This window comes from Streptomyces sp. NPDC021562, from assembly GCF_040640875.1.
Classification (GTDB): domain Bacteria; phylum Actinomycetota; class Actinomycetes; order Streptomycetales; family Streptomycetaceae; genus Streptomyces.
Genome location: NZ_JBFACN010000011.1, coordinates 1 through 57671 on the forward strand (window position 1 = coordinate 1; position 57671 = coordinate 57671).

Genomic DNA, 57671 nt, shown 5'->3' on the forward strand with positions numbered 1-57671 from the left:
ACCACCCACCTCAGCGATCAGCTGCCCCGCTACATGATCCCCTCCAGCATCACCGTGCTGGACCGCATCCCCGTCAACGCCAACGGCAAGACCGATCACCGGGCACTGCCCGAACCGAAGGCCGCCGCCGAGGAGACGGCCACCCGGGCGAGTGGGGCGGCCGAGGAACTGGTCGCGGGGATCTGGTCGGAGGTGCTGGGCCGGCCGGAGCTGGACGTACACGCCAACTTCTTCGCCCTGGGCGGGCATTCGCTGCTCGCCACCCGGATCGTCTCCCGGCTGCGGACCGCCCTCTCCCCCGACATCCCACTCTCGCTGATCTTCGACAACCCCACCATCCGCACCATGGCGGAAGCGGTCGGACACCTGCTGCCCGCGTCCGGTACGGCCGACGGGAGGACGTCCCGATGACGACAAGTCCGATCGTGGAACGCGCGGTGGAGACCGCGCGGCGCGGGACCGGCTCCGGTCCCGCCGTGGACGCGCCGCTGTCGGCGGCGCAACGACGGGTGTGGCTCCTGGAGCACCTCCGTCCGGAACTCGTCGAGTACAACATGGCGCAGGTCTTCGAACTGTCCGGGCTGCTCGACGTGGACGCCCTGGCCGCCGCCCTGCGGCTGGTCGTGGAGCGGCACACCATCCTGCGCTCCCGGGTGGTGCAGGACGCCGCCGGCCGACCGCGGCTGCGGGTGGGACCGGCGTCGGCGGTACGGCTCCAGCGCACCGACCTGCGCTACCTGGCGGTCGGACCGGCGTACGAGGAGGCGTACCGGCTGCGGGACGCGGACATCAGCGGTCGGTTCGACCTCGCCACCGGCCCCTGGCTGCGCGCCCGGCTGACCGAACTCCCCGACCAGCGCTACCTGTTCACCGTGGTCGTGCACCACATCGCCGTGGACGCGGCGTCCATGCAGATCCTCTGGCAGGAACTGTCGCAGGCCTACGCGGCGTTCACCGCGGGCGGCCGTCCGGAGCTGCCCGAGCTGCCGATCCAGTACGCGGACTACGCGGACCTGGCGGCCCGGCAGCTGGAGACGCCCGAGGCGGCCGCCGAGGTCGAGTTCTGGAAGCGGACCATGGCCGGGGCGACCCCGACCGAGCTGCGCGGCGACCGGCCCCGGCCCGCGGTGCGCGGCGGCGTGGGCGCCCGGGTCTCGCACGTGATCGACCCGGCCGTCGCCGACGGGGTGCGGGAACTCGCCCAGAAGTACCATGTGTCGCCGTTCATGGTGCTGTTCGCGGCGTTCGCCGCGCTGGTGTCGCGGCACTCCGGCAGCCGGGACGTGACCGTGGGCGTGCCGATGTCCGGCCGTACGCTCCAGGAGACCGAGGGCCTGATCGGGTTCTTCGTCAACACGGTGCTGCTCCGCACCGACCTGGACGGCAACCCGACCTTCGCCGAGCTGCTGTCCCGGGTCCGGGGCACCACCCTGGAGGCGTACGAGCACCAGGGTGTGCCGTTCGACGTGCTGGTGGACGAGCTGCGGCCGGAGCGCGACCTGAGCCGCAACCCGCTGTTCCAGCTGCTGTTCAACCTGGTCGAGGAGCAGACCTCGCAGCTGCGGCTGCCCCGGGTGTCGGCCAGGTCGCTGCCGGTCGAGACGGACACCGCCCGCTTCGACCTGGACGTCACCGTGGTGACCCGGGGCCGGCGCATGGAGGTGCTGATCTCCTACGCGACCGAGCTGTTCGAGGCCGACACCGTCGCCCGGTTCGCCGAGCACTACCAGCGGATCCTGGCGCACGCGGTGCGGCGACCCGAGACCCGGATCGGCGACCTCGACCTGCTGGCGCCCGAGGAGGAGCGGCTGCTGCTCTCGGACTGGAACGACACCGCCGGCCCCGAGTCGCCGCTGCTCGTACCGGACCTGGTGGACCGGCAGGCCGCCCGCACCCCGGACGCGGTCGCCGTGGAGGGACCCGGCGGCGCGCGGCTCACCTACGCCGAACTGGTCCGGCGGGCCTCGGCGCTGGCCGCCGTGCTGCGCGCGGAGGGCGCCGGCCAGGACGCCCCGGTGGGCGTGATGGTCGAGCGGTCCCCGGACCTGCTGGTGGCGCTGCTGGCCGTGCTCAAGTCCGGCGCGGCCTATCTGCCCCTGGAGTCCGACTATCCGCCGGAGCGGCTGGCGTACGTGCTGGCCGACAGCGGGGCCCGGCTGCTGCTCGGGCGCCCGGAGCTGGTGGCCCGGCTGGACCCGGCCCCGAACGTGCGGGTCATCGACGTGGGCCGGCCCCCGCGGGTGGCCGCGGAGAGCGGGCCGGCGGCGCCGGTCGGCCCGGACGACCTGGCGTACGTGATCTACACCTCCGGTTCGACCGGCCGCCCCAAGGGCGTGATGGTCCCGCACCGCGGTCTGGTGAACTTCGTCGCGGACATCGGCGCCACCCTCGGCCTGTCCGGTGACGACGTGCTGTGCGCGGTGACCACCGTAGCGTTCGACGCGTCGGTGCTGGAGCTGTTCGTGCCGCTCGCCCACGGCAGCCGGGTGGTGCTGGTGGACCGGGAGACGTCCGCGGACGGCGCGGCCCTGGCCCGGATCGTGGCGGAGTCGGGGACGACGGTCATGGCGGCGACGCCGGCCACCTGGCACCTGCTGCTGCTCAGCGGCTGGCAGGGCGGCGACCTCCAGGCGGTCTCCGGCGGCGAGGCGCTGTCCGCGCAGCTCGCCCAGGAGCTGGCGCCGCGGGTGTCCCGGCTGTGGAACGTGTACGGCCCCACCGAGACCAGCGTCTACTCGACCGTGCAGCTGATCGCGTCCCCGAGTCCCGGGGAGCCGGTGTCGATCGGTCTGCCGATCGCCAACACCACGGTGCACGTGGTGGACGACCGGATGCGGCTGGTGCCGATCGGTGCCGTCGGCGAACTGGTCATCGGCGGCGCGGGCGTCACCCGCGGTTACGCCGGGCGGCCCGCCCTCACGGCGGAGCGGTTCGTGCCGGACCCGTTCGGGGCCGGCGGCCGGCTCTACCGCACCGGTGACCTGGCCCGCAGGCGGCCCGACGGCAGGCTGGAGTACATCGGCCGGGAGGACACCCAGGTCAAGATCCGCGGCCACCGCATCGAACTCGGCGAGATCGAGTCCGTCCTCCAGCGGTATCCCTCGGTGGACCGGGCCGCGGTGATCACGGCGGGCGAGGACATGGCCCGGCGGATCGTCGGCTACGTCTCCTGGCGGGACGAGCCCGACGAGCCCGGACTCCGCGCCCACCTGCGGGAGCACCTGCCGCAGTACATGGTCCCGGCCGTGCTGGTCGGCCTGGAGCGGATGCCGCTGACACCGAACGGCAAGGTGGACCGCAAGCAGCTGCCCGAGCCGGCCGCCGACGCGGGCGTCGAGCCGGTCGCGCCCCGCGACTCGCTGGAGCTGCGGGTCACCTCGATCTGCGAGCGGGTCCTCGGCCGGTCCCCGGTGGGGGTGCGGGACGACTTCTTCGCCGCCGGCGGCAACTCGCTCAGCGCCTTCGAACTGGTCGAGGCGGTACGGCGGGAGCTCGGTGTGAGCGTGCCGCTCAGCACCTTCTTCCGGTCGCCCACCATCGAGGCGCTGTGCGGCGCGCTCCCCGGGCTGTCCGCGGTCTCCGAGCGGCTGCTGGTCCCGCTGTCGACGGCCTCGCCCGCCACCCGCTCGCCGCTGTTCCTGGTCCATCCGCACGGCGGCGGCGTCAGCTCCTACGTGGGCCTGGCGCGGGAGCTGGAGGGCGCCGTCGACCTGTACGGCGTCGAGGCGGTCGGCTACAACACGGACGCGGCGCCGCTGCGCACCGTCGAGGAGATCGCCGAGCGCTATCTCGCCGAGATGGCGGAGCCGGCTCCCGAGGGGCCGGTGCTGCTGGGCGGCTGGTCGTTCGGCGGGGTGGTGGCGTTCGAGATGGCGGTGCGGCTGGAGCGGGCGGGCCGCGAGGTCGGCGCGCTGGTGCTGCTGGACTCGCCGGTGCCGGGCTCGGCGGACCTCGTCGGCGACGAGGACGTGCTGTCCCGGTTCGGGGCCGACGCCGGGCTGTCGTCCGACGAGATGGACGGCCTCGACGACAACGCGCTCATCGCCGCCCTGGTCCGCCAGTCCCACCAGGACGGCCGGCTGCCCGACCGGATCGAGTCGACGGCCGTGCGCCGCATGGTCGAGGTCGCCCGCGCCAACGGGGAGGCCGCCGGCCGCTACCGGCCCGGCGCGGTCGTCCACGCGGACGTCCACCTGCTCACCGTCTCCGAGTCCCACCCGACCCTCAAGAGCCCCGACGTCGACCCGGACGCCTGGCAGGCGCTGACCCGCGGCCGGGTCCGCACCGTCCCCGTGCCGGGCAACCACCACGACATGGTGCACCCTCCGCACGTCGCCGAACTGGCCGCGCGGATCGCCGAGATAGTCGGCCCGCACCAGAGCGCCGGCCGCCCCGCCGGTCCTCCGGACGCCTGACCCGGAACGAGCGCCCGACAAGGAACGAAGCCGGGCGGACGCGGGGCCCGAGCGGCCCCGCTCCCCCGGCCCCCGCCCGCGCGGCGGAACGCGTGACCTCCATTACCCGAACGTCCGAGGAGGCGTAGGTGAAGATCGGCGTGCAGAGCCAGGACGTGCTGTCCGCGCAGGACACGCACGGCCAGGCACAGAGGGAGCTGGAGCCCCCGCACCTGGAGCACGGCGTGCTCATGGGCACCGGAACCGCCCCCAGCCACCACGGTGAACTGCTCCAGGGGGTGTTCGAGGACGACGGCAGGCTCCGCCGCGGTCTGGTGACGCTGCCCTGCCCGCTGTTCGCCAGCAACGCGACGGTGCGGCTGAGCCGTTGGGAGCCGGAGCTGACGGTCACCCCGTCGTGGAAGACGAAGGCGCTCGCCGCCGCCCGCACCACCCTGGAGGTGCTGGGCATGGGCGCCTACGGCGGGGAGCTGGAGCTGCGGGGCGACGTCGCGGTCGGCCGCGGCCTCGGCTCGTCGACCAGCGACGTGACCTCGGCGATCCTGGCGGTGCTGGCCGCGGTCGGCCGCAACCTCGCGCCGGAGCGGATCGCCCGGATCGCGGTCGCCGCCGAGGCGGCCACCGACCCCCTGATCTACTTCGACCGGATGCTGCTGTTCGCGCACCGGGAGGGCGCGGTCATCGAGGACTTCCACCGGCCGGTGCCACCGCTCGCGGTGGTCGGTTTCTCCTCGACGGAGCGGGAGGTGGACACCCTGGCGCTGCCGCGGGCGCGGTACAACGCCTGGGAGATCGAGTGCTTCCGCGCGCTGCGCGGCCTCATGCGCCGGGCCGTGGCCCGGGGTGACCAGCGGGAACTCGGCCGGATCTCCACCGCGAGCGCACGGATCAACCAGCGGTTCCTGCCGGTGCCCCGCTTCGACCGGTTGCTGGAGATCGCCGAGGAGACCGAGGCGCTGGGCGTGCAGGTGGCCCACAGCGGCTCGGTCGCCGCCCTGCTCTTCGCACCCCAGCGGCCGGGACTGGAGCAGCGCACCGCGCTGGCCGCCCGCCGGCTCGCGGAACTGCGCATCACCGACCATTGGCGCTACACAGCCGGGAGCGAGACTCATGTCCCGTACGCACACCAGTCGTAGGGCCTTCAGGAGCGTGGTCGACGGCCACGTCCTGCCCAAGGTCATCCAGGTCGGGCCCAACGTGTACGGGGCCGCCTTCCATCTGATGAAGCTGCTGCCCGCCCAGTTCATCCTCACCAGTGCCATCGAGACCGGCGAGCTCACCGAGGGCACCACGGTCGTGGAGACCACGTCCGGCACCTTCGGGCTCGGACTGGCGATGGTGTGCCGGCTCAAGGGCATCCCGCTCGTCCTCGTCGGGGACCCGGCGATCGAACCGCCGCTGCGCCGCCGGCTGGAGGCGCTCGGCGCCCGGGTGAGCATCGTCTCGGGTCCCGAACTGCGCACCCGCGGGGTGCAGCAGGCCCGCCTGGACCGGGTGGCCCGCATCCAGGCCCGGCTCGGCTCCTACTACACCCCCGGCCAGTACGACAATCCGCTGAACCCGGTGTCGTACGGCGCGGTCGCCGAACTCCTGCTGGAGAGCATGGGCACGTTCGACGCACTGGTCTGCCCGGTCGGTTCGGGCGGTTCGTCGTCCGGGATCGGCTCGTTCCTGCGGGCGCTGAACCCGCAGCTGAAGCTGATCGGTGTGGACACCCCCGGCAGCGTACTGTTCGGCGCCCCCGCCGGGCCCCGGCAGCTGCGCGGTCTCGGCAACGGCCTGGTGCCGCCGGTCCTGGAGCACACGCTGTTCGACGAGATCCACTGGCTGGACGCGGGGACCGCGTTCACCGCGACCCGGCGACTGCACGCGGAGCACGCCCTGTACATGGGGCCGACCAGCGGCGCCGCGCACCACGTGGCGAGCTGGTACGCCGAACAGCACCCGGAGCTGCGGGTGATGGCGCTCTTCCCGGACGAGGGTCACCGCTACACCAACACCGTGCACAACGACGCCTGGCTGCGCCGCAACGGCTTCCTGACCCCGCCGCCCTCGGCGCCGCGCACCCTGGACCATCCCGTCCAGGCCGCCGGCAGCTGGTCCCGGTACGCCTGGCAGCGGCGCACCCGCGACGAGGTCGTCGCGCTCGCGGAAGGAGCGGCCGTATGACCCGGGACACGTTCGTCCTCGTCGAGAGCAACACCACCGGTACGGGCCGGCTGTTCCCCGTGGCGGCCCGCGCGCTCGGCCTGCACCCGGTGCTGCTCGCCGCCGACCCGTCCCGGTACGCGTCGGTCGGCGGCGCCGAGGTGGTCCGCACCGACACCGACAGCGTGCCGGCGGTGGTCGACGCCTGCCGCCGGCTGGCCGTCGGGCGGCGTGTCGTGGGCGTCGCGACCAGCTCCGACTACTACGTGGAGACGGCCGCGGCGGCGGCCGTCGCGCTCGGTCTGCCGGCCAACTCCCCCGCCGACCTGGCCGCGGTCCGCGACAAGGGCACGCAGCGGGCCCGGCTCGCCGCGGCCGGGGTGCGGGTGCCGCGGTTCACGGTGGCCGGCACGGTCGAGGAGGTCCTGGCCGCAGCGGCGGAGACCGGCTACCCGGTGGTCGTCAAGCCGGTCACCGGCAGCGGCAGCCTCGGCGTGCTGCTGTGCGCCGACCCGCGGCAGGCGGCCGGGCACGCCCGCGCCCTGCTGTCCCGCGGGTCCGACGAGCGCGGCCGGCCGGTGCCGCGCCGGGTCACGGTCGAGGAGTTCGTGAGCGGCCCGGAGTACTCGGCGGAGGTCCTCGACGGCACCGTGGCCGGGATCACCGCCAAGCACCTCGGCGCACCGCCCCTGTTCGTCGAGACCGGGCACGACTTCCCCGCCGATCTGGCCCCGGCCGCGCGGGAGGCGATCACCGAGGCGGCCGAGGCGGCCGTACGGGCGCTCGGCATCGCCCTCGGCCCGGCCCACGTGGAGCTGCGTCTCGGCCCGGCGGGTCCGGTCCTGATCGAGGTCAACCCGCGGCTGGCGGGCGGCTGGATCCCCCGGCTGGTGCGGGAGGCGACCGGCGCCGACCTGATCCTGGGCACGGTCGCCGCGTTCAGCGGACGTCCGTCCCCGGTGGCCGTGACCGCGGCCGGGGGCGCGGCGATCCGGTTCGTGGTCCCGGCCGGGAGCGGCCGGCTGGACGGCATCGACGGGGTGGCACGGGCCTGCGCCGTACCGGGTGTGGTCGACGTGGAGACCTACCGGGAGCCGGGCGCGGAGATCACCGTGGGCGGCGACTTCCGCGACCGGATCGGGCACGTGCTGGCCCGGGGCGCGACCGCCGCCGAGGCGGCCGCGGCCGCCGAGGAGGGCGTGGGCCGCATCAGCTTGTCCCTGGCGGTGCGTCAGGAGGTGCGGGCATGACGGACTCCGGCCGCCTGCGCAGCGCCGCGTCGCCCGAGATCCGCCGCATGCTCCTGGAGCGGCCGGACCCGCAGCGACCCGCCTGGAAGGCCGACCTCGACCGGATCACCCACGTCGACCTCGCCCACGTCGTGATGCTCGCCGAGCGGCGGATCATCGGCGCCGGGACCGCCTCCACCCTGCTCGCGGCCATCACCGGACTGCGCGAGCAGGACTACCGGGCCCTGGAGACCGTGCCCGCCCCGCGCGGCCTCTACCTGGCCTACGAGTCCCACCTGATCGAGACCCTCGGCGACGAGACGGGCGGTGTCCTGCAGACCGGCCGCTCCCGCAACGACCTCGGCGTCACCTGCCTCCAGCTGGCCCTGCGCGAACCGTACCGGCGGCTGTCGGAGGAGCTGGCCGAACTGGGCCGGGTGCTGCTGGAACGCGCCCACGAGCACCGCGAGGTGCTGATGCCCGCCTACACCCACTTCCAGGCGGCCGTGCCGGTCACCTACGGCCACTACCTGCTCGGGCTGGCGCAGGCCTTCGAGCGGGACGCCCGGGCCCTGGCCCAGGCCGGCGAGCTGCTGGAGCGGTGCCCGCTGGGCGCCGGGTCGATCGGCGGGACGACCGTGCCGATCAACCCCGGGCGCACGGCCGAACTCCTCGGTTTCGGCGAGGCGGTGCGCAACTCGGTGGATGCCATCGCCACCCGGGACACCGCGCTGCGGCTGCTGTCGACGGCCGTGGTCCTCGGCGTCACCCTCGACCGGGCCGCCCTCGACCTGCTGATGTGGTCGAGCGCCGAGTTCGGGCTGGTGACGATCCCCGACGGGCTGGTCGGGTCGAGTTCGATGATGCCGCAGAAGCGCAACGCGTTCGTCCTGGAGCACGTGCAGGGCAGGTCGGCCGCCGCCCTCGGCGGGCTGACGGCCGCGGTGAGCGCGATGCGGGGTACCCCGTTCACCAACTCCATCGCGGTCGGCACCGAGGCGATGACCCATGTGATGCCGGCGCTGGACGCGACGGTCGACGCGGTGAAGATCCTGCGGATGGCCTACGACGGGGCCCGGCCGGTGCCCCGGGCCATGGCGGACCGGGCGACGGCGGGGCTGACCCACGCGACCGCGACCGCGGAGTGGCTGGTGCGCCAGGGGGTGCCGTTCCGGCGGGCCCACCACCAGGTCGGGGCGGCCGCGCTCGCCGTCGTGGAGGGGCGGGCCGGCTCGCTCGGCGCGGCCCTGGAGGCGAACGGCCACCTGCCGGCCGGCGACTCCGCCGACCTGCGGCCGGAGAGCGTGTGGTGGGCGGCGGAGTTCGGCGGCGGCCCCGGCCCGGCCTCGTTCCGCCGCTGCCACGAACCGCTCACCCAGAGCTGGGAGGACCACCGCACCCGGCTGGCCAAGCAGACCGCCCGCTGGCGCGACGCCGACGAGCGCCTGCGGGACGCCGTGGCCCTGGTGCACGGCAGGACGCGGGAGACCACCGCGGCCGCCGGCCCCGATTCCGAGGAGGACATCCATGACGAGCACTGACCGCGGCGCCGCCCCGGCGCACGTCGTCGAACTGCGCAGCGACACCTTCACCCTGCCCACGCCCCGCATGCTGGCGGAGATGACCAGGGCGCCGCTCGGCGACGACGTCTACGGCGAGGACCCCACCGCCCGTGAACTGGAGGAGCTGGCCGCCGGGCTGCTGGGCAAGGAGGACGCCTGCTTCATGCCGAGCGGCACCATGGGCAACCTGGCGGCCCTGCTGGCCCATTGCCCGCGCGGCACCAAGGCCCTCGCGGGCGCCGAGTCCGACATCTACGTCTACGAGGCCGGCGGCGCCTCCTACTGCGGCGGGGTGATCGTCGAACCGGTGGCCAACCGGGCCGACGGCACCATGGCGCTCGCCGACATCGAGGCCGCCTTCCCGGAGGACCCCGAGGACCCGCAGTTCGCGCTGCCCGCCCTGCTGTGCGTGGAGAACCCGCAGAACCGCTGCGGCGGGCGGGTGCTGCCGCTGGAGTACCTGGCGCAGGTCCGGGCGCTGGCCGACGCCCGCGGGGTGGCCGTCCACCTGGACGGGGCCCGCCTCTTCAACGCCGCGCTCGTCCTCGGCGTGCCGGTGAGCGTCATCGCCGGTTACGCGGACTCGGTGCAGTTCTGTCTGTCGAAGGGGCTGGCCGCGCCGGTCGGCTCGATGGTCGCGGGCAGTGCCGAGTTCGTCCGGTCGGTGCGACGCATCCGCAAGATGCTCGGCGGCGGCATGCGGCAGGCCGGAGTGCTGGCCGCGGCCGGGCTGGTCGCACTGCGGGAGATGACACTGCGGCTCGGCGACGACCACGCCACGGCGCGCCGGCTGGCCGAGGGGCTGGCCGCGCTGCCCGGGGTGGTGGTGGAGCCGGTCGAGACCAACATGGTCTTCTTCCGGGTCGACGCCCCCGGTCTGACCCAGGCCCGCTTCATGGAGCGGGCCTGGGAGGAGGGCGTACGCCTCGCCGAGCTGGGCCGCGGCCGGATCCGGGCCGTGACCCACGCGGGAGTGGACGACGCCGACGTCGAGCGCGCCCTGGCGGTCTTCCAGCAGCTCCTGCTGAAAGAGACCGCCGCCGTCTGACCCTTGCGACACACGGCAGCCACCCGCACCACCGCTCCACCGCTCCACCTGTGCGAACCCCTCCCTGAAACAGTTCCACCACACGATCGGAGAACCGTCATGCAGCAGAACTCCCAGCAGTGGCTCGTCGTCGTCAACGACGAGGAGCAGTACTCGGTCTGGGCCGCGGACCGGGACGTCCCGCAGGGCTGGCGCGCGGTCGGCGTCAGCGGTCCGAAGGAGGACTGCCTCGACCACATCGAGCGCATCTGGACCGACATGCGCCCGCTGAGCCTGCGCTCCGCCACCGCCGCCTGACAGCGGTCCCGGGGGTGCCGGCGGACCCCGGTCCGCCGGCACCCCCGTCCCGCACCCGACCACCACCAGGACGGGGTACACGCCCGGAAAGGACATCGCGGATGACCATGGCTGAGCCGCTCACGCCCCGCACGGCCGACGCGTGGGGGCAGCTCCTGCTCGACTGCCACACCGCGGGGCTGCCGCGGGACACCTATTTCGAGATCTGCGAACGCGACGACGGATACATCAGCGGCTACGACGCCGTGGGCTTCTTCACGGGCCCCGACGCCTGGTCCGCGCTGGACCGCTGGGCCTTCTCCCGGTTCCGCGGCCGGGTCCTGGACATCGGGGTCGGGGCCGGCCGGTTCGCGGTCCCCTTCCAGGACCGCGGCGGCGAGATCGTGGGCCTCGACGTGTCGGCCGACGCGCTCGACGTGTGCCGGCGCCGTGGGCTGGCGGAGACGTTCCTCGGCACCGTCGACGACCTGCCGGAGAGTGCCCGCTTCGACACCTTCCTGCTGCTGGGCCGCAACCTCGGCCTGCTGGAGAGCCGCGAGCGCGCCCCGCGGCTGCTCAGCACGCTGGCCCGGCTCTCACGGCCCGGGGCCCGGATCGTCGGAACGGGGATGGATCCCTACCTGCTCGACGGGGCGCAGCACGCCGGGTACCTCGCGGCGAACCGGCGGCAGGGCCGGATGAGCGGCCAGATGCGGCTGCGGCTACGGCACCGACTGCTGGTGACGGACTGGTTCGACTACCTGTTCGCCTCGTTGCCGGAGCTCGAGGCGCTGGCCGAGGGCACCGGCTGGGAGCTGGCCGAGGCCGAACGGCACGGCCCGGACTACGGTGTCGTCCTCACCCTGGCCTGACGCCGTGCCGGCCGACGGCCACGGACCGCGACCCGCCGGTGGCACCCGGCGGGTCGCGGTCCGTGGCCGTCGGTCAGCTCTCGCCCACCGCCACCTTGTGGACGCGGTCCTCGGTCCCGGTGCGGTACATCACCGTCGTGCCCCAGAGCCGGGGTTCGCGGCGCGCGTCGGCGTACAGATGGCGGACGTGGTTGAGCACCGAGAAGCGCGGTTCGTCACCGCCGGGGCCTTCCGGCCGTACCAGGCCGTAGGTCACCAGGGTGAAGACGATGACGGCGGCGTCGGCGGCGGAGATCCCGACGGCCGTCGCCGCCTCGGCCACCGACCAGCTGCGGTCGTCGCGGGCGACGGCGGCGATGAAGGACACCCCGGCCGGGCTGAGCCGCCCCAGGGTGCGGCGCAGCCGGACCCTCAGGTCGCCCGAGGAGTCGGCGGTCATGGGCGGCGCGGTCAGGCCGAACGGGCTGCGTGCCACCTCGGCCAGCAGCTCCGGCAGGGCGCGGACGAGGGTCCAGCGGCCGGCGAACTCCAGCGGCCGGGGCAGTCCGTCGAGGCGCCGGCAGAGTTCGGCGACGACCGCGGCGTCGGTGTCGTCCAGCCGGAACAGCGGGTTGCCGGCGCGGATGTGCGCGCACAGCAGCCGCACGGACGGCACCTGGGCCAGGTGCTCCGGGTCCGACTCGGCGCCGGGGGCGGGTACCGGCAGCGGGGCGAGGCGCAGGATCTGCTCACCGGGCACGCCGCACGGCGCGCAGCCGGTGACCAGGATGCGCAGCCGCGGATGGGCGCGCATCAGCGCGCCGAGCCGGCCGTCGCCGTCCGCGGTCTCGGCGTCGTCCAGCACCAGGACGGTGGTCTCCCCCGGTGGGCGGTCGGAGAGTTCACCGACGGGTGTCTCCTCGCCGCGGGCCCGCCACAGCACCCGGATGCCGTCGGCCGCGACCCGTCGCACGGCCTCGGCGGCCAGGTGTGACTTCCCGACCCCTCCTATGCCGACGACCGACACCAGCCGCCCGTTCGGCTGCGCCAACAGGGCGGTGAGGGCGTCGACTTCGGTGTCCCGGCCGATCAGCGGGCTCCGGCCGAGCCAGGGCGTGGGCCCGCAGCCGCCTTCCGCGGAGTGGTCCGCGGTGCCGAGCCGGCGCCGGGCCGCCTCCAGCAGCGTCTCGCGCTGGGCGGAGCCGAGCCGCAGTCCGTCCGCGAGCAGCCGGATCGTGTCCAGCCGGGGGGACAGGACCTTGCCCTGCTCCAGGTTGCGTATGGCGCGCACGCTCACGGTGGTGAGGTCCGCGAGGTGCCGCTGGGTGAGTCCGGCGCGCCGGCGGTGGTCTCTCAGCAGGACGCCGAGGTCCTGCCGGTTTCGGATGTCGTTCATGACGTGCTCCGGTGGGCCGTTCCGAGGTGCTGGTGGAACCGGTGGGCGCCTGCGCGTGCGGCCGCCCGCTGCCGGTCCGGTGTGCTGTCGCGGGGCATCGCCGGTGGCTGCCGGGTGCCCGCCGAACGCCGGCGCGTCGTCAGCTCCAGGGGTTGGTGTTGTCCGTGGAGGAGCCGCCGTCGGCCCGTACGCTCGCCGGCCGCTGCGGGTGCGCCGCGGTCTCGGCCGCCACCGTGCCCAGGAGGGCGGCGACCGCGGTGATGAGGACGACGGCGGCCCTCACGGGCTTCACGACCGTTGCGAAGGTGCTGTTCATGGTGCTTCCTTCCTCTCCCCCGGCCCTCTGCCGGACCTCTGGAAAGAAAGCTAGGAGTCACTGCAATCACGTCACTTTGACGTCGCTATCCCTCCCGGATAGCCGTCGTGGCCTGCGAAGTCTCCCGTGCGCGCCGCCGTGCGGGGCCGGCCCGGGGGCGGTGCCGGGCGGCCGGTGCGGCGCGGCGCGGAACCGGGCCAGTTCGTCCCTCCCGGCCGGCGAAGCGGCGCAGAAACGTATCTTCGGTGTCCCGGGCGGGGGCGTCGGGGGCCTGTCGCCGGGGCGCCGGAGCGCTGTGCGGGTTCATGTGGGGACTGCTGCCTCTGGTCGGGGGCGCTCCTCGGCACGTGCACGGTCGCGGTGTCGGCGTCACCGGCCTTCGGCGGCGCCACCGGCGGGCACCCGGGCGAGCAGTCCGGTGGCCCGCTCCTGCTCCTCGGCCATGCCGAGCCGGCCGAAGACCTCCAGGGCGTCGGTGAGCAGCCCGCCGGCCTGCGCGGTGTCGTCGCCGCGCAGGCTCAGGTCGGCGAGGTCGACGCGGACGGAGGCGGCACCGCCCTGGTCGAGGATGCCCTCACGCACGGCCAGCGCGCGGTTGAAGTACGAGGCGGCCTGGGCGAGTTCGCCGAGACGGGCGTGGACCCGGCCGAGGTCGTGCAGGAGGTACCCCTCGCCGATGACGTCGCCGTCGTCGCGGACCATGCTGAGGGCCTCGGTGAGCACCTTGCGGGCGTCGCCGGGCTGCCCGCGGTACAGGTGCAGCTGGCCCGCGCGCTGGAGCACCCGGGCCTGCCCGCCGAGATAGCCGAGGTCGCGCCAGATCTCCAGCGCCTCGTCGAGTTCGGCCTCCACCCGGCCCACGTCGCCGCGCCGCAGCAGGATGACCGCGCGCTGGACGAGGACGGAGGCGCGGGCCCAGGGGTCGCCGTCGCCGAAGTGCCGCTCGGCCCGCTCGAACAGGTCCATCGCGGCGGTGTCGTGGCCGGACAGCCGTTCCAGCAGGCCGAGATCGCGGCGGCACAGCCCGAGCCCCTTGGTGTGGCCGAGTTCCTCGAAGAGGCCGACGGCGGTGGTCAGCGACCGGCGGGCCTCGGGCAGGTTGCGGCGGTTGAGGTGCAGGGAGCCCAGCGAGGCGAGCAGGGCGGCCTGGCCGAGCAGGTTGCCGCTGCGGCGCACCGCGGTCAGCGCCTTGCGGTGGGTGCGGGCCCAGTGGTCGAGGTAGCCGCGGGTCTCGAAGAACGGGGCGAGGTTGACGGCGAGTTCCCAGGTGTAGCCGTCCTCGCCCTCCTGGGCGAGGCTCTCCACGGTCAGGCTGAGGTTCTCGCGTTCGGTGTCGAGCCATTCCAGGGGGCGGCCGAGGACGGTCCCGACGTGGTCGGCGGGCGGGCTCCAGCGGACGGCGGGCCCGTCGAAGTAGTGGGTGCCGAGGACCCGCAGCTGTGCCTCGCAGACCAGCGCGAGCCAGGCGCCGCCCACCCGGCGGATCGCGGCCCGCCGTTCGGTCTCGTCCGACTCGGCGGCCAGCCGGTCCCGGGCGAACAGCCGGATGATGTCGTGGAAGCCGTAGCGCAGCTCCCCGGTGGCGTCGACTCCGGCGACGTCCAGCATCTGCACGTCGACGAGGGGTTCCATGAGGTCGGACGGGTACGGGTAGGCGTCCGGGGCGTCGAGGAGGGGGCCGCCGATCCAGCTCGGGAAGGTGGAGCCCTTGGTGAGACTGAGCAGGCGCAGCAGGGTGCGGTCCCGCTCGGCCAGTCCGTCGTAGGTGAGGGCCAGGCCGGCCCGGACGGTCATCTCGCCGTGGGTCAGTTCGTCCAGGCGGCGGCGTTCGTCGGCGAGCCGCTGCACCATCGAGGCGAGCGGCCAGTGCGGGCGGGCGGCCAGCCGGGCGGCGACGATGCGCAGGGCGAGCGGCAGTCCGCCGACGGCGGCGGCCAGCGCCCTGGCGGCTTCGGGTTCGCCGCCGACGCGGTCGGCGCCGACGACGTTCCCGATGAGTTCCAGTGACCCCTGCTCGTCCAGGATGTCCAGCGTGACCCGGTGCGCGCCGGGGAGCGCGGTGAGCCGGGCCCTGCTGGTGACGAGCACCCCGCAGGAGCGGCCGCCGGGCAGCAGCGGGAAGATCTGCTCCTCGCCGACGGCGTCGTCGAGGACGACCAGGATGCGGCGGGTGGCGAGCATGCTGCGGTAGATCTCGCCCCGCTCCTCCAGGGAGTCCGGGATGGCGGGACCGGGCAGGCCGAGGGCGCGCAGGAACCGGCCGAGGACCTCGCGGGGGTCGACGGGATCGGCCCGGCCGCCGCGCAGCTGGCAGTAGAGCTGGCCGTCGGGGAAGTGGGACTCGGCGAGCCGGTGCGCGACCCGGGCCGCGAAGGTGCTCTTGCCGATGCCGGAGCGGCCGGTGACGACGACGATGCCCGGCGCCCGGTCCGGCGAGGTGTTCGTGAGGACGCCCTCGGCCTCCGCGACGAGCTGCTGGTGACCGACGAAGTCGGGTGTGTCGACGGGGAGCTGGCGGGGGACGGCGGCACGGGCCGGGGTGTGCCCGTCCTCGTCGGCGCCCGCGTCGGGCCCGAGGTCCGCGGCGGGCGCGCCGAGCGGCTGCCCGGCGCCGCGCAGGTCGGTGGCGGCCGGACGCTCCAGCCGCAGGGAGGGGTCCTCGGTCAGGACGGCCTGCTCCAGCCGGCGCAGGTCCTCGCCGGGCTGGAGGCCCAGTTCGTCCATGAGCAGGGCGCGGCCCTCCCGGTAGGACTCCAGGGCCTCGGCCTGCCGGCCGGAGCGGTACAGGGCGAGCATCAACTGCCCGCGGAACCGTTCCCGTAAGGGGTTGTCGGCCACCAGCCGGGCTATCTCGGCGGTCAGCTGATGATGACGGCCGAGCGAGAGCTCCAGCTCGATGAACGTCTCGGTGGCCGCGAGGCGTTCCTCGTCGATGTGCTCGGCGATCCGGGCGAGTGCGTCGCTGGGGATGCCGTTCAGGCAGGGCCCGCGCCACAGCCCGACCGCCGTGCGCAGCAGGGCGGCGGCCTCGGCGGTGCGGCCCCTGCCGCCGAGCGCGGCGGCCTCGGCGACGGTGCGCCGGAAGACGTTCAGGTCGAGCGCCTCGTCGTCGATCCGCAGGAGGTAGCCGGGCGGCCGGGTCTCGATGACGGCCTCGACGGCGGCGGCCGCCAGGGTCTTGCGCATCCGGGACACACAGATCTGCACCTGGGTGCGGGCGGTCTCCGGGGGGTCCTCGGCCCAGAGCAGCCGGATGAGGTGGTCGCAGTTCTGGAGCCGTCCGCTCTCCAGGAGCAGGGCGGCGAGGACGACCTGCTGCCTGCCCGCCGTGACCGGCACCGTGCCCTGGTCGCGGTCGAACACCTTCAGCTCGCCCAGCACTTGAAAGGTGAATCCCACTGCCCGGTCACGCGACTCGAGGTGCACTCCGGCCACGAATCCTCCCCTTCACACACAACAGGCCACAGCGCGCCTGGCCGCCAAGTCTATGGCCCGGACCCCGCTGCCCACCGGCCTGAGCAGGAGCTGAACAGCGCTGACCAGGGGGTGGATCAGCACCGCCGTCAGGGCGGTGACGTGACCGGCCCTCGCGACCCGGCCCGCCGCCACCGGGACGGGAAACCGCGGTGATAGCGGAAGGACAGCGGGGGGACGGACGATCGCCCGGTGGGAGCCGTCGGCGCCGCCACGCCCGTCCACCGAGAGCGAGAGGTCGGTCATCCAGTCATGAACAGCGACAACTTCCCTGTGGCCCCAGCCGGTTCGAAGGTGACGGCAGCCGGGGTGAAGCATGTGATGCTCACCTACCACTACCTGGACATCGGGGACATCGACGGGTACGCCTCCCTGACGGAGCAGGACGTGACGCTGGACCACCCCGGCGCGCCGCCGCACCGGGGCCGGGACGCGGTGCTCAACGCGCATGCCGCGCAGGCGACCCTGCTCCGGCGGCACGAGCTGGACGCTGTCGTGGCCGACGAGGGCCGGGTGGTGGTGCTCGGCCGGGTGGTGGGCCAGACGCCGGGCGCGGCCCGGCGGGCGGCGCGCGGCGTGGACTTCGCGGACGTGTTCACCCTCTCCGGGCAGACCCTGGTCCGGGGGTGCCGGCGCTACTACTACGCGCCCCCGCCGGGCGACCTGCCCGCGCACCCGGAGGACCCCGCAGCACAGTGATCCGCCGACCGGCGTCCGTCGGCCGGCGGTCCCGGCAACCGCCGCCGCGCGCGGGCGCGCCGAGGTACGGGGCGCGGCGGCCGCGGGGACCGGTTTGCTGAGGGCGCCACGGTACGAGGCGCCCCGTATCCGCGTCGGGTCGGCTCTCTTTCTTGGGACTTGACCGCCAGTTTCCGGAACCGTCGCCGGACACCGGTGTTCCGGCGTGGGGCCGCTCCCCCGCCCGGCCGGCCGGAGTGCCGCGGGAGCGTACCGGTAAGCCTGCCGCACGGAACCGCAGGGGCGCGGGCGCCGGGTTCGCCCGGCGCCCTGGACCGGGTCGCGCAGGAGTCCGCCGTCCGCGCCGTACGGCGGAGGACTCCCCATGCCACGCCCCTCCGTGGTTTTCCGCTGTGAGCGCGGGTACTCGCCGCCCGCGGCCTTCTGCATTTCCCAGTATGGGGTCGAATCCGGCCAGGGGACAGTCACGCGATCGCGCTACACGCGGTCGCCGGAGGCGGACCGCGGGACCCGGTCCCGCGCGCCGCGACGGGTGGAAGCGGCAGGTGGGAGCTGCCACGGAGTGAGGAGCGCGGCGGCGGGCGGGCGCGGTCGAGGCACGGTACGGCGGCATCCCGACCGTCGAAGGCGATGCCGGTCGAAGGCGGCGTTCGGCACGGTCCGCGCCGGGCACCGCACCGGGGAAATGAATTCCTCCGGTGAAGGGCCCGGCAAGCGCGGAGCAGAGGACCGCCGTACGGAACAATTCAGGCCACGCACGGCGCCCAGTGCACCCCGGCCATTATCTCAGTCCGGTGCCGCCATCTTTTCGGCCAACTTTTCCGGCCACGGTCCTGTTCACCCGTGGACTTTCCGATTTCACGCCACACGCGACCGGTAAGCGTCTTTGGAGGGCACCCGCAACTGGTGCCGTTCCAGGCCGACTTCACGGTGGGCCGATTCGCGATCGGCAACACTCGCACCGGCCGTCCAGAAGATCTTCACACGACAACGATGCCACTACGCGCATAGAGTCATGTGCGGAAGGTCACGCGGCGTTGGAGAAGACCACGCCCGATCGACTCCGGATTCTTCACCAACTGTGCCAATACTGAGCGAATGAACGAGCAGAAACCGTCACCGGGCTCCCCTTTCATCGACGAGGACGACATCCTCGTTTACGGATGGATTGTCGACGGGGGCAGCGGCCGGCCCGACCACGCGGCCGCGGAGCTCGGACTCCCGCAGGAGAGAGCCGCCACCGCGCTGAAGCGGCTGGCCTCCCTCGGTCTCGTGCGACCCGTGCCGGACGCTCCGGACGAGGTCGTGGTCGTGGACCCCGACGCCGTGGCCGCCACGCTGACCGCGCCGCTGCGGGCCGCCATCCGCCAGCAGGAGGAGCAACTCGACCTCATCCACGGCAAGATAGACCGCCTGCGGGACCACTTCTTCGCCGGCCGCACCGGCAACCGCGACTTCACCGTCGAGGTGATCCCCACGATGGAGGAGGTCAGGGCCGCCCTGAACCGGGCCTCGGCCGAGTGCAAGGAGGAGGTCGTCAGCAGCCAGCCCGGCGGCAGCGGGCGGGTCCCGGAGGCGATGGAGGAGGCCCTGGGCCGCGACCACGCCCTGCTCGCCCGGAACGTGCGCATGCGCACCCTCTACCACCACACGGCCCGCTTCAACGGCCCCAGCCAGGCGTACGTGGCGGCGGCGACGGCGCTCGGCGCCGAATACCGCACCTCGCACGAACTCTTCGGGCGCGTCATCATCTACGACAAGAGCCTCGCCTTCCTGCCCGAACGGACCGGAAGCTGGGGCGGGGTCGCGGTGCGCGAACCCACCATCGTGGGCTACCTGTACGACATCTTCGAGCAGTACTGGATCCGGGCCACCCCGTTCTCCGACGCCGCCCAGGACGGCCTGGAACAGGTGGCCAAGGAGATCCACCAGACCATCGTGGCCCTGCTCGCCGCGGGGTTGAAGGACGAGTCGATAGCCCGCCGCCTCGGCATGTCGCTGCGCACCGCCCGCCGGCACATCGCCGACATCATGGAGGCGCTCGGTGCCGACAGCCGCTTCCAGGCCGGAGTACTCGCCGCCCGCGCCCGGCTGACGGACCATCCGCAGGCCGGCAGCGGCCCGGAAAAGTGACTTGCACGGCCCGGCCCGGTAGTCCATAGTCACGATCACCGCGGGTGTCGGCGCCGAATCGACGGCACCTGCAGGACGGTCTCCGGCGGATCCAGCGTCGCGTGCCGCCGGTCCGTCCGCGCCCTCCACCGCTCGTGCCCAGGAGCCGCCGGGCCCGAGCGTCGGCCTCCCGTCCACGCAGTCGTCGCCCGCGCGTCCCCGGCGGTGGCGACACGGGCGGTGCGGTCCCGTAGTTCCTCCGCATCACGGCCGCGGGCGCACCACGGATCACGAGCGCTCACCGGATCCGGCCCCCCACCGCGTCGGCGGAGCGCTGCCCCCCGCCGGGGGATGCCCCGCAGTGCCTCCGCGCGCCCCGGATCAGGAGATGTGCATGGACGCAGCAGCGGCCTTCCGGGCCGACCTGGAGACCTTCGTCACCGACATGGCATGGACGTTCACCACCCACGGCGGCCGCAGCGCGGCGGTGGTCTGGCCGCGCGGCGAGGACACCGTCGTCCTCGCCCTGGCCACGGCCCACGGGCGGCCATGCGCGGCCGGGCGGCACCCGGCGCTCGACTTCGCCGAACGCCTCGGCACGCTCGTCGGCCGCGGGGCCCGCGCCGCCTACAACACGGTCCCGGCCGGGGACGGCGTCGAGGAGACCCCGGTCGCGGCCGACACCTTCCTGCTTCAGCTGCGCGGGGCCGTCGAGGCGCGCCTCACCCCGCTCGGGACGGACTGGCCCGCCGGAGTCGGCCCGCTGCGGCACCGGCTCCGGGCGGGCGAGGTCCTCTACCTCCCGGCCGGGTTCAACCGGGCGCTGTCCGCGCGGAGTCAGGCGCTCGTGCTGGAGCTGACCCTCTCGCCGCGGGAACCGGACCGGGTGGCGACGAACCGCAGTTCGCTGGTGTAGCGGGCGCCGGAGGCGTCCGGTAGCCACAGCCGGTCCGGCCCCGGGTGCATCTCCGTCAGGGTGACGGTGGCGTCCGGTCCCTCCGGCACCGCGCGGAGCGTCCTGGCCATCAGGTTGACCAGCGCGAGACTGCCGAAGTCCGCTGCCATCGGCTTGAGTTCCTGCGGCACCCGGTAGAACACCCGCTCCGGCAGGCCCAGTTCGGCCCGCCACCGGCGGGCGGCGGCGAACCGGGCGGCCTCGTCGGTCTCGCGGACCCAGGCCGGTCCGGCGGCCGGCACCGACCAGGACTCCCGGGCCACCACCAGCCGGCCGACGGTCACCCGGGGCCGGTGCGGTGCCGGCGCGAACGGGCTGAACGCGCCGGCCACCGCCGCGCTCAGGAACTCGCCGAGCGCCTCCGACAGCGTGATGCGCGTGCCGTCGTCGGCGCGCACCACCAGCCCTTCGCCCTCCCGGTGCACCAGCAGCCCGCCCGCGGGCAGCGGTGTCCCCGGCACCTCGGCCGCGTCCTGCCCCTCCGCCCACGACCAGTAGCGGTACTCCGGTGACAGCAGCGCGGACGGCGGCGCCAGCCGGGAACTGACGAACAGCGAGTCCTTCGGCGGCACGGCGTACACCCGGCGGCCCGCGTGATCGGCCTCCGCCGCCCGCAACAGCCGCTCCGGTTCGGGGTGCCGGTCGACGAAGGCGCGGCCCTCCACGGTGTTGACGGCCACGTGCAGTTCGCCGAGGACACCCTCCCAGTCGCCGGCCGCGACCGCCTCCGGGCCCGTCGCCGCGATCATCAGGTCGGGGCAGTGGTGCGTCGCGGCCGCCCAGGGCAGCGGTCCGGCCGGGAACTCCCGCGCCACGGCCGCGGCGAGCGAGGCGGCGTCCACCGTGCAGCGGGAGGCGTCGGGCAGCGGCAACACCCGCCGCCACCGCTCCTGGAACTCCGCGACGGCCCGCTCGACCGGCGGGGGCACGCTGCGGTGGCCGGTGGACAGCCGGTCGGCCGCCAGCGCCACCAGCCAGGCCAGCGGGACCCCCGTGCGGCCGGTGCGCCGGGTCTCGCGGTCGTACAGCGCCTCGAACAGCTGTCGGTAGCCGTCGGCGGCCCGTCGTACGAGCCAGTCGGCGCTGTCCAGGAGCAGGCCGAGCGGTTCGGCCAGTTCCGACAACAGCGAGGGACCCAGGCCGACCTGGACGTCCCGGGCGGTGTCCTCGTAGACCAGGGTGCGGCCGGCGTAGTCGGCGCCCGCGCGACGGGTCGCGTCCCGGGTGGTGATCTCCTCGAACGCGCCACGCAGCGCGGTCAGCGCCGGGTCCAGCCGGTCCGGGTCGCCGGCCGCCGCGGCGACGTCCTCCCGGAGCCGCTCCAGCCGGTCCACCGGTGCGAGGACGCGGGCCCGCACCTCCGGGTCGCCGATCCGGGCCAGCGTCCGGCGCAGGGTGCGTTCCGGGCGGGCCTCGACGGGGCCGGTGAGATCGAGGCGGAGGACGCCCTCGTCGTGCAGTCGTACCAGGACCGGGAGGGCGGCCCGGGGGCCGCCGGGGGCCGCGGCGGACACCTCGGCGGCGGTGCGCCGGCCGTCGCACAGGTCCAGCAGGGCCAGTTCGGCGTCGGTGAGTTCGCGCGGCGGGCGGCGCGGGCGCAGCAGGGTGCGTCCGCGCCGGGCGTGCGAGGTGACCGGGCGCGGCACCAGCCAGGGCAGCACGCCGGGCATCCGGGCCACGGTGGCGGCCAGGGCGTCCACGGCCCAGTTCTCGAAGAAGGTGTGCCGCTCGGAGGTGAGCGCCGGGCCCGGACGCACCGTCAGCGGGGCTCCGCCTTCGGTGCAGCGGGCCCATCCGACGGGCCCGAACCAGCCGATGGTGTCGTTCTTCAGGGTGTAGCGCTGGAGATAGGAGGCGACCACGCGTTCGTTGCGGCGGCCCTGCGCGTTGCGCGGGCCGCCCGCGGCCGCCTTGTCCAGATGGTGGTGGACCACGGCCTGGTTCTGCCAGAGCACGGCCTCCCGGAAGCCGGGCGACCCGGCCGTGCGGGCCACCGCGGCGCGCAGGTCGTCGACGGCCCGGTCGTAGGCGTGCCGGTAGTCGGCCGCGGCCGTGGGGTCGCCGCCGGCCGCGAGATCGGCCGCGGCGGCGAGGGCGGGACTGGCGAGGGCCGTGAGGTCGGAGGCGGGGAAACCGGCGCCGCGCAGCATCACGTCGCGCCACACGGACCAGCCGGTCGAGCCCAGCGGGGCGAGGTGCCCGGAGTGCGCGGGGTGCGCGGGCGGGGGTTCCCCGGCCCGGGAGGCCAGCTCGGTGCGCTCCCGCCCGGTGGCGGCCGACCGCAGCCGGGCCTCGAACACCCAGTGCGTGACGGGGTTGCCGCGGCTCCACAGCAGCCGCCCGCCGGCCAGGGCGTCGCCGCGCCCGGCCAGTCCGGCGTGCCAGGCGCGGAACTCCGGGGACCGCCACAGGGCGAGCGGGACGTGCCGGTCGGCGCCCTCGCGGCGGTCGCCGGGGCCTGCCAGGTCGAGGGCCGCCGCGACCGCGCCGGGCAGGTCGTGGGCGACCGGGACGCGGAGCAGCTCCGCGAAGTGCAGCAGGTACTCGTTGCGCTGGGCGTCGGGCGGCGAGCCGAGCACCGCGCGCCCGCAGTCGTGCCAGGCGCCCCACTTCACGTTGGTGACCAGGCCGGGCAGGGTGGCCAGGTCGCGGGGGACGTAGAAGAGGATGGCGTCGGCCGCGTGCATCGCCGCCTCCTCCCAGGCCACCTGCTGCGGGTACGGCGGTTCGGACCCGCCCTCGGGAGCCTCGGGCAGGAAGACGGCGAGCCGGCCGTCGCCGGTCCAGTGCTCGCGCAGCAGGCGTTCGGCGTGGGGCCGCCAGGACTCCAGGGCGGGGTCCCGGGGCGTGGGGCCGCACAGGTAGAGGGACACGGACCAGTGCTCGGGCCAGGGTTCGCCTACGTGGACCACGGTGACGTCGCCGGACACGGGGGCTCCTCTCGGAAGAGCGGAAGGCGGGAAGCGGGACGGGGGCAGGACGGGACGGGGCAGCGGGGAGGTGATCGAGCCCGGCGGCCGGGCGCGGTCCGGGCGGCGCGGTGCGGGCGCCGCCCGGGGACGGGTCAGCCCCGGCCGCCCGGGGCGGGGGTGGCCCGGTCGGCGAGGGCCCGCATGTCGGGCAGGTCGAAGACGTCCTCCACCTCCAGGTGGAAGCCCTCGGCACGCACGAGCGCGGTAAGCCGGAGCGCGGTGAGGGAGTTGCCGCCCAGGTCGAAGAAGTTCTCCTGGCCGCCGACCGCCCGGTGGAAGATCTTCTCGGCCGCGGCGAGCACCGCGCCCAACGCCGGCCCCGGCGCCCCGCCCGCGGCCCCGGCGCCGCGCCCGCCCGCCGCGCCGGGGCCGTCGGCGGAGGCGGCGCACGGACCGGGGTCGGGCACCGGCCCGTCCGCCGCGCCCGGACCGTCGGCGGAGGCGGTGCGCGGGCCGGGGTCGGGCACCGAGCCGTCCGCCGTGTTCGGGCCGTCGGCGGAGGCGGTGCGCGGACTGGGGGCGGGCGCCGGGCCGTCCGCCGTGCCCGGGCTATCGGCGGAGGCGGTGCGCGGACCACGGTCGGGCACCGAGCCGTCCGCCGCGCCCGGGCCGTCGGCGGAGGCGGTGCGCGGGCCGGGGTCGGGCACCGGCCCGGGCGTCCCGGCGGCGGCCGCCTCGCAGGCGGCCCGCACGGCGAGCCGGTCGGTCTTGCCGTTGGTCAGCCGCGGCAGGGCGTCCAGGACGACGAGTTCGGCGGGCAGCATCGCCTCCGGGACCTCGGCCGCAAGCCCGCGCCGGGCGTCCGCCGGGTCGAAGGAGGCGGATCCGGCCACCGTGACGGCGGCGGCCAGCCGTACCCGCTCGGGATCGTCGGCGTCCAGCACCACGGCGACGGCCTCGCGGACGCCGGGCAGGGCCAGCAGCCGCTGCTCCAGTTCGCCGGGTTCCACGCGGTGGCCGCGGATCTTCACCTGGTCGTCGTCGCGTCCCCGGAAGTACAGGAGCCCGTCCGGGCCCGAGCACACCAGGTCACCGGTGCGGTAGGCGCGCGCCCCGCCGGCCGTGGCCACCGGGACGAACCGCTCCCGGGTCGCCTCGGGGCGGTTCAGGTAGCCGGCCGCCACCGAGTCGCCGAGGACGAGCAGTTCACCGACGACGCCCTCGGGCACGTCGTTCCCGTGCGGGTCGGCCACCAGCACCCCGCTGTTGGGCAGCGGCCGGCCCAGGGGCACGTCCGCGCCCTCGTCGCCGCGGACCACGTGGTAGGTGGCCCACACGGTCGCCTCGGTGGGGCCGTACATGTTGACGAAGACGGTGTCCGGGTAGGCCGCGCGCAGCCGTCGCAGGAGCGTGCCGGGCAGCCGTTCGCCGCCGAGCAGCCAGTAGCGCGGCGCGACGTCCCAGCGGCCCAGCGGGTGGCCCAGCTCCCGCGCGGTCAGCAGTTGGCCGGCGCGGGCGGGCGTGCACTGGCGGTGCTCGAACGGGCGCCGGTCGGCCGGGTTCTCGCGAGCGTCGGGCGAGCGGAGCTGGACGTGCCGGCCGTGGGTCAGCGGCCAGAACATCTCGACGAAGGAGATGTCGAACGACGGCGAGGTCTCGGCCAGCCAGTCCCCCTGCGCCGCGCCGGGCAGGGCCCGTGTCATCGCCCGCAGGAACCCGGCCAGGTTGTGGTGGGTGACGGTCACGCCCTTGGGGCGGCCCGTGCTGCCCGAGGTGTACATCAGATAGGCGGGCTCGTCCGGTCCGGGACGGCCGCCGGGCGGCACGGTACCGCCGTCCGGTCGCGGGGGCAGGGCGTCGGTGGTGAGGACGTCCCGCTCGGGCGTCCCGGCCAGGAAGGGGGCACCGGCCGTGCCGGGGCCGCACACCACCAGCGCGGACGCCGAGTCGGCGAGCACGAACCGGTTGCGTTCGGCGGGGCCACGGGGGTCCACCGGCACGTAGCACAGGCCTTCCTGCCAGACCGCCAGCGCGGTCGCCACCTGCCAGACGTCGTGGCCGCAGGCGGCGGCGACCCGGGCGCCCCGGGGCAGCTCCCGGGACCGCAGCGCGGCCCGCACCCGGACCACGGCGTCCGTCAACTCGTCGTAGCGCCACGCACGTTCGCCGTCGCTGACGGCCGGGGCGCCGGGCGCGAGGGCGGCGGCGCGCTCGACGAGTTCGACGACGGAGGGCGCCGGTGCGCCGTCCGTCGGCGGGTGGCCGCCGAGGCGCCGCCGCACCTCGGCCGTGCTCGCGCTGTCCAGCAGCGCGAAGTCCCCCACCCGCAGCTCGGGCCGCGCGGGCAGCTCGGTCAGGGCCCGCACGACGGCCGAGGCGAGCTGCGGGGCGGGCGGCCAGGGGACGAGCCCGCTGCGCCAGTCGAAGAGGACCAGTCCGTCCTCGGGGCCGAGCACCACTTCGACGTTGAGCGGGGCGCCGGGCTCCGCGGACCGCCGGGCGGCCGTCGCGCGCTCGTCGGTGCCGGGCGGCAGGGAGCCGTCCCGGAAGGCGAGCACCAGGTCGGCGTAGGCACGGCTGCCGGGCCGTCCGGGGCGGGCGGCTCCGTCCGCCGCGGCGAGGTCGCCGACGGACGCGAACTTGCGGCCGTGCAGGGCCAGTGACTCGGCGCGGACCCGGTCGACGAGTTCGCCGAAGGTGTCGCCGACGGAGCAGGGGATTGTGGTGGGCACCACGTTGAGGTAGAGGCCGACGGCGTCGAAGCCGACCCCCCGCAGGTCGCGCAGGGTCATCGGCACGCCGACGACGGGGGTGCGGTCCGGCGCCAGCCGGTGCAGCGCGGCCAGGACGGCCGCGTGCGCCACGGAGACCGCGGAGGCGCGGGCCCGCCGGGCGGCCCCCCGCAGCGCGGCGACCGTCCCGGGTTCCAGCCGCACCGCGTGGTGCGCGCGCTCCCGGGGGTCCCCGCCGGGACGGCTCAGCAGGGGCGCGTCCGCCGCGCCGGGGCCGGCCGGCCGGGGCGGCGCCGGGTCGCGCGGGCGCGGGGGCAGCTCCCTGCGGGACGCGTCCAGCAACGCCTCCTGGACGCGCCGGTAGTGGTCCGCGTCGTCCTCGGGGACGGCGTCGGGGTGCGCGAGGAAGTGCCGCAGCGCCCGGCCGACGAGCAGTACGGAGTGCTCGTCGACGAGAGCGTGGTGCACACGCAGGGCCAGCACCGGGCCGCTGCCCCGCAGGTCCAGACGGGCCGTCAGCAGGACGGGCCCGAACGGGTCGAGACCGTCGGCGTCCGGGTCGTCGTCGCCGAGGGTGACCCGGGCGGTCTCCTCGGGCAGGTCGTCGTAGCCGCGCAGCTCCTGCACCAGCCGGTCGGGGGTGTCGTGGAAGCGGACGCGCAGGGCCGCGGCCGAGCGCAGCAGGGCGGTCCAGGCCCGCTGGACCTCGGCGAGGCCGGCCACGGCCGCCGTCCCGCCGGTCTCCTCGCCGGCCAGCGGGATGCGGACGGGCAGGGTGCCGACGCGGTGCCGGTCGGAGAGCAGCGAGGCGATCAGCTGGGCCGCCTGGTGCGGGGTCGCCTCCAGCGTGGGGGCCGGCCGCGGGGCGGAGTTCGTCGGCCGTGGGGCGGAGTTCATCGGGTCTCCTCGTCGGCCGCCGTGCCGCCGAGCACGGAGCCGATCAGCCGGTGGGCCAGGTCCAGCCGCTCCGCGCGGGGCAGCGGCGCGAGCGCGGGCCACAGCAGGTCCAGGGCACCGCTCCGGCCGGGGCCGCCGGCGAAGGGACCGGCCGGAGCAGGCGCGGCGGCCGGGTCCGCGGACGCGGTGGACCCCGGCGCGGGCGCCGTGCCCCGTCCCCGCTCGGCCAGTTCCGTCAGGCGGCGCTGGTCGACCTTGCCGCTGGTGTTGTACGGGAGGGTCTCCAGGTGGTGGATCGTCAGGTGCCGCAGCTGGGCCGGCAGGGCCGCGCGGATCGCCTCGTCGGTCGGGTCCGGGGCCGTGCCCGGGGCGAGGGTGACGAACAGGTGCAGCCGGGGCCCGGCGGCCGAGTCGACCGTGAGCGCCACCGCCTGCTCGACGCCGGGCCTGCGCAGGGCGACCGCCTCGGCCTCGCCGAGTTCGAAACGCACCCCGGCCAGCTTGAACTGCCGGTCCCGGCGCCCCGAGTAGTGCAGCCGGCCGGCGCTGTCGAGGTGGACGACGTCCCCGGTGCGGTACACGACCGCGCCGTCCTCGGAGTGCGGGTCGGCGACGAAGCGGGCGGCGGTCTGTCGGGGCGCGTGCGCGTAGCCGGTGGCCACACCGTCCCCGCCGACCCACAGTTCACCCTGCTCGCCCGGTGCGGCGAGGGCGCCGTCGGGGGTGACCACACGGGTGTAGCCGTACGGCAGGGCGCGGCCGATCGGGGGCAGTCCGGTGCCGCCGGGGTCGACCCAGCCGGCCGTGGCCACCACGGTCGTCTCGGTCGGGCCGTACATGTTGAGCACCTCGAACGGCACGTCCTCGGGGAGGGCGTGCAGCCGGTCGCCGCCGGTGGAGATGCGGTCGAGCCGGCTGCCGGCCGGCTTCGGCACCCGGGCGAGGAGTTCGGCGATGGGGGTGGAGACGAAGGCGTACTCGACTCCGGTCTCGGCGAACCAGCCCGCGAGGCGCTGCGGGTCGGCGCGGATCCCGGCGGGCGCGAGCCGGATGCGCGCGCCGGCGTACAGCCCGGACCACACCTCGAACGCGGAGGCGTCGAAGGCGGCGTTGGCGAGCTGGCCGACGACGGTGTCGGGGCCGAGCCGCAGTTCGCGGACGGCCCAGTCGGCGAGCCGGTCCAGGGCGGGCCGGGGCACCATCACGCCCTTGGGCTCGCCGGTGCTTCCGGAGGTGAACATGACGTAGGCGGGGGCCGCGCTGTCGGTGTCCGGCGGGGTGTCCGGTTCGGCGGGCGCCGCGGGCCACTCGTCGACGAGGGCGGCCCAGTCCACCAGGCGGGGTGCGGCGTCGGGCCCGTCGAGGGCGGCGGCGCGCCCGGCGGGGACGCCGGGCAGCCGGACGACGGTGGTGCAGCGGGCCTGGGCGACCATGGAGGCGAGGCGTTCGTCGGGCTGGCCCGCTTCCAGGGGGACGTAGGTGCCGCCGGCGTGCAGGACGGCGTAGGCGCAGGCGAAGAAGTCGGGGGAGGCCGTCCCGAGGAGGCCGACGACCTCGCCGGGCCACTCCAGAAGCTGCCGGGCGGCCTCGCCCCAGGCCGCGAGCCGGCCATAGGTGATCCGTCGTTCGCCGTCGTCGAGGGCGACCGCGTCCGGGTCGGCGGCGGCGCGCCCGGTCACCCGGGCGACGAGCGCCGCGGCGGGCTCGGTCCGCCGCTCGGGCAGCAGCTGCACCCAGGTGCGCAGCCATTCCAGGGTCCCGGTCCACAGCGCCCACAGGTCGTCGCGGCCGACCGCGCCGTCCTGGGCCTCCATCAGCAGTTCGACGCGGGTGTCGTCGCCGGTGCCGGAGGTCACGGCCACCACGTTGACGGGGAACTTGGCGGCTCCGTTGAAGACACCGAGCTGGACGCGGGCGGTGGCACCGGCCAGTTCGACCTCGCGCTCGACCTGCTGGTGCATGCTGAACGCGGCCCGCACCACGGCGCCGTCACCGCGTCCGTCGGTGCCGCCGACGGCCTGGACGACGTCGGCGAGGGGCACGGCGGAGGAGTCCATCGCCTCACGCAGGGCGCCGCGGGTACGGCGCAGAGTGGCCTCGGGCAGCTCGCCCGGGCGCCGTTCGACGACCACGGGGACCGTGGACACGAACATGCCGACGGTGTCCTCGTGGCCGGGCGGGCGGTTCTCGACGGCGCTGCCGAGGACGGCGGCGCCGACCCCCTCGTACTGGGTGAGTGCCTGGGAGAACGCCGTGAACAGGGCGGTGAACAGGGAGACCGACGCCTTGCGGGCTCCCTCCCGGACCTCGCGCAGCAGGGCGGGCGGCACCGGCAGCCGCAGGAAGGTGTCCCGGCCGGTGGGGGCGAGGCCGCCGTCCAGGATGCGGCCGGCGGCCTTCGCGGTGCGCTCGGCGACCTTGCGGACCTCGGCGGGGTCGGCGGGGGTCTGGGCCGCGGCGTAGCCGAAGTAGCGGGTGTCGGGCGTCCCGGTGTCCTCGTGGAGGCTGCCGAGCAGGGCGACGAAGGACTTGCCGTCGTGGATCAGGTGGTGCTCGGTGTGCACCAGCACCGCGCGGCCGTCGGGGAACCGGGCCAGCACCCAGCGCAGCAGCGGGCCGGTCCGCAGGTCGAAGGGGCGGTCGGCGCCGCTGAGGCGGACGAGTTCCTCCGGGGAGACGTGCGCGTCCGGGAGGTCCACGACGGTGAGGTCGGTCTCGGCGTCGGTGACGTCGGCGGCGGGCACCACCTGCCAGGGTTCGCCGTCGTCGAAGACCAGCCGGGTGCGCAGCACCGGGTGGCGGCGCAGCAGGCCGCGCAGCAGCTCGCGCAGGGCGGCGGGGCGGGGGACCTCGGTGAAGTGGAACAGGGCGTGGAAGACGTAGCGGGAGGAGTCCGGGTCGAGCAGGGACTGGTACCAGATCACCCGCTGCTGCCAGGTGAGCGGTGCCCGGTCGGCGGGGGCGGCCTCGGCGGGACCCGCGGCCGGGTCGGTGCGGGGGCGGTCGGCGAGCTCGTCCAGGAGGTGCCGCACGCTGGAGGCGTTCAGCAACTCGTGGGCCCCGACGTCCAGTCCGTGGGCGCGGCGCATCCGCACGGTGAGCTGGGCGGCGTCCAGTGAGCTGCCGCCCATGGCCGCGAACGAGGTGTCGAGCGGTTCCCCGGGGGCGAGGCCGAGGGTCTGCCGTACGTCGTCGGCCAGGCTCTCCACGAGGGCGTCGGCCGTGTTCGTTGTCATGCGTCGCTCTCCTTCATGAGTGTCGTTCGACGGCGCCGGTCCGTGCCGGAGGCGGGGGCTCGTCGGGCTGCGGTGGTGGGACGTGGTGCGCGGGGTCGGGTCGCAGGGCCAGCCGGACGGCCAGCAGCAGCACCGGTACGGCGGTGAGGGCGACCAGCACGGCCGCGGAGGCCCAGCGGGCCGCGAGGCCGAGGGTCAGGAAGACGGCGAGGGCGACGGCCTGGGCGCCGAGCCCGGCGACCGAGGTGACCGTGGCCCGCGCGGGTCCGGAGATGGCGTGCTGGAGCCGGGTGTCGGCGACGATCTGGGCGAGCCGCAGCACCCAGTAGAACGCGGCGATGCCGAGGAACCCGGCCGGGCGGCCGGTGAGCGCTCCGGCGGCGAGGGCCGCGCCGCCCGCGCCGAGCAGCACCGCCAGCAGGCGGTCGCCGGTGCCCGCCATGCGTCCGCCGGCGAAGCCGCCCGCCGCCATCGCCGCCCAGGGCAGCAGCAGGAGCAGCGGTACGGCCGCGGCGGGCGTGCCGGCCTCGCGGGCGAGCACCGGAAGGTACTCGTCCACCACGCCGAGGCCGGTGAGGGCCGCGGCCAGCAGGACGGCGGAGCGCACCCGCGGGGTGCCGCGGGCTTCGGCGAGCCCGGCGCGCAGCAGGGCCGGATAACCCTGCGGTTCCGGTTCCGGTTCCGGTTCCGGTGCGGGGACCGGTTCCGGCACGGGGGCCGGTACCGGGCCCGGGGCCCGGCGGCCCAGGCCCAGGGCGGTGGGGACGGCGAGCAGGGTGAGCAGGACGGACACCCAGCCGGTGGCGGGGTAGCCGCCGAGCAGGACCAGCGGGGTGGCGGCCAGGGAGCTGGCCGCCACCGAGCACGCCTGGACGGCGGCCACCCGGCTGCTGACCCGGGCGTACTGCCCGGCCCGGCCCTCGGCGGCGAGGCCGTCGTAGAGCAGGGACTGGAGCGTTCCTGAGGTGAGGGCGGTGCCCGCGCCCCACAGGACGAATCCGGCCGCGAACGAGCCGAGCGAGGGCAGCGCGGTCCACAGGGCGAACCCGGTGCACTGCGCGAGCGCCGCGGCGGCCAGCACGCGGTGGCGGGGGAAGCGGTCGGCCAGGGCCCCGGAGGGCACCTCGCAGAGGAAGGTGGTCACCGTCCACACCGCGAAGAGAACCGACAGTTCTCCCGTGGAGACCCCGTGCGAGGTCATCAGCAGGGCGTAGACGGCGTGCAGCGGGAGGAGTTCGGTCAGGCCGGTGTACAGGTACACGAGGCCGACGCGGAAGGGGCCGGAGGACGGCGGCTGGGACATGCGGACCTAATAAGGCATGGAAGGACGCTAGCACGAAGGCGTCCGGCGGACAGGGTGGTCGGGCGGGTGCGGGCCGGGGTTCAGTCGGTGCGGCGGATCAGGAACGGGCCGAGGGCCAGCGCGTCCAGCGGGCTGCGGGCGAAGGTGGCGAGGGCGTCGGAGGGGGTCCACACGACCGGCTCGTCGCGGCCGTTGAACGAGGTGTTGAGCACGACGGCATGGCCGGTGTGCTCGGCGACCCGGCCCAGCAGCCGGTGGTAGAGCGGGTCGTCCTCGGCGGTGACGGTCTGCGGGCGGGTGGTGCCGTCGACGTGGATCACGGCGGGCATCGCGTCCCGTCCGGCGTCGGGCACCGGGGTGGTGACGATCATGTAGGGCAGCGGTGTGCCGTCGCCGAGCAGCGTGGGGGCCTCCTCCAGCCGCATGCTGGGCGCGAACGGCCGCCACCACTCGCGGTCTTTGACCGTGAGGTTGATGCGGTCGCGTTTGGCCACCGGGAACGGCGCGGTCACGATGGAGCGGTGGCCCAGGGCCCGGGGACCGCCCTCGCCGCGTCCCTGGTGCCAGCCGACGATCTGGCCGCGGCCCAGCAGCCCGGCGACCGCGTCGGCTATGTCCTCGTGCTCGGTGTGGCGGACGCCCTGCTTGTGCAGCACCCGGCGGACGGCGTCGGCGTCCCACTGCTCGCCCCAGGCGAGGGTGCCGGTCATCGGCGTGATGGTCTCGCCGTGCTGGGCGGCCACCCAGCCGGCCGCGCCGAGGCTGACGCCCTGGTCGCCGGCGAGCGGCTGCACGAACAGGTCGCGCACCTCGGGCAGCCGGGCGAGCTTGCCGTTGAGGGTGGCGTTGAAGCCGACGCCGCCGGCCACCATCAGGGTGTCCTGTCCGGTCTCGCGCAGCAGCCGGCGGGCCATGGCGATGACCGAGCGCTCCAGGGCCTCCTGGGCGGTGGCCGCGAGGTCCCGGTAGTCGTAGGGGTCGCGTTCGGTGCGCCGGACGTAGCGGCCGCGCTCCCGGTCGTAGTGGCGGCTGGTGCGGTTGGGCGGCAGCGCGCTGGTCTTCTCCAGGTGGGCGAGCCACAGCCGCAGGGTGTCCGCCTCCTCGTCGGTGCTGCCGGTGGACAGCAGGGTGCGCGGCACCGGTCCGACGGCGTACCCGTCGTCGTGGAAGCTGAGGCCGCCGCCGAAGGTCGGGTCGCCGGGGGTGCCGTAGGGGGCGAGGCCCATGGCCTTGCCGGCGGCGTCGGCGCCGAGGCCCGCGTACGCGCAGACGGCGGCGTAGAAGTAGCCCAGGGACCAGCCGGGCGGGACGGCCTCCAGGACCTTCAGCTCGCCGCCGACGGCCGAGGCGAGCGTGGCGCTCTCGCACTCGCCCTGGCCGTCGAGGACCAGGACGGCGCCCTGGTCGCGGCCGGAGAAGCAGTAGGCGCTGGCCGCGTGGGCGGTGTGGTGCGGGACGAAGACCAGCTCGGGGTCGCGGCCGCGGGGGAAGAACTCGCGCGGGAACAGGAAGTCCAGGGCCCGCGCGCTGTCGGGGAACCAGTCCAGGCCGCGTCGGGTGAGCAGCGAGGGCATGTCCCAGCCGTGGGCGACGACGTCGATGTCCTCCAGGGCGAGGCCGCCCTCCTGGAGGCAGAAGGCGGCGGCGTGCAGCGGGGCCTCGCCGTAGCCGTGCTTGTGCCGGGTGAAGCGTTCCTCCTCGGCGAACGCCACCACCTTCCCGTCGACCAGGAGGCAGGCGGACCCGTCGTGGCTCGCGCCCGGCCAGCCATTCACACCGAGAATTCGCATGGCAAGTCATTCCCTTCGAACGGGCCATGGGCCCGGTAATTGACGGACGACGACCGGTGCGCTAGAAATTAGCAGCGATACCGCGCCGAAGAAATAGGCGCCGGCCTCTTTCCTTTTCCCCGACCGCACCGGACGTAAAACCGCCGGTCAGCCCGGTCGCTCTGCAGAGTCTCCCGTTTTTCTGCATGCCTCGAAAACCGCTGGACACATTCCGATTTCCACGCGCGAGAAACCAGAAGAAAGGGCACGCCGTGCTTCGTCTGATCATGCATCCGGACAGCACCGCCGACGTTCCCGACGAGGCGGACGTCCCGGCCGAGGACTTCCACCAGAGCGCCGGCCGGTTCCGGCTGCTGTCGGGGCGCGGCGATCCCGTCCGCCTGCTGCGCGCGGGCCGTCCCGGCGGCCGGTGGGCCGCGGCACTCCTGGAGGACGGCGGTCAGGACGGCTGGTTCATGTGGAAGGGACCGGCCGGACACCCGGACCCCGAACTGCTGTCCGCCCTGCTCACGGGGGTTTCCCGGCTGGGCCCCGCCACCTTGGTGCTGCTTCCGGAGTGGGACTTCCCCGAGGTGCTGGCGGCAGCCGGGTACCGGCCCGCCCCGCGCTACGCCACCGGTCTCGTGCCCACCGGCGGCGGGGACGAGGCGATCCTCGCCCGGATGCGCCCGAGCACCCGCAGCCGGGTGCGCCGGGCGCTGCGCAGCGGCCTGGAATTCGCCGACGACCCAGGCCGGATCGACGAGTTCTACGACTTCTACGCACCGGCGATGATCCGCGCGGACTCACCCGACCTCGCCCCCCTCGATCTGCTGCACGATCTGCTGGAGCATCCGTCGGTCCACCTTTTCACCGCGCTGCACGAGGGCCGGGTGGCGGCCGGTTCCATATGCTTCCGGAACCGGAATTCGCTGGAGGCGCGTTTTGTGGCCACGCATCCGGAACACCGCGTCGACGGTTCGATGAACTTCGTGCATTTCGAGACCATCAGGCGGGCGGCGGCCGAGGGTCTTGAGCATTTCGACCTGAGCGGCATATCCACCGGTGAGGTGGACGGGAAGACGGCCGGGATCAACCGGTTCAAGCTCGGGTTCGGCTGCGAGGTCCTGCACTACCCCACCTACGCCCGGTCCGGAGACTGAGAGGAGACGCCCGTGCGACTCGTGATCGACCGGGACGTGCCCGTCCCCATGAGCGACGGCGTGGTGCTGCGGGCGGACGTGTACCGCCCGGACACCTCCCGTCCGCTGCCGGCCCTCCTCCAGCGGACCCCGTACGGCAAGGGGTCCTCGGCGGGGGGCCGCTCCCTGGACTGGTTGCGGCTGGTGGAGGCCGGGTACTGCCTCGTGGTGCAGGACGTGCGCGGCCGGTACGCGTCCGGCGGTGACTTCCGGCCCTTCGCCGACGACGCCGCGGACGGCCGGGACACCGTCGAGTGGGCGGCGGGCCGGGACTGGTGCGACGGGACCGTCGGCATGATCGGGCGGTCCTACGAGGGCGCCGCGCAGTGGCACGCGGCGGCCGCCGCGCCGCCCGCGCTGCGGGCCATCGCCCCGCACGTCGCCGCCGCCGACCCCTACGAGGGCTGGACGTATCTGGGCGGCGCCTTCCAGCTCGGGTTCTGTCTGCACTGGGTGCTCGGCGACCTGCTGCACGGGCAGGTCGAGCGGGCCGGCGGCACCGCCGCGGACGTCCGCGCCGTGGCCGAGGCGCTGGACGGCATCGACGCGCTCTACCGGGCGCCCTGGCGGGCGCTGCCCCTGCTGGACCGGCTCGCTCCCTACTACCGCGAGTGGCTGGAGCACCCCGGGCCCGACGCCCACTGGCGCGGGCTGGCCGCCGCCCCGGACGGGAGACGGCCCCCGGCGCTGGTGGTCGGCGGCTGGTACGACATCTTCCTGCCGGGCACCCTGCGGACACCGTCGCCCCGGCCGGACGACCGCCTGCTGATCGGCCCCTGGTCGCACTGCGTGACCGGCGGTGTCTTCCCCGAGCGGCGCTACGGACTCGCCGCCGACGAGGCGGAGTTCGACATGACGGCGGCCCATCTCGCCTTCTTCGACCGGCATCTGAAGGGCGGGACGGAGCAAGCGGGTCCGCCGGTGGAGGTGTTCGCCGGCGGGGCGGACCGCTGGATCGCCCCCGCCGGTCCCCCGGGCGCGGACAGCGTCCCGCTCGCGCTGCACCTGGACAGCGAGGGCGACGCCCGTACCCGGCACGGCTCGGGTGTGCTGCGCCACGCCCCGCCCCGCCGGGAGGTCACGGACGTCTACCGCTACGACCCCCGCGACCCCGTGCCGACCGCCGGCGGAGCCACCTGCATGACCGGCATGTTCGTCGGCGCCGACTGCGGCCCCCTGGACCAGCGCGCGGTGGAGGACCGCCCGGACGTGCTCTGCTACACCGGCCCCCGGCTGGACGCGCCCCTGACGGTCTCCGGGGAGGTGGTCGCCGAGCTGTACGTCTCCTCGTCCGCGCCGGACACCGACTTCACCGCCAAGCTGGTCGACGTGCATCCGGACGGCCGCGCGGAGATCCTCTGCGACGGCGTCGTCCGGACCGGGCACCGGGCCCGGCAGGACGGGGTGCGTCCGCCGGTCCCGGACACGGTCCACGCGCTGCCGGTGGCGGCGGGGACCGTCGTGCACGTCTTCCGGCCCGGCCACCGGGTCCGGCTGGAGGTCTCCAGCAGCAACTTCCCGCGGTTCGACCCCAATCCGAACACCGGCGGCACCCCGCTGACCCTGGCGGACGCTCCGGTGGCCACGGCCGTCAACCGGGTCCACCACGGGCCGGGCCGGCCGTCGCGGCTGCTGCTCCCGGTCTGTCCCGGTCCGCTGCCGGACGCTCACGACGCGGCCTGAGGCGACGGCTCGGGCTTCGGATCGCCGTCGCGCCGGAACACGGTGAGGTCGGTGAGCGGGACGATCCGCCGGCCGGCCCGCAGATGCGCCCGGCGCAGCCGCTCGCGCTGGGCGGGCGTCAGCTCGGTGCAGTGCTGCGGGATCGCGCGCAGCATCCTGGTGCGGGCGGCGGTCGCCGGATAACGGGGCCGCACGCCGTAGGGGTCGCGTACCAGGTGGTAGAGGGTGCCGGTGTGGAAGGCCACCTTCAGCAGGGCGTAGTAGGCGGCGGCCCCGATCCCCTTGTGGCGGGCGCACCCGGCGAGCGTCCGGGACGCCTCGTACAGCCGCCACAGCACGGGCACGGCGGGGGTGGTGAAGACACCGGTCTCCTGGGCGATGCCCTCGCCGACGCCGTAGCGGAAGTAGCTGCGCATGTTCTGGAGGCCGACCTGGGCGTCGTGGAAGATGCGGGCCTCGGGGACGTGCCGGACGGGGATGCCGGCCAGCTGGAGACGGAAGTCGAACTCCCGGTCCTCGCACCAGTGGATCAGGCCGTCGAAGTGGTAGCCGCCGATGTGCTCGACGATCGCCCGGTCGTAGATGAGCGGCGGGGACAGGGCGCTGACGTACTCGCCCTCGTCGTACTCGCGCACCCGGGCGGTGAGCCGGCTCATCAGGCTGCCGGACTCGCCGTACACCACCTGGCCCTTGACCACCGGGTCGGTGGCGACGGCCGCGGCCATCATGCGGACCACGCCGGGGGCGAAGGTGCAGTCGGAGTCCATCAGCAGCAGATAGCGCCCGCTCGCCGCCTCGGCGCCCGCGTTGTAGGCGGCGCCGAGGTTGCCCGCGTCGGGTATCTCGGTGACGGTCAGCGGCCTCGGGTGCTCGCGCAGCACCCGGCGGATCTCGTCGGTGGCGCCGTTGAGCGCCAGCACGATCTCCACGTCCTCGTCGACCGAGTCGATGCAGTCCAGGATGCGCAGGTCGTCGCGGAGCGCGATGACCACGCTGGTGCTCGCCAGCACCCGCTCGGTGCGCTCCTCGTCGGGGGTGGCCTCGGCGGCGGTCATGCCTGCTCCCCGGTGTCCGCGGCGACGCCCTGCTCGTCCTTGCGCAGCACGTAGACGTGCGTGGTGTGACCGGGGGTGAAGCCGTCGCCGTCGATGTCGCGGACCCGGACGGTGCGCAGGCCGGCCGTCCGGCCGAGCTCCTCCATGGTGAACGGGTCGACGACGTACTGCACATGGGTCTCGCGCCAGAGCAGGCCGTCCGCCCCGTACAGGGAGAGCACCGACCGGCTGCGGGCCAGCACGGGGTCCCAGCGGTGGGTGCGGTGCAGCCGGACGCCGTCGCGGGTCTCCTCGTGCTCCAGGTTCCGCCAGTCCTCCTGGAGGACCTTGCGGGAGGAGTAGTCGAAGACGAGGTGGCCGCCGGGGCGCAGGGCGGCGGCCGCGTTGCCCAGGCACTCGGCGAGGTCGGCTGCGGTCAGGTAGTTGAGGGCGTCGAAGCCGGAGACCACGAAGTCGTAAGCGTCGGGCTCGACGGTGAAGCGTGCCATGTCGCCGACGATGCGCAGCTCGGGCGGTATGCCGCCGTGCTCCAGCATGGCCGCCGAGCGGTCCAGCGAGGTGACCTCGCCCTGCGGGACCAGGTCGGCCAGCACCCGGCTGCCCATGCCGGTGCCGGCGCCGAGGTCGAGGATGCGGAGGGGGCCGGGGGCGGCCAGCTTGGCCAGCTCGGCCCCGATGCCCAGGCGCCAGGTGTCCTCGGCCATGGCGCCCTCGAACAGTTCGTAGGTGTCGGACCAGTGGTCGTACGCGGTGGTGGTCATCGGCGTTCCCTTGTCGGAGGGTGGAGCGCGGTCAGGGAGTGGGGGCGGGTACGGCGGGGCGGTCGGTGAGGCGCAGCGGGAGGCGGGACAGCACCCGGGTGGCGAGGGCTTCGGCGGCGGCGGTGTCCGGGCCGCTGGTGATCGCACCGGCCAGCACCTCGTCGCCGCCGCGGTAGGGCGGCAGGACGGTGCCGGGGGCGAGGTCCAGGCCCCAGAAGACGTCGTGGACGCCGGGGGTGCGGGCCAGTTCGGCCAGATCGCCGACCCATTCGACGGTGCCGCCGTCCGCGGGCAGATAGCGCTGGACGACCGCCCGGTCGCGGGTGGGGCGCAGTTCCTCCTCGGCGAGCGGGCGGCCCAGGGCGAGGCGGACGGCGTTGGGCAGCGGGTCGACACCGGTGGCGAGCGGCATGATCTCGGTGGCGATGCGGGCGCCGGTCAGCCGGCAGGTGAGCTCCAGCAGGTACACCCGCCCGTCGGGGGTGCGCAGGATGTCGGTGTTGACGACGGCGGTGGTCAGTCCGAGCGCGTCGACGCCCCGCTGGACGGTGCGTACCACCTCGGCGCGCTGTGCCTCGTCCAGGACGGAGGGCAGGGTGTCGCCGCCCTCGAAGAAGTGCGGGAAGAAGCGCTCCTTCTCGCCGTACTCGCGGTCGGCGAACCCGGTGACGCGGAGCCTGCCGTCGACCGCGAACCCGGCCACGGTGTGCTCGGTGCCGGTCAGGTACTCCTCCACGACGACGTGTCCGGTCGGGCTGAGGGCGAGGGCCCGCTCCACGGGTTCCCGCGCGGTGCCGAGGGCGTCCAGCTTGGCGACGCCCAGGGAGCCGGTGCGGTCGCTGGGCTTGACGACGGCGGGCAGCCCGATCCGGTCCAGCGCCGCGAGGGCGGCGTCGGCGGTGGTGGCGACGGCGTACCAGGGCACGGGCAGCCCGGCCCGGTCCAGGGCGGCGATCCGGCGGTCCTTCAGGGTGCACAGGTCGGCCACCTCGACGGGCACGCCGGGGCAGCCCAGCTCGGCGGCGAGCCGGGCCACGACCGGTGGATTGTCGTATCCGAGGGTCATGACGCCGGATATTCTCCCCGGCCGCTCCGCGCGAATTGCCGACAGAACACCGGTGAAATCGTCGGGGTCCGCCTCCAGGTAAATGTCGGCGCTTTTCCGCACGCGTTCGGTGACGCGGTCCGTGACGACCAGGGTGCGCACTCCCATGTCTTTCACACGGGCGAGCGACCTGTCCATTCCGGAGCCGATCCCGCATATCAGCAGGGTGTCGGTCACCGGGCCACGTACCAGACGCGCCGGGTGTCCTCGCGCACCGGCTCGCGGTCGAGCCCGGCGTACGTGTCCACGCTGGTGAAGCCGGCCGCGAGCAGGGCCCCGGTGACCGCGGCCGGGTCGTGGCCGCGCTGCGGATGGGTCTCGTGGACGCGGTGCCAGCCGCCCTCGGGGGTCCGGCGCACGACCGTGACCGTGGTGTCGACCCGGCCGGTCGCGGCGTCGTAGGGGTTCTCCCAGACCTCCAGGATGTCCTCGGTGTTCTGCTCCACGAACACCTGTCCGGCCCAGGCCCGTTCGACGAACCAGACGGGGTGCGCGTCGAGCACGGCGAGGCCGCCGTCCTCGGTGGCGGCCCGCAGGGTGCGGGCGGCGAGCTCCAGGTCGCCCTCGCCGACCAGGTAGTTGACGGTGTTGTAGGTGCAGGTGACCACGGAGTGGCGCCGGTCGCCGCGGTAGTCGCGCAGGTCGCCGCGGATTAGGTCGACGTCCACCCCGGCCCGGCGGGCGGCCTCGCCGGCGTGCCGCAGCATGTCGGGCGACTGGTCGACGCCGGTGAGCGGGCCGAAGGAGCCGGCCAGCGCGATCAGCAGCGTGCCGGTGCCGCAGCCCAGGTCGAGCAGCGACCCGCCGCCCGCCCGGTAATGGGAAATCAGGTCGGGGAGTTTTTTCGACACTTCCTCCGTGAAATCACTGTAGGGTGCCGCGGCATAAACATCGGCATACTCCCCGAAGAAATCCCCGCGTGCTTCATATTGCGTCACGACCGCCCCATTCAGTAGTCTCGATTTCCGTGCCGGGCGCTTCCAGGCCCGCCATTTCCTTTTCGTTTCCGGAGGGAGAATTCGCATGCGCACCGCGAACGAGGGAAGCCGTCCCGAAGGGCTTCCGCTGCTGTCCGACCAGAGGGACCGCCTGGCGATCCAGGAGTGGGTCGAGAAGCAGGGCCTCGGGGTGGAGGTCCGCATGTTCGGCCGGGGCTTCCGGCTGACCGGCCCCCTCGACACGGACGCCCTGGACTCGGCGCTCACCGCGCTCGTCGCCCGCCACGAGGCGCTGCGCGCGGCCTTCCCCGACCGGGGCAGGACCGGCCGGCAGGAGATCCGCGAGGCCCGCCCCTTCACGCCCGAGCGCGTGGACCTGACCGCACTGCCCGAGGACGAGCGGGCGGACGAGGCGCTGCGCCGGGCCGGCGCCTTCCTGAGCCGGAACCCGGACCTGGACGGCGGCCTGCTCATGAGCGGCGTCGTCTACCGCGTGGGCGAGCAGGACCACCTGCTGGGCCTCGCCGTCGACCATCTGGTGGTGGACGGGCAGTCGTTCGAGATCCTGGTGAACGAACTGTGGGAGCTGTACGCCGCGGCCGTCGAGGGCCGCGAGGCCAAGCTGCCCGAACAGCGTTTCACCTACGCGGACTTCGTCCGCTGGGAGGCGGAGTGGCTGGGCCGCGACCCGGAGCCCCGGCAGATGATCGCCCGCTTCGCGGAGCTGCTGGACGGCATCGGCACCAACGCGCCGGTGTACCTGCCCGGGATGCTGCGCGAGACCAACGACCGTTACGCGGTCGGCACGTTCGACGGCTCGCTGACGCCGGAGACCTGCGCGCTGCTCACCGAGTACTGCCGGTCGGCCCGCACCACCCCGTTCGTGGTGCTGTTCACCGCCTACCTCTGCGCGCTGCACGCCCGCAGCGGGCGCAGCGACCTCGCGGCGCTGATCCCGGTGACCCGGCGCACCGAGGAGCACCTGCTGGACCTGGTGGCCTTCCTGTCCACCTACGCGACGGTGCGGGTGCGGATCAACCCGTCCCTGACCTTCAAGGAGCTGAGCCGCACGGTCCGTTCGGCGGTGCTGGAGACGCAGCGGCTGGGCCAGGTGCCGGCGCCCGAGGTGACCTCCGCCCTCGCCCCGCACCACCTGGGCCGGCTGCTGGAGCGGCCGTGCACCTTCTTCGACGTGGCGCCGGGCGGCTGGAGCGGCGGCAGGCGCGAGGCCGGAGGGCTGTCGGTGGAGCCGACCGAGGTGCCCGGCGACCAGCACCAGATCGAGAGCCTGGAGGTGTTCGCCTCGGTCGACGACAGCGGGGTCGACTTCACGGTGCTCTTCCCGGCGGACGTCTTCGGCGAGGAGAGCGTTCGGGAGCTCGCTCATGAGTTCACCTCCTTGGTGCACAGGTTCCTGACTGCTCCGGACACGGCGATCGGGGACGTGCTGCGGGCGGAGTGAGCCGCCCGGCGGGAAAGGACCGGGGGCCGCACGGCCGGCCCCCGGTCCGGCCTGTTCAGGGCCGGGCGCCGGCCATCCGGATCACCTCGAAGGCCTCGCTGTGGCCGTGGCCCGCGCTGGTGACGGCCCGGTAGGACGCCAGCCCGCGCACCGCCTCGTCCCAGGCGGCGTGCCGCAGCTGGGAGCGGTAGCAGCGCATGGCCTCGACCTTCAGCTCGATCTGGTCGGTGACGTCCTCGGTGTACTGGGCCTCGCCGAGCGGGGCCCACACCTCGTAGCCGAGCACCAGGGACGGCGGCGGCGCGGGCGGCCCGGCCTCCTCGAAGAAGTCGGACTCCGCCATCCACAGCGCCTCCAGGCCGAGCCGGTGCACGGCGCGGTGCTCCACGTCCCCGTCGTCGCGGTGCGGCAGGTACACCCGGTCCGGGCGGACCTCGCGCAGCACCTTGACGACGGCGAGGTGCAGCCGCCGGTCGGCGGCGAAGTCACGGGACGGCTCGTCCAGCGTGATGCACCGCTTGACGCCGAGCACCCGGCAGGCGTCGGTGGTCTCCGCCGCGAACTCCTCGTCCCCGACCCCCCGGTCGGCGAGTCCGCGTTCGCGGCGGATGACGATGACGACGGTGACCTCGGCGCCGGACTGGGCCAGCTTGGCGATGGAGCCGCCGCAGCCGATGACCTCGTCGTCGGGGTGCGGGGCGATCACCAGGACCCGGGTCACCGGCCGGCTCCGCCCGGTGCCCCGTACCCGGCCCAGCGCGCCCACTGCGCCGTGCGCGTCATGCCCTCGTCCAGGGTGGTCCGGGGCGCGGCCAGGAGACGTGCGGCGAGCGCGGCGTCCACGCGGGCGGGGCTGGCGTAGAGCGCCTGCTCCCAGTCGGGCACGGCACCGCCGGCCGGCGTTCCGGCCGGCGCGGGCAGGCCGCGGATGCCGCGCAGCCGGTCGAAGAACTCGCCCCAGCCGGGCTCGTCGGGGCCGCCCACGAGGAACTTCCGCCCTGCCGCGGCGGGTTCGGCGAGCGCCGCCAGCACGGCGTCCACGACGTCGTCCACGTACACCGCGTTGCAGGCGCCGCCCGCACCGGTCACCGGCAGCTCCTCGAACTCCGCGGCGGGGCGGGTCAGCTGGGCGACGGTCCATTGTCCGCCCCAGGGGCCGTAGACCACGCCGGGCTGGAGCACGACGGTCTCCGGGCCGTCGCCGTGCGCGGCGAGCACCAGCCGCTCGGCGGCGGCCTTCTGCTGCTCGTACTCGCGGTCGTCGGCGTCCTCGCCGAGCGCCGGGGCGCTCTCGTCGAAGCGCGTCAGGCCGGAGGTGTCGTACACGTCGACGGTGCTGAGGTGCACCAGCCGCTCGACGCCGGCGAGTTTGGCCGCGTCGAGCAGGTTCGCGGTCCCGTCGACGGTGGTGCGCCAGCGGTCGTCGACCTCGCCCCGCGACCCGAACGCGCAGTGCACGACCAGGTCGCAGCCCTCCAGGGCCTTGCGCAGGGTCCCCGGGGCGTCCAGGTCGACGGCCCGGAAGGCGAGCCGTTCCTGCGGCAGCACGGAGAGCCGGGCGGCCCGGCCGTAGCCGCGCACCAGGGCACGGACCTCGGCCCCGGTGCCCAGCACCAGCCGCTCCACCACCCGTCCGCCGATGAACCCGCTGGCGCCGGTGACGGCGATGCGCCTGCCCGCGAAGTCGTTCATGCCGCGCTCCTCGACGTCGTCCCGGTCAGCCAGGGCTGGGCCAGCGGGCGTCGCGCCGGCCCCGTGTAGCACTGTTCGATCAGCCGGGCGACCCGCAGGCCGTCCTCGGCGGTGGCGTGCGGTGCCACGTCCGCGCCGGAGCACACGTCGGCGAAGTTGCGGAGCTGCTCGACGAAGAGGTCGTCCCATTCGTCCTGGGCGGGCGGTACGGCGCTCACGTCGCCACGGTGCAGTTCCTCGCCGGAGGCGGTGATCAGGGTGCACTCGCCGGCCGGGAAGTCGGTGCCGACGCTCACCTCGGCGGCGGTCCCGGTGACGACGCAGCTGATGCCGAGGGCGCGGACCCGGCTGAGCTCCAGCACGGTCTCCACTCCCCCGATGCGCAGGGTGGCGACGGCGTCGGCCTCGACCCCGCCGAGGCTGTCGTCGACGTAGTCGACCACCTCGACGTCCGGGCCGAGCCACCACAGCAGGATGTCGAAGACGTGGGAGGCCGTGTCGGTGAGGACGCCGCCGCCGGCGAGAGCCCGGTCGAACATCGACCAGGAGACCGGCTCCCAGCTGTAGGGGTGGCCCTCGGTCCAGCGGACCCGGGTGACGGTGCCCAGGTCGCCGTTCCGGATGAGCTCGCGCACCCAGGCGTTGGCGGGGAACAGCCGCCGGGGGTGGGCCATCAGCAGCCGGGTGTCCGGGGCGGCGGCCGCGGCGGCGGCGAGGGCCTCGGCGTCCGCGGCGGAGGTCGCCATCGGCTTCTCCAGCAGCACGTGCCTGCCCCGGGCGAGCAGGTCGCCGGCGACGGCGGCGTGCGCGGTGTGCGGTACGGCGACCACGGCGGCGTCGAAGGCGTCGGCGGCCTCCTCCACCGTGCGGGCGATCAGCACGTCCTCGGCGCTTCCGCCCTGGTCCGCGTACCACGTGAGGGCGGCGCGGGCCTGCGCGGGGTCCGGGTCGATCAGGGCGGTGAGTCGGAGTTGCGGGACGTGCGGCAGCGCGGTCAGGTGACAGGACCGGGCGGCGGCTCCGCAGCCGACGACGGCCAGTCGCAGCGGTGGCATGGGCGACTCCTCGGGTGTGGTCGTTCCTCGGGTGTGGTCGGGGGTGGTGCGGCGGGTCAGGTGGCCGGGTGGAACACCCAGAAGTTGGGCTCCGCGTAGACGCCCTCGCCGTCCGCGGAGACCTCCAGCGGGGCGAGGGCGCCCGGTACGAGGTGGCGGGCGGGGCCGGGCAGCGGGTGTCCGGCGATCTCCTCCCAGCGGGCGGCGGGCTGGCTGATCACCAGCGAGCGGTCGCAGGGGGCGAGCAGTTCGGCGCCCAGCGCGGCGTGGGTGGCCAGCCAGGGATCGAACGGTGTGCCGTCCGGCCGCCGCCAGCGGGCGTAGTCGGCCATCGGGACGAGTGGGTAGCGGGCCTTGCGGGTGGGGCGGACCGGGATGACGACGCCGCGCAGGCCCGCGGCGCGTGCCTCGTCCCTGGCCCGGGTCAGCAGCCGCTCGGCGAGGCCGCTGCCGCGCAGCCGGGCACAGACGCTCACCGAGAGCATGCACAGCGCGTCCGGGCGGGCGGCCGGTCCGTCGAACGCGGAGACCAGCACGTCGTCGGAGCCCCCCGGGAGCCCGTCGACCGTGCCGTCCCAGGGGACCGGCAGGCCGTTGGCGGCGGCCACCAGGCGGCCTTCCTCGTCCAGGACGCAGAGCTGGTGGGCGGGGTAGGTGTCGTAGAGCCGGTGCCAGCGCCAGTTGCCGGGCGACTCCCAGCTCATGAACGCGGGCATGTTGCCGGTGATCAGCCGGTCGACGGCCGGCTCCAGCTCCGGTGCCCGATCCAGGCTGGTGACCGTGAGGGCCGGCAGGTGCGCCACGGCCGCCTCAGCCGATCAGGCGGCTGCCGGCGCTCGCCCGCATGGTGCGGGAGCGGCGCAGGTCATGGGTGACGTTGATGCGCTTGAGCCAGCGGTCGGTGCCGTCGTAGCGAGCGGTGAAGGGCACCCGGCCGTGGACCACGCGGTGGTTGTTGACGACCAGGCAGTCGCCCTGCTCCAGAGCGACCTCGCGGAGCCCGGAGTCGACGACCGCGATCAGGTTGTCGAGGGCGCGGCGGGCCTCCGGGTCGTCCTCGGGGACCTCCATGAAGTACGGGTCCAGCCGCAGGTACGGCTCCTGGCGCGGGCCGAACAGGGCGGCCACCGGGCGCCGTTCGTGGATCAGCCGCTCGATGGTGGCGAACCGCTCGGTGTCGCCGCCGGAGCCGGCGGAGTTGTTCTTGGGCAGGTGCGACTCGTCGGGGGCGATGTGGAAGCGTTCCTCGAACAGCACCTCCACGTCGTCGTCGGACAGCGCTCCCACGGTGTACGAGCCCACGGTGGTGGCGACCTTGTCGGGGTTGCGCAGGGAGGCCAGCACCAGGTAGTCGCCGCGGTACGGGTGGAAGGCGTCCTCGGTGTGCCAGGTCAGCAGCTCCTTGCTGCCGAGGCCGAGCTGGTCGTTCTCGTGGCTGCGGACGGGGAAGATGTCGTGCACCAGCCGGCCGTCCTGCTGGGTGGTCCAGCCGAACGGCTCGCCGAGCAGCGCCGCGTACAGCAGGACGAGCACCTCTTCGGGGAACTCCCGGTTGGGGCGGGGGCGGCCCCGCCAGTGCTCCGGGGTGGGGCCGATGCGGTCCTGGTCGAAGTGGTGCCCGCTGACCACGCAGTAGCCGGTGGGCTCGTCGATGGCGAAGGTGCGCAGGAAGCGCTGGGTGCGCACCGGGAGGTCCGCGGCGATCCGGGGCAGGTCGAGCAGGAGGGCCGGGTCGTCGTCGCCGGTGTAGCGCTCCGCGGCGCGGATCGTGAGCTCGGCCGTCCGCCGTGCCTCGTCCGGGGTCAGCAGCAGGACGTGATCCTCGGAAGGTGTGCCCATGACAGTTCAGTCCTTACGTACGGCCGGTGGAAACGGTGCCGGCACCGCACCGGGGCGGTTCGGTGCCGAGGAGAGCCACTCGGCGAGCCGGCGGGGTGTCGGATGGTCGAAGACGGTCGTGGCCCGCAGTCCGACGGTCCCGGGGAAGTCGGCGCGGAGTTCGGTGACCAGGCGCATGGCGAGAATCGACTGGCCGCCGCCGGCGAAGAAGTCGGCGTCGGGCCCCAGCCCGGGGTCGGCCAGCAGCGCCCGGAAGTGCCGCAGCACGGTGTCGAGCGTCTCCGGCCCGCCCGGGTCCGTGCCGGGGTCGCCGACGCCGACGCCGGCGTCCGGCAGGCCGGTCGTGAGGTCCGGGTCCGTGGTCGCGGCCGCCCCGGCCGTGGCGGTCCCGTGCGCGGCGGTCGTCCCCTGCGCGGTGGCCGTCGTTTGCGCGCCGGTCGTCGCCTGGGCGCTCAGGAGGGTCGCGGCGAGCGCGCGGCGGTTCACCTTGCCGTGGTCGTTCTTCGGCAGGGACCCGGTCCAGAACAACTGCTGGGGCGCGGCCCAGCCGGGCAGTTCGGCGGTGACCCTGGCGAGCAGCCGGGCGCGCTGCCCGGCGGTGACCGGCAGCACGCCGTCCGCGGCTGCGGCCGGGGCCGCCGGGACCAGACAGGCCAGCAGGGAACCGCGGGTCCGGGCGTCCAGCAGGACGACGGCCTGGGCGACCTCGGGGTCGGCGGCCAGCAGCCGTTCGACCGAGGCCGGTTCGAGCCGGTGCCCACGGATCTTGATCTGGTCGTCCGCCCGGCCGTGGAACTCCACGGCGCCGTCGGGCAGGATCCGCCCGAGGTCGCCGGTGGCGTACAGCCGCCCGCCGCCCGGCTCCGGGTCGGTGACGAACCGCCGCGCGGTCTGCTCCGGATCGCCGAGGTAGCCGGGGGCCAGTGAGGGCCCGCCGATGTGGATCTCCCCGACGGTGCCGGGCGGTACCGGTCGCCGGGCCGAGTCGCGCACGCTGACCTCGGCGTTGGCGAGGGGGGTGCCGATCGGCACCTCGGGGGCGTCGTCCGGCAGCGGCCCCTCGTACATGGTGGAGGTGACCGTGCACTCGGTCAGCCCGTAGACGTGCACGAGCCCGGCGCGTCCGGCCCGCTCCCAGCGCCGCCAGTCGTCGGGGTCCATGCGTTCGCCGCCGACCAGCACCCGGCGCAGCGGGGCCGGGGTGGTCTCGCCCCGGACGTCGAGCCAGTGCGCGTACTCGCGCCAGTACTGGGTGGACAGCTCCACGGTGGTCACGCCGAGGGCGCCGAGCATGCCGTGCAGTTCCTCCGGGTCCGGCACGCCGGTGCCGGGACGGCAGACGACGGTCCCGCCGCGGGCGAGGACGGGGAACACCTCCTCCACGACCACGTCGAAGCCGAGGGAGGCCAGTTGGAGCCACCGGTCCTCGGGGCCGAGGCCCAGCCGGGCGGCGGCGGCCAGCGCGAAGCCGTGCAGCGCCGCCCGCCCGATGCCGACGGCCTTCGGCTCGCCGGTGGACCCGGAGGTGAACATGGCGTACGCGGGCCGGTCGGACGCCGCCCCGCCGGCCCGGGCCGCGCAGGACAGGCCGACGTCCGGGGCGCCGCCACCGTCGGCGACCGGCGCCGACTCGTGTGCAGCGCCGTCCAGTTGGGGGCCCAGATCGGTCCAGGGCGGGGTGGCGGTCCCGTGCGGCGCGGGGCCGCGGCCGGCGAGCAGGACCGCGTCGACGCGGGCGCAGCGGGCGGCGCGGGCGGCGTCGGGAAGGCCCTCCTCCAGGACGGCGAAGGCGGCGCCCGCGGCCAGCGTCCCCAGCATGGCCACGACAGCGTCCATCGGGGCCAGCCCGTGGAGCATCACGTACCGGCCGGGACCGGCCCCGGCGGCGGTCAGCCGGCCGGCCACGGCCCGCGCGGCCGCGTCGAGCTGACCGTACGTCAAGGTGCGGTGCCCGTCGGTGAGCGCGGGGCGGTCGCCGTGCGCGGCCCTCACCTCGTGCCAGAGCCGGGACAGGGCATCGGCCCCGCCCGCCGTGCCGGAGGCCGCCATCACCGGCCGCCCCGGGCGTGCAGGAAGGCGGAGAGCGTGTCCAGGCCGTCGGCGAACTCCCCCTGGTCACCGCCGAATCCCAGCCGTACGGCGCCCTCGCGGCCGAAGGCGGTGCCCGGGACCAGCAAGGTGCCGTACTCCTCCAGGAGTTCGACGCAGAAGCGCTCGGAGTCGGTGACGCCGGGCAGCTCCAGCAGACAGCAGACCCCTCCGCCCGGCGGTGTCCAGTCGACCAGACCGTGGTGGTCGGCGACCCACTTCTCCAGCACGGTCAGATTGGCGCGGGCCTCGGCCCGGCGGGGGGCGATCAGAGTGTCCGCGGAGCGCATCGCGGCGGTGGCCACCGCCTCCACCAGCGGCGAGAGGAAGAGGGTGGTGCGGTCGCGCACGGTGAAACTGCGTTCGATCAGTTCCTCGGGCGCCGCGCACCAGCCGACGCGCAGGCCGGGCAGGCCGAACGCCTTGGAGAAGGTGCCGTAGCTGACGGTCAGCGGGTGGCGGATGCCGGGGTCGGGCAGCGGCGGCCCGTCCCAGCTCATCTCGGCCGTCGCCGCGTCCCAGACCAGGACCGCGCCGATCTGCTCGACCCGGTCGAGCAGCCTGCGGTACGCGGTGTCGGTGAGGGTGACACCCGTCGGGTTGTGCGGGAAGTTGACGATCACCGCCCGGGTGTCCGCGGGGATCGTCCGCTCCAGGACCCGCGGGTCGGTGTCGGCGGCGGTGAACGCGTCCAGCGGCACGGGGTGCAGGACGCAGCCGGCCGCCCGCGGGTAGTGGGCGAGCGAGTGGTAGAGCACGTCCGGCAGTACCACCCGGTCGCCGGGCCCGAGCAGCGTCTCCAGCGTCAGGGCGATCGCCTCGCTGGAGCCGTGGGTGACCATGACGCGGTCGGCTCCGCCGGGCAGGTAGCGGTCGGCGATGGCCCGGCGCAGTTCGGGCGAGCCCTGCGAGGTGCTGTCGTCGACGAGGATGCCGTCGAGGTCGGTCGCCTGAAGTCCGGTCAGCCGGCGCAGTTCGGCGTAGGTGTAGGGGTGTACTCCGCTGGAGCTGATGTCCCGCTCGGCCCGGTCGAGCCTGCGCCGGTACCACTCCTCCAGCACCGGAGGCTCCACATGGCGCGATGCATTGAATTCAATTCGAGTCCGTGACACGAAGAAAACCTCATGGGATAAGGGCTCGTGGAAATCGGTGAACGACGAGTCCGGGCACTGACAATGCGCCTCGGTTCGGCGGGGAGGAAATCGGTGGCGACTGCCCCAATTACATCAACAAGTGCGTGACGGTCACAAGTAACGCGAGTACGTGACAGGGCCGCCCCCGGCCCCGGCCACCGGCGCCCGCCTGCCAAGTCACCTGTTCTTACAGGTGGTTGCGGTGCTCTCGACCGTCCGGTGGGCCTCCGGGAACGCCGGAGGCCGACGGGGCCGCCCGCCGACGGCCGCTTTCGCACCCCTCGCGCCGACGCACTAGTGACCTGTCGAGTTTCCCATGGCACTATTACTGCCATGCGCCCAAAAATTCCGGCCGACAGCATTCTGCGGCTGGGCGATTTCCGTCAGATCTTTCTCGCGGACAGCATCAGTCAATTCGGCACGCAGATCCTGACGCTGGCCCTGCCGCTGGTGGCGGTGGTCAGTCTGGACGCCTCCCCGCTGGAGGTGGGGGCCCTGTCGGCCGCCGAGTCGCTGCCCTACCTGCTGGCGAGCGTCCCGGCCGGCGTGTGGGCGGACCGGGTGCGCAAGCGCCCGCTGCTGCTGGCCACGGACGTCGCCCGTGCCGCACTGCTGCTGTGGATCCCGATCGCCTGGTGGACCGGCCTGCTCACGGCCGCCCAGCTCATCGCCGTCGCCTTCGTGTTCGGCCTGCTCACCGTGTTCTTCGAGGTGGGGTACGCGAGTTACGTGCCCTCACTGGTGCCCCGGGAGCGGCTGATCGACGCGAACACCCGGCTCCAGGTGGTCCAGTCGGCGGCCCAGGCCGCCGGACCGGGGCTCGGCGGCGCCCTGGTGCAGGCGCTGGCCGCGCCGGTGGCCGTCCTGGTGTCGGTCGGCGGCTACCTGTGGTCGGCGGCCTGCGTGCTGCTGGTGCGGGGGCGCGAGCCGCTGCCCGGCCACGCCGACGGGCAGCCCGTCTCGTGGCGGAAGGACGCCGCCGAGGGACTGCGCGCGGTCCTGGGCGACGTCCTGTTGCGGCGCACCTCCCTCAGCACCGCCTGCTTCAACCTCTTCTGGGCCGTGGGCACTCCGATGATCCCCGTCCTGCTCGCCCGTGACCTGGGCCTGAGCGCGGGCGTCATCGGTCTGCTGCTGACCTTCGAGGGCATCGGCGGCCTGCTCGGCGGGGTGCTGGCGGCCAGGGCGGCGCGCCGGCTGGGACACGGACCGGCGATCTGGACGGCCACCCTGGTGGCGGGCGCGGGCTTCACGACGGTGCCGCTGGTGGACACCGGATGGCGGCTCTGTCTGGTCAGCGTGGGCCTGTTCGTCTCCTCCGCGGGCATGGTCGTCTACAACGTCATCGTCGTCACCTTCCGCCAGTCCATCACCCCCGACCGGCTGCTCGGCCGGGTCAGCGCCTTCAACCGGCTGCTGGTGTGGAGCACCCTGCCCCTGGGCGCGGTCCTCGGCGGACTCCTCGGCCAACTCCTGGGCGCCCGGACCACCTTGTGGATCGCGGGCCTCGCGACGACCCTGTCGTTCCTGTGGATCTACTGCTCGCCGCTGCGCACCCTGCGCGACATCCCCGAGGACTACGTCCTGGGCGGCTCGCCGACCGGCACCGCGCGGCGGGACGCGGACGGCTCCGGCGAGAGCGCGTCCGTCTCGGGAGCCGGTGGCGCCGGCGACGACCGGACGGCCTCCGCGTGACGGCCACCGACCCGCGCGAGGTGCTCGCCGCCGCCCTGGAGTCGGCCGCCGCCCGGGGACTGTCCCTGCGCCCGGGGACGGCGGTCCTCAACGACGCGGGCTGGGACTTCCAGGTGGTCGAGGTCGAGGACACCGAGGGCGCGGACTGGATCCTGCGGCTGCCCCGCCGCAACCGCAGCGCCGACCGGATCGCCGCGGAGGCGGCCGTCCTCACGGCGGTCAGGTCCACGCTGCCGGTGGCGGTGCCGCGCTGGGAGCACGCCGACCGCGCGTTCATCGCGTACCGCCGGCTCGGGGGTGCCCCCGCCGGGTTCGAGGACCCGGCCGCCCTGCGTTACGAGTGGCACCCCGCGGCGGGCGGCGGGCGGCCCGGCACCGGGTACGTGACCTCGCTCGCGGCGACCCTCGCCGCCCTGCACCGGGTGCCCGTGGAGGAGGCCGTGGACGCGGGCGTCCCGCCGCGCGAACCGGGCCTGGCGCGCGAGGACCTGGCCCGGACGCTGACGGAGGCCCGGACCGCGGTGCCGCTTCCCGAACGCTGGTACGCGCACTGGCGGTGCTGGCTGGACGACGACCGGCACTGGGCCCACCAGGTCCGGCTCACCCACGGCGACATGCATCCCGGGCACACCCTGGTCGGCCCCGGCTCGGACGCGGTGACCGGGGTCCTGGACTGGACGAACGCCGCCTTCGACGATCCGGCGGCGGACTTCGTCGACCCGTACCTGGCGGGCGGCCGCCCGTTGCTCGACCGGCTGCTGTCGGCGTACCGGCGCAGCGGCGGCACCGTCCAGCCGGGCCTGCGCGAACGGGTACTGCTGCGGGCGTCGTTCCGCTGGGCCCACGTGGGGCTGCTGGGCGTGCGGACCGGCCGTCCGGCGTTCACCGCCGTGGCCCGGGAACGGCTCGCCGCGCCGCCCCCGGAGTCCGGCACCCCGCCGGACCCGGCGATCCACCCCGCCCCGGACACCCCAGCCCTGCCCTGACCGTCCTGTACCCCGGTTCCACCCGACCGAGAAGGAGAAAAAGCGATGACCCCGACGGACGAGAGGCACGCCCAGGCCCTGAAGCTGGCCCGCACCTACCTTGGCCAGGAGGACCTGGACGGCGGCTGGTTCGAACTGGGCGGATCCTCACTGGACGCGGCCCGCCTGGTCAGCTCCCTGGAGCACGACCACGGCTGGGAGATCGCCCTCCAGGACCTGCTGACCGCCCCGTCGGTCGCCGGCCTGCTCACCGCCCCGGCCGCGGCCGTCGCCCCTGAGGCTCCCGACGCGGCGGACGCCCCGTCGCCGGCACCGCTCACCACGGCGACCGGCGCCGCGTCCACGGGCGGCGCGGACGTGCTGTGGCCGGCGCTGGCGCGGCTGTCCGCGAACGAGCGGCTGGCCCTGGCTCACCGGCTGCTCGGGGACGTGCTGCGCGAGTCCGGCGAGCCGCGCTGACCGGTACGGACCCGGTCAGGGCGCGCCGGTGAGGAACTCCAGCAGCGCGCTGTTCACCTCCGCGGGCCGCTCCAGGTACCCGTAGTGCCCGCAGTCCGCGATTTCGGCATAGCGCGCCGAGGGCAGGGCCGCGGCGACCTCGCGGCACAGCCACGGGGGCACGATCAGGTCGTGCTCGAAGCCGAGCACGAGGACCGGGACGGTCACCCGGCCGAGTGCGGCGAGCCGGTCCGCCGGCTCGCCGTCGGCCGGGACCGGCACCGGGGCCGTCCCGGCGCGCTCGGCCGCCTCGAACAGGTCGAGCCAGTCGAGCAGTTCGTCCTCGCGCCGCCAGGTGGCGGGCGACAGGTTGAGTACGGCGCGCTGCCACGCCGCGTAGCGCGGCGGCAGCCGCACCCCGGCGGCGGCCAGCTCCCGTTCGGCGTCGGCCATCGCTCTGCCGGACAGGTCGCCCCGGCCGCGCGTGGCCATCAGTACCGCCCCGGTCACCAGGCCGGGCCGGGCGAGCATCAGCTCCTGCACCACCTCGGCCCCGGCGGAGACACCGACGGCACGGCATCGAGGGAGGTCCAACTCCGCGAGGACATGCAGCAGTTCGACGGCGGCCGTGTGCGGGTCCGGCGCCGCCGGCGGATTCCCGAGCGGCCTCCGGTCGAAGGTGAGCACCCGGAAACCGGCCGCGCGCAGCGCGGGCACCTGGTGCAGGTCCCAGACCCGCCCGGAGGCCCCGCCCCCCGCCACGAGCAGCACGGCGTCCCCCTCGCCCTCGTCCCGTACCTCGAACTCGGCGCCCGCCACCCGCACTGTGCGCACATGCCCTCCCCGCAGTCGGTCCCGGCGCGGACGCCCGGAGCACACCGGCCGCCGCACAGCCGCCATGCTAGGCCGGTGCAGGTCAGCGCTTGGGTGGTGCGGTCCGCATGGATCACCACTTCGCACGTTTATCCGTTTTGTTCGACCCTCCTTTTCTTGCACGGCAGCTTGATGACCCGGCTTCGCGCCCCGCTGGACCCCGCTCCCGAGCCAGGATTTCCTCCCGGAGGGCCCGGCCCGGCGGGCAGGGCTCTCCGGGCATCGTTCGGGACCCCCTCTCCCGACCCGCCCGCACCGGACCGGGCACCACCCATGCGCGGTCCGGCGATTTCGGAGTCGGCTACACGCCTCACGACCAGGAGGGCTGCAAGCGCATGGACCACGCTGTCACCGCCCCGGCCGCGCCACTGAGCCGACGGGAGCGACAGGTGCTGGTGCACATGGCGGACGGGCTGACGTACGACGCGATAGCCCAGCGCATGGCACTCAGCCGCCACACCGTGGACACCTACGTCCGCCGCATCCGGGCGAAGACCGGCGCGCGAAACCGCATGCAGTTGCTGCTGTGTGCCCTGCCCCTGATGGCAGGCTCACTCACTGCGGAACCCGAGCCGGCCCGCGACTGAACAGCGCACGAAGCACGACGAACGGGCAACGAAGCACAAGTACAGGAGATTTGGTGATGAAGCGTCTGATCTGCGCACGGCGTGTCCGGTTCTGTGCGGCGGTCACCGCCCTGGTGGCGTTCGGGTTCATGGGGGTCGCCCAGCACCCGCAGCCCGCGCGGCCGTCGTCCGTGACGACGGCCGACTGTCTGCCGCAGGTCCGCTGCGACGACACGTCCTGGGGCGGCTGAGCCCCGCCGGGACGGCGCACCGGCCCGGTCACGCCGCGGACTCCCCCGCCGCGGCGCGACCGGGCCTTCGCCGTTGCCGGACGACAGGCCGGCCCGGCCGGCCCCGCTGTGCGCAGCGGGCGAGCCCGAGGGCGTTCGGGCGCAACCCTCGGCCCATTCGGGTCATTCATCATCTGAACAGGTTCTTCCGGACCCAGCCCCCGGGACGATGCGGCCAGGACCGTGACACACGCGGTCCGCGATCCCCGCGTCCTGGGAGGCTCCATGCGAACACGCGCGGCCGTGCTGTGCGCCGTCGCGGTCGTGGCCGGGTCGTTCACCGCCCCGCCCGCGAACGCCACCACCCGGGCAGCCGTCCGGACGCCCCCGGTGGCCTGGAAGAAGTGCGCCACCACCGACTACCCCACGCTCCAGTGCGGCACGGTCACGGTGCCCCTCGACCACCGGGACCCCGCCGGGAGGAAGATCACGCTCGCTCTCTCCCGCGTCCCGCACACCGCGCCCGACGCACTGGGTCCGCTGCTGGTCAACCCCGGCGGCCCCGGCGGCAGCGGGCTCTCCCTGGCGGGCTTCGTGGCGTCCGCGCTGCCGAAACAGGTGGCCGCCCGCTACGACGTCGTCGGCTTCGACCCGCGCGGGGTCGGCAGGAGCGGCCCCGCGATCGACTGCGCGCCGGGCTACTTCAAGCCGGTGCGCCCCGACTCGGTGCCGGCGACCCCCGCCCTGGAGGAGGCGAACCTCAAGCGCGTCCGGTCGTTCGCCGCGGCCTGCGGCAAGAAGTACGCGGACGTGCTGCCGTACCTCGACACGGTCAGCGCCGCCGAGGACCTGGAGTCGGTGCGGCAGGCCCTCGGCGCCTCCCGGATCAGCTACTTCGGCTACTCGTACGGCACGTACCTGGGTGCGGTCTACGCCAGGCTGCACCCGGACCGCGTACGCAGGCTGGTCCTGGACTCGGTCGTCGACCCCACGGGCGTCTGGTACGACGACAACCTGAGCCAGGACCACGCGTTCGACGACCGTCACCGCGCCCTGATGGCGTGGATCGCCAGGTACGACTCCGCCTACCGGCTCGGCACCGACCCGGCGCAGGTCGAGGCCAAGTGGTACGCGATGCGGGCGGCGCTGGCGAGGAAGCCCGCGGGCGGCCGGGTGGGCGCCTCCGAGTTGGAGGACACCTTCATCCCGGGCGGCTACTACAACGGCTACTGGCCGTACCTGGCCGAGGCGTTCTCGGCGTACGTGAACGGGAAGAAGACGGCCGCGCTGGTCGAGGCGTACGACGACTTCGGCGCGGTCGACGCGGCCGGCGACAACGGCTACAGCGTGTACGCGGCCGTCCAGTGCCGGGACTCGTCCTGGCCGCGGGACTGGAACCAGTGGCGCAAGGACAACTGGGCGGCGTACCGGAAGGCGCCGTTCATGGTCTGGAACAACGCCTGGTACAACGCGACCTGCGCGTACTGGCCCACGAAGGCGCTGAAGCCGCCCGCCATCGCCAACGCCCAGCTCCCGCCGGCCCTCATCTTCCAGGCCACGGACGACGCGGCCACCCCCTACCAGGGCGGCGTCGCGGTGCACCGACTGCTCGCGGGCTCCAGCCTGGTGGTCGAGCAGGGCGGCGGCAACCACGGCATCACGCTCAGCGGCAACGCCTGCCTGGACGACCACCTCGCCGCCTACCTGGCGGACGGCACGGTCCCGCACGGCTCCGGTACGGCCGACGCCGTCTGCCGGAAGACCCCCGACCCGGCACCGCTCACCACCAAGACGGCCTCGACGTCCTCCCGCGGCTCGACCCTCCACACCCTGCTGGGCTTCCGCCGCTGAGCGAAGCCGCCAGCCGATCCGCCGATCCGCGTCACCGCCCCCGCCGGGGTCGCCCCCGCAGCCCGGTACGCGCACGTGGTGGCGGCCACCGGCCGGCTGATGGCCGTCTCGCCGCGGCCGGCGCGGGCTTCGACGACGTCGTCGAACTCACCTGTTCCGTCACGGACATGGCTCACATGCCGGCCCTGCGCGCCGCCCACACACCCGACGGCCGCCTCCCGGCGTCCCCGGCCGTCCAGGTGGCGGCGGTGGAGGCGCCGGCGGTGGTCGGGGGCTGACCGGCGGGGCGCCTCACCGCTGTCGGGGGATGCGGGCCAGCGCCCGGACCGCCGCCTCGGCGAGGGTGGGGTGGGCCAGCGCCTCGTTCAGGACGCGGCGGGCGCGGGGGTCGGCGAGGGTGCCGAGGCCGTCGACGCAGGCGAGGGCGACCTTGCGGTAGGGGTCGTGCGGGCGCAGCCGGCGCTCGAGCGTGGTGATGAGGGCCGGGACCGACTCCGGCGCGCGCAGTTCGACCAGCAGGCGGACCGGGTGCAGGGCGTAGGCGACCCGCAGTTCGTTGGTGGCGAGGGCGGCGGCCGCGCGGGCGGTGCGCGGGTCCTGGAGCCGGGCGAGGGCGTGCGCGGCGGAGGCGCAGCGGGGTGGGTCGCGGTGGTTGAGGAGGAGGACCAGGGTCTCGAACGCGCGGCGGTCGCCGGCCGTGCCCAGCCGGTACGCCGCCAGCTCCCTGGCCCAGAGGGGCTGTCCGGCGGCGGTGAGCACCTCCGCGAGCTCGTCGTGGTCCTCGGTGGCAAGAAGCCGGTCGTAGGCGGGCGTTGCCTGCGACTCCTGCCGCAAACGCTCCGTGAGTGATCGCAACTCTTCGTCCACGAGGCCCAGCGTAGAGGGGTCGCGGGAGCGGAGGGACGTACATCACAAAGTCGGGGGGCTGGTGCGCTCGTTACCCGCCGGTTAGGCTCAATCGAGCGAGTCACCCACTCGCGCTACCGCTCACACGGTTTGGTGACGCAGCCGTCGTGAGCACGAAGGTCGGTTCGGTACCTCGTACCGCAGTCCGGCCCGGCTCCGGGACAGGGCCGGTCGGAATCCGCCGCTCCCGGGCGTGTGCGCGCCCGCGACGGCAGCACCGGGCGTGTGCGCTCGCAGCCCGGCGACACCCGCATTCCACGCAGCTCCCGTGCACCCGGTGCGCCCCTCGGCGCACCCGGGCGCCTTTCCAGTCGTCACCCTCATTCCTGGAGTCCCGCGATGGCCACTCCCCAGCCCGACCCTTCCCTGTCCCCCCTGCGGACCGTCGCCGTCGTCGGCCTCGGCACCATGGGCACCGGCATCACCGAGGTCCTCGCCAAGGCGGGCCGCGAGGTGATCGGCATCGACATCAGCGAGGCCCAGGCCGCCGCGGCCCACGCCGCCCTGGAGGCCGCCACCGCGCGCGCCGTCGTCCGGGGCAGGCTCACCGAGGAGGAGCGCGCCGGCGTCCTCTCCCGGGTCCGCACCGGAACCGACCTCTCGGCCGCGGCCGACGCCGACCTCGTCATCGAGGTGGTCCCGGAGTCGTACGACATCAAGCACCAGATCTTCCGGGAACTGGACGGCATCGTCCGCCCCGACACGATCCTCGCCACCGGCACCAACGCGCTCTCCGTGACCCGGCTGGCCGCCGACTCGGCCCGCCCCGAGCGCGTTCTCGGC

At 74.7% G+C, this 57671-nt stretch carries 43 protein-coding genes and 1 pseudogene (1 of these 44 running past the window's edge); 23 read left to right on the forward strand and 21 right to left on the reverse strand.

The window, feature by feature from the left end; translation table 11 throughout:
* The 9 genes from AB0G52_RS18380 to AB0G52_RS18420 form a co-directional block, all read left to right on the forward strand.
* A partial coding sequence (locus AB0G52_RS18380; RefSeq protein ID WP_361337280.1) for a phosphopantetheine-binding protein occupies nucleotides 1-411 on the forward strand: 411 nt, incomplete at its 5' end.
* Complete coding sequence (locus tag AB0G52_RS18385) at nucleotides 408-4415, forward strand: amino acid adenylation domain-containing protein (protein ID WP_361337281.1); 4008 nt, start codon at nucleotides 408-410, stop codon at nucleotides 4413-4415. The genes AB0G52_RS18380 and AB0G52_RS18385, both read left to right, overlap by 4 nt.
* A gap of 128 nt (nucleotides 4416-4543) precedes the next feature.
* Nucleotides 4544-5551: a GHMP kinase gene (locus AB0G52_RS18390; RefSeq protein WP_132893263.1), complete on the forward strand. Its 1008-nt coding sequence runs from the start codon at nucleotides 4544-4546 to the stop codon at nucleotides 5549-5551.
* Nucleotides 5526-6584, forward strand: a complete 1059-nt coding sequence (locus AB0G52_RS18395) for a pyridoxal-phosphate dependent enzyme (protein WP_361337282.1) — start codon at nucleotides 5526-5528, stop codon at nucleotides 6582-6584. The genes AB0G52_RS18390 and AB0G52_RS18395 overlap by 26 nt, the downstream gene beginning before the upstream one ends.
* A complete protein-coding gene (locus AB0G52_RS18400) occupies nucleotides 6581-7813 on the forward strand; it encodes an ATP-grasp domain-containing protein (RefSeq protein ID WP_361337283.1) in 1233 nt (410 codons plus the stop codon). Before AB0G52_RS18395 ends, AB0G52_RS18400 begins: the two co-directional genes overlap by 4 nt.
* Nucleotides 7810-9333, forward strand: a complete 1524-nt coding sequence (gene argH / locus AB0G52_RS18405) for an argininosuccinate lyase (RefSeq protein ID WP_361337284.1) — start codon at nucleotides 7810-7812, stop codon at nucleotides 9331-9333. Before AB0G52_RS18400 ends, argH begins: the two co-directional genes overlap by 4 nt.
* Nucleotides 9320-10402: a GntG family PLP-dependent aldolase gene (locus tag AB0G52_RS18410; protein WP_361337285.1), complete on the forward strand. Its 1083-nt coding sequence runs from the start codon at nucleotides 9320-9322 to the stop codon at nucleotides 10400-10402. The genes argH and AB0G52_RS18410 overlap by 14 nt, the downstream gene beginning before the upstream one ends.
* Nucleotides 10403-10501: 99 nt before the next feature.
* On the forward strand, nucleotides 10502-10699 hold the full coding sequence (locus tag AB0G52_RS18415) for an MbtH family NRPS accessory protein (protein ID WP_132893256.1): 198 nt from the start codon (nucleotides 10502-10504) through the stop codon (nucleotides 10697-10699).
* A gap of 101 nt (nucleotides 10700-10800) precedes the next feature.
* Entirely contained in the window at nucleotides 10801-11550 is a 750-nt protein-coding gene (locus tag AB0G52_RS18420; protein ID WP_132893254.1) for a class I SAM-dependent methyltransferase, read from the forward strand.
* A 73-nt stretch (nucleotides 11551-11623) separates the two neighbouring features.
* Here AB0G52_RS18420 and AB0G52_RS18425 read toward each other — a convergent pair whose 3' ends face one another.
* The 3 genes from AB0G52_RS18425 to AB0G52_RS18435 all read right to left on the reverse strand — a co-directional run bounded on the left by AB0G52_RS18425 (nucleotide 11624) and on the right by AB0G52_RS18435 (nucleotide 16676).
* Nucleotides 11624-12925 carry a helix-turn-helix domain-containing protein gene (locus AB0G52_RS18425; RefSeq protein WP_132893253.1) on the reverse strand — a complete coding sequence of 434 codons (1302 nt, stop codon included), beginning with the start codon at nucleotides 12923-12925 and terminating at the stop codon, nucleotides 11624-11626.
* Between the two features lie 139 nt (nucleotides 12926-13064).
* Entirely contained in the window at nucleotides 13065-13241 is a 177-nt protein-coding gene (locus tag AB0G52_RS18430) for a hypothetical protein (protein WP_165939540.1), read from the reverse strand.
* A gap of 369 nt (nucleotides 13242-13610) precedes the next feature.
* Entirely contained in the window at nucleotides 13611-16676 is a 3066-nt protein-coding gene (locus AB0G52_RS18435; RefSeq protein WP_361337286.1) for a BTAD domain-containing putative transcriptional regulator, read from the reverse strand.
* Nucleotides 16677-16967: 291 nt separating this feature from the next.
* On the opposite strand from AB0G52_RS18435, the gene AB0G52_RS18440 reads away from it, so the two are divergent.
* The 3 genes from AB0G52_RS18440 (at nucleotide 16968) to AB0G52_RS18450 (ending at nucleotide 20442) form a co-directional block, all read left to right on the forward strand.
* Nucleotides 16968-17414: a nuclear transport factor 2 family protein gene (locus AB0G52_RS18440; RefSeq protein WP_132893251.1), complete on the forward strand. Its 447-nt coding sequence runs from the start codon at nucleotides 16968-16970 to the stop codon at nucleotides 17412-17414.
* A 1098-nt stretch (nucleotides 17415-18512) separates the two neighbouring features.
* Nucleotides 18513-19547 carry a helix-turn-helix transcriptional regulator gene (locus AB0G52_RS18445; RefSeq protein ID WP_132893249.1) on the forward strand — a complete coding sequence of 345 codons (1035 nt, stop codon included), beginning with the start codon at nucleotides 18513-18515 and terminating at the stop codon, nucleotides 19545-19547.
* Between the two features lie 373 nt (nucleotides 19548-19920).
* Complete coding sequence (locus tag AB0G52_RS18450; protein WP_132893247.1) at nucleotides 19921-20442, forward strand: hypothetical protein; 522 nt, start codon at nucleotides 19921-19923, stop codon at nucleotides 20440-20442.
* Here AB0G52_RS18450 and AB0G52_RS18455 read toward each other — a convergent pair.
* From AB0G52_RS18455 to AB0G52_RS18475, 5 genes are all read right to left on the reverse strand, one after another.
* Complete coding sequence (locus tag AB0G52_RS18455; protein WP_361337287.1) at nucleotides 20364-23411, reverse strand: lantibiotic dehydratase; 3048 nt, start codon at nucleotides 23409-23411, stop codon at nucleotides 20364-20366. The genes AB0G52_RS18450 and AB0G52_RS18455 overlap by 79 nt on opposite strands.
* A gap of 134 nt (nucleotides 23412-23545) precedes the next feature.
* Complete coding sequence (locus AB0G52_RS18460; RefSeq protein WP_361337288.1) at nucleotides 23546-27022, reverse strand: amino acid adenylation domain-containing protein; 3477 nt, start codon at nucleotides 27020-27022, stop codon at nucleotides 23546-23548.
* Nucleotides 27019-30258, reverse strand: a complete 3240-nt coding sequence (locus tag AB0G52_RS18465) for an AMP-binding protein (protein WP_361337289.1) — start codon at nucleotides 30256-30258, stop codon at nucleotides 27019-27021. The genes AB0G52_RS18460 and AB0G52_RS18465 overlap by 4 nt, the downstream gene beginning before the upstream one ends.
* Before the next feature lie 13 nt (nucleotides 30259-30271).
* On the reverse strand, nucleotides 30272-31561 hold the full coding sequence (locus AB0G52_RS18470) for an MFS transporter (RefSeq protein WP_361337290.1): 1290 nt from the start codon (nucleotides 31559-31561) through the stop codon (nucleotides 30272-30274).
* Nucleotides 31562-31641: 80 nt separating this feature from the next.
* Complete coding sequence (locus AB0G52_RS18475; RefSeq protein WP_132893239.1) at nucleotides 31642-33351, reverse strand: carbamoyltransferase C-terminal domain-containing protein; 1710 nt, start codon at nucleotides 33349-33351, stop codon at nucleotides 31642-31644.
* 251 nt (nucleotides 33352-33602) lie between these two features.
* Between AB0G52_RS18475 and AB0G52_RS18480 the strand changes: the two genes are divergently transcribed.
* Together AB0G52_RS18480 and AB0G52_RS18485 are read left to right on the forward strand one after the other, a co-directional pair.
* Nucleotides 33603-34493 (forward strand): GNAT family N-acetyltransferase, encoded by an 891-nt coding sequence (locus AB0G52_RS18480; protein ID WP_361337292.1) that lies wholly within the window; start codon nucleotides 33603-33605, stop codon nucleotides 34491-34493.
* Nucleotides 34494-34505: 12 nt separating this feature from the next.
* Entirely contained in the window at nucleotides 34506-36215 is a 1710-nt protein-coding gene (locus AB0G52_RS18485; RefSeq protein WP_361337294.1) for a CocE/NonD family hydrolase, read from the forward strand.
* Here AB0G52_RS18485 and AB0G52_RS18490 read toward each other — a convergent pair.
* From AB0G52_RS18490 to AB0G52_RS18505, 4 genes are read right to left on the reverse strand one after another with little or no spacing between them, the layout of a single operon-like run.
* A complete protein-coding gene (locus AB0G52_RS18490; protein WP_132893235.1) occupies nucleotides 36200-37270 on the reverse strand; it encodes a glycosyltransferase family A protein in 1071 nt (356 codons plus the stop codon). The two genes, AB0G52_RS18485 and AB0G52_RS18490, sit on opposite strands and share 16 nt — an antisense overlap.
* Nucleotides 37267-38031, reverse strand: coding sequence for a class I SAM-dependent methyltransferase (locus AB0G52_RS18495; RefSeq protein ID WP_132893233.1), 765 nt, complete (start codon nucleotides 38029-38031; stop codon nucleotides 37267-37269). The genes AB0G52_RS18490 and AB0G52_RS18495 overlap by 4 nt, the downstream gene beginning before the upstream one ends.
* A gap of 31 nt (nucleotides 38032-38062) precedes the next feature.
* Nucleotides 38063-39313 carry an ATP-grasp domain-containing protein gene (locus tag AB0G52_RS18500; RefSeq protein ID WP_132893231.1) on the reverse strand — a complete coding sequence of 417 codons (1251 nt, stop codon included), beginning with the start codon at nucleotides 39311-39313 and terminating at the stop codon, nucleotides 38063-38065.
* Complete coding sequence (locus tag AB0G52_RS18505) at nucleotides 39310-39987, reverse strand: class I SAM-dependent methyltransferase (RefSeq protein ID WP_165939537.1); 678 nt, start codon at nucleotides 39985-39987, stop codon at nucleotides 39310-39312. The genes AB0G52_RS18500 and AB0G52_RS18505 overlap by 4 nt, the downstream gene beginning before the upstream one ends.
* 172 nt (nucleotides 39988-40159) lie before the next feature.
* On the opposite strand from AB0G52_RS18505, the gene AB0G52_RS18510 reads away from it, so the two are divergent.
* Nucleotides 40160-41536: a condensation domain-containing protein gene (locus tag AB0G52_RS18510; protein ID WP_361337297.1), complete on the forward strand. Its 1377-nt coding sequence runs from the start codon at nucleotides 40160-40162 to the stop codon at nucleotides 41534-41536.
* A gap of 55 nt (nucleotides 41537-41591) precedes the next feature.
* On the opposite strand, the gene AB0G52_RS18515 is transcribed toward AB0G52_RS18510, so the two are convergent.
* The 7 genes from AB0G52_RS18515 to vioD are packed head-to-tail and all read right to left on the reverse strand — an operon-like array spanning nucleotide 41592 to nucleotide 49271.
* Complete coding sequence (locus tag AB0G52_RS18515) at nucleotides 41592-42257, reverse strand: PIG-L deacetylase family protein (RefSeq protein ID WP_132893225.1); 666 nt, start codon at nucleotides 42255-42257, stop codon at nucleotides 41592-41594.
* Complete coding sequence (locus AB0G52_RS18520) at nucleotides 42254-43228, reverse strand: NAD-dependent epimerase/dehydratase family protein (protein WP_165939536.1); 975 nt, start codon at nucleotides 43226-43228, stop codon at nucleotides 42254-42256. The genes AB0G52_RS18515 and AB0G52_RS18520 overlap by 4 nt, the downstream gene beginning before the upstream one ends.
* On the reverse strand, nucleotides 43225-44283 hold the full coding sequence (locus tag AB0G52_RS18525) for a Gfo/Idh/MocA family oxidoreductase (RefSeq protein ID WP_132893222.1): 1059 nt from the start codon (nucleotides 44281-44283) through the stop codon (nucleotides 43225-43227). The genes AB0G52_RS18520 and AB0G52_RS18525 overlap by 4 nt, the downstream gene beginning before the upstream one ends.
* 56 nt (nucleotides 44284-44339) lie before the next feature.
* Complete coding sequence (locus tag AB0G52_RS18530; RefSeq protein ID WP_361337300.1) at nucleotides 44340-45086, reverse strand: GNAT family N-acetyltransferase; 747 nt, start codon at nucleotides 45084-45086, stop codon at nucleotides 44340-44342.
* 7 nt (nucleotides 45087-45093) lie between these two features.
* Complete coding sequence (vioC, locus tag AB0G52_RS18535; protein ID WP_361337301.1) at nucleotides 45094-46122, reverse strand: arginine beta-hydroxylase, Fe(II)/alpha-ketoglutarate-dependent; 1029 nt, start codon at nucleotides 46120-46122, stop codon at nucleotides 45094-45096.
* A 6-nt stretch (nucleotides 46123-46128) separates the two neighbouring features.
* A complete protein-coding gene (locus AB0G52_RS18540; protein ID WP_361337303.1) occupies nucleotides 46129-48171 on the reverse strand; it encodes an amino acid adenylation domain-containing protein in 2043 nt (680 codons plus the stop codon).
* Entirely contained in the window at nucleotides 48171-49271 is a 1101-nt protein-coding gene (gene vioD, locus AB0G52_RS18545; protein WP_361337305.1) for a capreomycidine synthase, read from the reverse strand. The genes AB0G52_RS18540 and vioD overlap by 1 nt, the downstream gene beginning before the upstream one ends.
* 405 nt (nucleotides 49272-49676) lie before the next feature.
* Between vioD and AB0G52_RS18550 the strand changes: the two genes are divergently transcribed.
* Genes AB0G52_RS18550 through AB0G52_RS18560 form a run of 3 tightly spaced genes read left to right on the forward strand, consistent with a single transcriptional unit; the run spans nucleotide 49677 to nucleotide 52483 of the window.
* Nucleotides 49677-51038, forward strand: coding sequence for an MFS transporter (locus AB0G52_RS18550; protein ID WP_132893214.1), 1362 nt, complete (start codon nucleotides 49677-49679; stop codon nucleotides 51036-51038).
* Nucleotides 51035-52024, forward strand: a complete 990-nt coding sequence (locus tag AB0G52_RS18555; protein WP_132893212.1) for a macrolide 2'-phosphotransferase — start codon at nucleotides 51035-51037, stop codon at nucleotides 52022-52024. Before AB0G52_RS18550 ends, AB0G52_RS18555 begins: the two co-directional genes overlap by 4 nt.
* A gap of 45 nt (nucleotides 52025-52069) precedes the next feature.
* Nucleotides 52070-52483, forward strand: a complete 414-nt coding sequence (locus AB0G52_RS18560) for a phosphopantetheine-binding protein (protein WP_361337307.1) — start codon at nucleotides 52070-52072, stop codon at nucleotides 52481-52483.
* Nucleotides 52484-52498: 15 nt separating this feature from the next.
* Here AB0G52_RS18560 and AB0G52_RS18565 read toward each other — a convergent pair whose 3' ends face one another.
* Entirely contained in the window at nucleotides 52499-53296 is a 798-nt protein-coding gene (locus AB0G52_RS18565) for an alpha/beta hydrolase (protein ID WP_361337309.1), read from the reverse strand.
* 374 nt (nucleotides 53297-53670) lie between these two features.
* Here AB0G52_RS18565 and AB0G52_RS18570 point away from each other — a divergent pair, with 374 nt between their 5' ends.
* The 4 genes and pseudogenes from AB0G52_RS18570 (at nucleotide 53671) to AB0G52_RS18585 (ending at nucleotide 56260) form a co-directional block, all read left to right on the forward strand.
* Complete coding sequence (locus AB0G52_RS18570) at nucleotides 53671-53922, forward strand: helix-turn-helix transcriptional regulator (RefSeq protein ID WP_207921901.1); 252 nt, start codon at nucleotides 53671-53673, stop codon at nucleotides 53920-53922.
* A gap of 56 nt (nucleotides 53923-53978) precedes the next feature.
* Nucleotides 53979-54152: a hypothetical protein gene (locus tag AB0G52_RS18575; protein ID WP_165939535.1), complete on the forward strand. Its 174-nt coding sequence runs from the start codon at nucleotides 53979-53981 to the stop codon at nucleotides 54150-54152.
* Nucleotides 54153-54416: 264 nt separating this feature from the next.
* On the forward strand, nucleotides 54417-55982 hold the full coding sequence (locus tag AB0G52_RS18580; RefSeq protein WP_361337311.1) for an alpha/beta hydrolase: 1566 nt from the start codon (nucleotides 54417-54419) through the stop codon (nucleotides 55980-55982).
* A 24-nt stretch (nucleotides 55983-56006) separates the two neighbouring features.
* Nucleotides 56007-56260, forward strand: a pseudogene (locus tag AB0G52_RS18585) (Rid family hydrolase).
* A 13-nt stretch (nucleotides 56261-56273) separates the two neighbouring features.
* Here the strand turns inward: AB0G52_RS18585 and AB0G52_RS18590 are convergent.
* Entirely contained in the window at nucleotides 56274-56849 is a 576-nt protein-coding gene (locus AB0G52_RS18590; RefSeq protein ID WP_132893204.1) for an adenylosuccinate lyase, read from the reverse strand.
* Between the two features lie 378 nt (nucleotides 56850-57227).
* On the opposite strand from AB0G52_RS18590, the gene AB0G52_RS18595 reads away from it, so the two are divergent.
* Nucleotides 57228-57671, forward strand: partial view of a 3-hydroxyacyl-CoA dehydrogenase family protein gene (locus AB0G52_RS18595; protein WP_132893202.1) — the beginning only. The gene runs 1362 nt beyond the window's last position; only the first 444 of its 1806 coding nucleotides appear in the window; the start codon lies at nucleotides 57228-57230; its stop codon lies beyond the right edge, outside the window.

Excerpts from the sequence above, each read along its gene's own strand:
- AB0G52_RS18465 (WP_361337289.1), bottom strand. The coding sequence starts at position 30,258 with ATGACAACGAACACGGCCGACGCCCTCGTGGAGAGCCTGGCCGACGAC.
- AB0G52_RS18425 (WP_132893253.1), bottom strand. The coding sequence starts at position 12,925 with ATGAACGACATCCGAAACCGGCAGGACCTCGGCGTCCTGCTGAGAGAC.
- AB0G52_RS18460 (WP_361337288.1), bottom strand. The coding sequence starts at position 27,022 with ATGAACTCCGCCCCACGGCCGACGAACTCCGCCCCGCGGCCGGCCCCC.
- vioC (WP_361337301.1), bottom strand. The coding sequence starts at position 46,122 with ATGGGCACACCTTCCGAGGATCACGTCCTGCTGCTGACCCCGGACGAG.
- AB0G52_RS18575 (WP_165939535.1), top strand. The coding sequence starts at position 53,979 with ATGAAGCGTCTGATCTGCGCACGGCGTGTCCGGTTCTGTGCGGCGGTC.
- AB0G52_RS18510 (WP_361337297.1), top strand. The coding sequence starts at position 40,160 with ATGCGCACCGCGAACGAGGGAAGCCGTCCCGAAGGGCTTCCGCTGCTG.
- AB0G52_RS18495 (WP_132893233.1), bottom strand. The coding sequence starts at position 38,031 with ATGACCACCACCGCGTACGACCACTGGTCCGACACCTACGAACTGTTC.
- AB0G52_RS18580 (WP_361337311.1), top strand. The coding sequence starts at position 54,417 with ATGCGAACACGCGCGGCCGTGCTGTGCGCCGTCGCGGTCGTGGCCGGG.
- argH (WP_361337284.1), top strand. The coding sequence starts at position 7,810 with ATGACGGACTCCGGCCGCCTGCGCAGCGCCGCGTCGCCCGAGATCCGC.
- AB0G52_RS18570 (WP_207921901.1), top strand. The coding sequence starts at position 53,671 with ATGGACCACGCTGTCACCGCCCCGGCCGCGCCACTGAGCCGACGGGAG.
- AB0G52_RS18385 (WP_361337281.1), top strand. The coding sequence starts at position 408 with ATGACGACAAGTCCGATCGTGGAACGCGCGGTGGAGACCGCGCGGCGC.
- AB0G52_RS18470 (WP_361337290.1), bottom strand. The coding sequence starts at position 31,561 with ATGTCCCAGCCGCCGTCCTCCGGCCCCTTCCGCGTCGGCCTCGTGTAC.
- AB0G52_RS18475 (WP_132893239.1), bottom strand. The coding sequence starts at position 33,351 with ATGCGAATTCTCGGTGTGAATGGCTGGCCGGGCGCGAGCCACGACGGG.
- AB0G52_RS18550 (WP_132893214.1), top strand. The coding sequence starts at position 49,677 with ATGCGCCCAAAAATTCCGGCCGACAGCATTCTGCGGCTGGGCGATTTC.
- AB0G52_RS18490 (WP_132893235.1), bottom strand. The coding sequence starts at position 37,270 with ATGACCGCCGCCGAGGCCACCCCCGACGAGGAGCGCACCGAGCGGGTG.
- AB0G52_RS18520 (WP_165939536.1), bottom strand. The coding sequence starts at position 43,228 with ATGAACGACTTCGCGGGCAGGCGCATCGCCGTCACCGGCGCCAGCGGG.
- AB0G52_RS18430 (WP_165939540.1), bottom strand. The coding sequence starts at position 13,241 with ATGAACAGCACCTTCGCAACGGTCGTGAAGCCCGTGAGGGCCGCCGTC.
- AB0G52_RS18560 (WP_361337307.1), top strand. The coding sequence starts at position 52,070 with ATGACCCCGACGGACGAGAGGCACGCCCAGGCCCTGAAGCTGGCCCGC.
- AB0G52_RS18450 (WP_132893247.1), top strand. The coding sequence starts at position 19,921 with ATGGACGCAGCAGCGGCCTTCCGGGCCGACCTGGAGACCTTCGTCACC.
- AB0G52_RS18445 (WP_132893249.1), top strand. The coding sequence starts at position 18,513 with ATGAACGAGCAGAAACCGTCACCGGGCTCCCCTTTCATCGACGAGGAC.
- AB0G52_RS18540 (WP_361337303.1), bottom strand. The coding sequence starts at position 48,171 with ATGGCGGCCTCCGGCACGGCGGGCGGGGCCGATGCCCTGTCCCGGCTC.
- AB0G52_RS18395 (WP_361337282.1), top strand. The coding sequence starts at position 5,526 with ATGTCCCGTACGCACACCAGTCGTAGGGCCTTCAGGAGCGTGGTCGAC.
- AB0G52_RS18440 (WP_132893251.1), top strand. The coding sequence starts at position 16,968 with ATGAACAGCGACAACTTCCCTGTGGCCCCAGCCGGTTCGAAGGTGACG.
- AB0G52_RS18400 (WP_361337283.1), top strand. The coding sequence starts at position 6,581 with ATGACCCGGGACACGTTCGTCCTCGTCGAGAGCAACACCACCGGTACG.
- AB0G52_RS18415 (WP_132893256.1), top strand. The coding sequence starts at position 10,502 with ATGCAGCAGAACTCCCAGCAGTGGCTCGTCGTCGTCAACGACGAGGAG.
- AB0G52_RS18525 (WP_132893222.1), bottom strand. The coding sequence starts at position 44,283 with ATGCCACCGCTGCGACTGGCCGTCGTCGGCTGCGGAGCCGCCGCCCGG.
- AB0G52_RS18410 (WP_361337285.1), top strand. The coding sequence starts at position 9,320 with ATGACGAGCACTGACCGCGGCGCCGCCCCGGCGCACGTCGTCGAACTG.
- AB0G52_RS18420 (WP_132893254.1), top strand. The coding sequence starts at position 10,801 with ATGACCATGGCTGAGCCGCTCACGCCCCGCACGGCCGACGCGTGGGGG.